Origin of the sequence: Citrobacter sp. Cpo091 (assembly GCF_030332645.1) — a bacterium.
GTDB classification, from domain to species: Bacteria; Pseudomonadota; Gammaproteobacteria; order Enterobacterales; family Enterobacteriaceae; genus Citrobacter; species Citrobacter portucalensis.
In genome coordinates, this window is the sequence record NZ_JAOWHL010000028.1 from 807,401 (window position 1) to 865,071 (window position 57,671).

The window sequence follows — 57,671 nt, forward strand, 5'->3', positions numbered from 1 at the left end:
CGTTATTGGCGAGGGTGCGCCGAAGATCATTGTCTCGCTGATGGGTAAAGACATCGCAACGGTAAAAAGCGAAGCGCTGGCCTATCGCGAAGCGGATTTCGACATTCTGGAATGGCGCGTAGACCATTTCGCCGATGTCTCTTCCATTGAGGCGGTGTTGGAAGCTGCGCGCACCATCCGCGATGTGATGGCTGACAAACCACTGCTTTTCACCTTCCGTAGCGCCAAAGAAGGCGGTGAACAGGCTCTGTCTGTCGAGCACTATATTGCACTTAACCGCGCGGCGGTAGACAGCAGTCTGGTGGATATGATCGATCTGGAACTGTTTACCGGTGCCGAACTGGTCAAAGCGACCGTCGAGCATGCGCACGCGAAAAATGTCTTTGTGATTATGTCCAATCACGATTTTCATAAGACACCAGCCGCGGAAGAGATTGTCCAGCGCCTGCGTAAAATGCAGGAGCTGGGCGCAGATATTCCGAAGATTGCCTTGATGCCGCAAAATAAAACGGATGTTCTGACGCTGCTTAGTGCCACGCTGGAAATGCAAGAACGCTATGCCGATCGCCCGATAATCACCATGTCGATGGCTAAAACAGGGGTGATTTCACGTCTGTCTGGTGAGGTTTTCGGTTCAGCGGCAACCTTTGGGGCAGTAAAAAAAGCCTCCGCACCAGGACAAATTTCGGTCACCGACCTGCGTACTGTATTGACAATATTGCATCAGGCTTAATTACAGATATATCCATATAAATATCAGTAATGCCCTACCCCAGATATTCGTCTAACCACGGATATCTGGCCGGTAATTAAGCGTTATTAAATAACTCACAATATTATTGTCGAATATAGCGACAGGTAGTCGCACGCATATAATCTGGAGTTCACATGAAATTTTCAAGGCCAAATCGTATAGATGGTCGGGTACCCGTATTATCCGCTGCAGATGCAGTCAATCATATTCCTGATGAAGCAACGCTTTGTGTATTAGGTGCTGGAGGGGGTATTCTCGAAGCAACAACATTAATTAATGCACTGGCTGAAAAATATAAAAACTCACAGTCACCGCGAAATTTAGCGTTGATTAGTCCTACAGGTTTGGGTGACCGTGCCGACCGGGGAATTAGCCCACTGGCACAGGAAGGTTTAGTCAAATGGGCATTATGCGGACACTGGGGACAATCACCGCGAATCTCCGATCTGGCTGAACAAAATAAAATTGCTGCCTATAACTATCCTCAGGGCGTATTAACCCAAACCCTGCGTGCATCGGCGGCTCACCAGCCGGGGATCCTTAGTGATATCGGCATCGGTACATTTGTTGACCCTCGCCAACAGGGCGGTAAGCTGAATGAAGTGACCACCGAAGATCTGATCAAATTGGTGGAAATTGATAACAAAGAGTACCTGTATTACAAAGCCATTGCGCCAAACATCGCCTTTATTCGCGCCACCACTTGCGACAGTGAAGGCTACGCCACCTTTGAAGATGAAGTGATGTATCTTGATGCGCTGGTGATTGCCCAGGCCGTACACAATAACGGTGGCATCGTTATGATGCAGGTGCAAAAGATGGTGAAGAAAGCCACGTTGCATCCGAAATCGGTGCGTATTCCCGGCTATCTGGTCGATATTGTGGTCATCGACCCCGACCAAACGCAACTGTATGGTGGCGCGCCGGTTAACCGCTTTATCTCTGGCGATTTTGTTCTCGATGACAGCCAACAGACTGCCCTGCCGCTCAATCAGCGTAAACTGGTGGCCAGACGCGCCCTGTTTGAAATGCGCAAAGGTGCGGTCGGCAACGTTGGCGTAGGCATTGCCGATGGCATTGGCCTCGTCGCGCGCGAAGAAGGCTGTGCTGACGATTTTATTCTGACAGTCGAAACGGGTCCGATTGGCGGCATCACCTCTCAAGGTATTGCTTTCGGCGCCAACGTCAACACCCGCGCCATTCTGGATATGACCTCCCAGTTTGACTTCTATCACGGTGGTGGACTGGACGTGTGCTATTTAAGTTTTGCCGAAGTCGATCGCCACGGCAACGTCGGCGTACACAAATTCAATGGCAAAATCATGGGTACCGGCGGTTTTATCGATATTAGCGCCACCTCCAAAAAAATTATTTTCTGCGGCACGTTAACTGCCGGAAGTCTGAAAACGGAAGTTGCCGATGGCAAATTAAATATTGTGCAGGAAGGTCGGGTGAAAAAATTCGTCAACGAATTACCTGAAGTGACTTTCAGCGGAAAAATTGCTCTCGAACGTGGACTTGATGTGCGTTACATCACTGAACGCGCTGTATTTACGTTAAAAGCAGATGGTCTTCATTTAATCGAAATTGCACCGGGAGTCTCTTTACAGGAAGACATCCTGGACAAGATGGATTTCACGCCAATTATTTCCCCAAATCTGAAGATGATGGACGAAAGATTATTTATCGATGCCTCGATGGGTTTTGTATTACCCGACGCCGCCAATTAAAAGGAGTACCATGATGGACTTTTCTTTAACTGAAGAACAAGAACTGCTACTTGCCAGTATTCGAGAACTGATTACCAGCAATTTCCCGGAAGAATATTTCCGTACCTGCGATCAAACGGCGACCTACCCGAAAGAGTTTATGCGTGCCCTGGCGGACAACGGTATTTCGATGCTGGGCGTTCCGGAAGAGTTTGGTGGCATCCCGGCGGATTACGTCACACAGATGCTGGCGCTGATGGAAGTTTCAAAATGCGGCGCACCCGCTTTTTTGATCACTAACGGTCAGTGTATTCACAGTATGCGTCGTTTTGGATCCGCCGAACAGCTGCGTAAGACCGCAGAAAGCACCATGGAAACGGGCGATCCGGCGTATGCGCTGGCATTAACCGAACCGGGAGCTGGCTCCGACAACAACAGCGCGACCACCAGCTACACTCGCAAAAACGGTAAGGTCTATCTCAACGGGCAGAAAACCTTTATCACCGGCGCGAAAGAGTATCCATATATGCTGGTACTGGCCCGCGATCCGGAGCCAAAAGATCCGAAAAAAGCCTTTACGCTGTGGTGGGTCGATTCGAAAAAACCCGGCATTAAGGTTAATCCGCTGCATAAAATCGGCTGGCATATGCTCAGCACCTGCGAAGTTTATCTTGATGACGTCGAAGTGGACGAAAGCGATATGGTCGGAGAGGAAGGCATGGGTTTCCTCAACGTCATGTACAACTTCGAAATGGAACGTTTGATCAACGCTGCGCGCAGTACCGGTTTTGCTGAATGCGCCTTCGAAGATGCCGCCCGTTACGCCAACCAGCGCATCGCATTCGGTAAGCCAATTGGTCACAATCAGATGATCCAGGAAAAACTGGCGCTGATGGCGATTAAAATCGATAACATGCGCAATATGGTGTTAAAAGTCGCCTGGCAGGCCGATCAGGAACAGTCTCTGCGCACCAGTGCAGCGCTGGCAAAACTGTATTGTGCACGTACTGCAATGGAAGTGATTGATGACGCCATTCAGATTATGGGTGGGCTGGGTTACACCGACGAAGCACGCGTTTCCCGCTTCTGGCGCGATGTTCGCTGTGAACGCATTGGCGGTGGCACAGATGAAATCATGATTTACGTCGCGGGTCGCCAAATCCTGAAAGATTATCAGAATAAGTAAGCAGTAATGCTTGCCGGATAGCGCAAATGCGTTATCCGGCACGTGCCAGGTGAATCATATTTCTGGCATCAAACATTCTTGTTCTACAAGGTTATTTTTAAACTGCTTACGATAATCGCTGGGGGTACAACCCACATGCCGCTGAAAGAGTTTGGCAAAGTGATCGACATTTTCATACCCTACCCGCCAGGAAATTTCTGCCAACGAGGACTCCGTATTCGTCAGGGCAAATTTTGCCTCTGTCATTCGCCGCTGAATCACATAATTAATCGGCGAAATACGATACTCCTTAGTAAACTCGTGACAGATATAGCTCACGCTGGCACGAAATTTCTTAGACAACTGTTCCAGCGTAATTTTCTCTCGGAAATTGTTATTTAAATAAACCAACACATCTTTAATTAAGATATCTTTTTTAATATATCCCTGCTCAGAACGATAAGCATTTTTAAAGTTTTCGTAATATAAAACGGTTAATGCATAAGCGAAGGCGTCATAAGCGGAAGACGTCAGGTTATTCTTGCTCTGCGGGATCATAACACTCAGTTCATTAAAGATACTTTTAATAACCTCTTTGCCCTGGCTGACGTTAATAACCGGACACGAGTGCATCTGCAAGAGTTGGTTCTCCTGCCAGTCGTTAAAACGAAAGCCGTAGAGCGCACAGGTGTAAGTGGTTGCAGGTGCGCTGCTATCGGAAGCAACCGCATGTAACCGCCCTTGTTCTATCACTACGATGTCACCCGCATGTGCGACATACAGCGAAGAGTCGATAATTAGCCTTGCGACACCTTTTTTTACATAGATAAGCTCTGTTTCATTGTCATGAACATGATGACCCGACTCCCAGTTAGGATCATCACTGATGACGAATCGCGAAAATCTCGGGGTTTTTCCCTGTTCAAAAAGGGTCTCCATGGCATTATCAAAACAGCGTTGATACATGACAACCTCCACCGAAAGGCAGTAATTTTGCGGATAATTAATATCGAAAAGTAAAAACGATGAAGACGTTATACAACGTTATTCTGTCCAGGCGAAACAAAATTATTTGCGTCGTCTGCAAGATGACACCTCCAACTTCAGCACGCTGCTCGCACAAATTGTTTTTATTTTAAAATAACAGGAAAGTGTAAATGTTATTAAGTCAGCAATAATAATTTACACACCAGAAACAAAGTGCATGCAGAAACGGATAAAAATATGATCCATTTCTCAAAAAAACGTCTCGATTTTATTTCCATATTTATCACTTTAACACCCGACGTCGTCTTTACGTTCATAAACTCAGCATTCCTAAAGTCCTTTTTTTTGCAAGATTGTTGGGAATGAAAACAGATTGCCCCGTCGAAAACAGTCTCCCTCTGCCGCACACTATTTTCAGTCAATTTTCCCTACTGTTGATGATGGCACTCCCCGTCATCATCAACACGAGAATCACTGGAGATGCCATGAAACTAATAACCTGCTTTAAGTTGGTGCCTGAAGAACAGGACATTGTTGTTACCCCAGAAAGTTCGCTTAACTTTGACCGGGCCGATGCCAAAATCAGTCAGTTTGATTTGAATGCAATAGAGGCCGCGACGCAACTTAGTGCGGAAGGTGATGAAATTGTCGCCTTAACGGTTGGCGGCTCGCTACTGCAAAACTCCAAAGTGCGTAAAGACGTACTGTCCCGCGGGCCGGACAGTTTGTTTATGGTGCAGGATCCCCAACTGGAGCATTCATTACCGCGAGACACGGCTCAGGCGCTGGCCTGCGCGGCCAAAAACATTGAATTCGACCTGATGCTGTTCGGCGAAGGGTCTGGAGACATCTACGCCCAGCAGGTTGGCTTACTGGTTGGCGAACTCTTACAACTTCCGGTGATTAACGCCGTCAGCAACATCCAACGTAACGGCGATCGCATTGTGGTTGAACGTACGCTGGAAGACGAAGTTGAAGTGATTGAACTGTCGCTCCCCGCCGTGCTGTGCGTAACCTCGGATATCAACACGCCGCGTATTCCCTCGATGAAAGCCATTCTGGGCGCAGGTAAAAAACCAGTCACACCGTGGCAAGCCAGCGATATTGGCTGGACACCTGCCTCACCGTTAGCAGAACTGGTGAGCCTCACCGTTCCGCCACAAACAGAACGTAAGCACATCATTCTGGAAAATGACTCAGCAGAAGCCATCGCCGAGCTGGCTGAGCATCTGAAAAAAGCCCTGAACTAAGCCCAACGGAGAGAAATTATCATGAGTAAATTAGCTAACGTATGGGTGTTCAGCGATAACGTAGAACGCTATGCAGAATTAATGGCCGGCGCACGCCTGTGGGGTGAACAGGTACACCTTATTGTACAAGGCAACGAACAGGCCAATCAGGTTAAACCTCTGGGTGCCGATGAGATTGTCGTGCTTGAAACAACGTCTGGTTTACAGCGTGTTGAAAATTTTGCCGAGACCATCGCCGCCCTGATACAAGAACATACCGGGCTATTGCTGATGCCAGCTACAAAACGCGCTAAATCCCTTGGTGCGCGGTTAAGTATTCAGCTCAATGCAGCGATGGTAAATGACGCCACGTCGGTAACGCTTGATGATGGCTCACTGTTCGCAGAACACCGTATGTACGGTGGCCTGGCATTCGGCAAAGAAAAAATCAAAACAACTCAGGCAATTATCACCCTTGCCCCAGGCGTACTTGAACCGGTAGAGGCTAATGCTTCACATACCTGCCCTGTTGTCTCTGCACCCTACATCGCACCACACCATGAAATTATGTGCCAGGAACGTCGCGCCAAATCCGTGAGCAGCGTGGATCTCAGCAAAGCCAAACGTGTGGTGGGTGTGGGCCGCGGCCTGGTTGCGCAAAACGATCTGGAGATGGTGCGCCAGTTGGCATCTGTACTGGGTGCAGAAGTGGGTTGTTCACGACCGATTGCCGAAGGCGAAAACTGGATGGAACGCGAACGCTACATCGGCGTTTCTGGCGTGTTACTGAAATCGGACCTTTACCTCACCCTCGGCATTTCAGGACAAATTCAGCATATGGTTGGCGGTAACGGCGCGAAAGTCATTGTTGCCATCAACAAAGATAAGAAAGCCCCTATTTTCAATTACGCTGATTACGGACTGGTCGGCGACATCTACAAAGTCGTTCCGGCTCTTATCGAGCATCTCAGCCGCTAACCCCCACATTTAACGCACATATCCCGCTGCCCTCGCAGCGGGAAGGGAGCATAAAGCATGTCAGATGAAAAATTTGATGCCATTGTGGTCGGTGCTGGCGTGGCGGGTACGGTTGCAGGCTACGTGATGGCTCAGGCCGGACTGGACGTACTGGTCATCGAGCGCGGTAACAGTGCTGGTAGTAAAAATATGACCGGCGGAAGACTCTATGCACATAGTCTTGAGCGCATCATGCCGGGGTTCGCGCAGGAAGCGCCGCTCGAGCGTAAAGTCACCCGCGAAAAAATCTCCTTTCTGACCGAAGAAAGCGCCGTCACTCTCGATTTCCATCGTGAAAAAGCTGACGCACCAACGCAGGATTCGTATACCGTTTTGCGCAACAGACTTGACCCATGGCTAATGGATAAGGCGGAACAAGCTGGCGTGCAGTTCATCCCCGGCGTGCGCGTCGATGCCCTGATCCGCGAAGGTAATAAGGTTACCGGAGTTCAGGCCGGTGACGATATCCTGGAAGCCAATATTGTCATCCTTGCCGATGGCGTCAACTCTATGCTGGGGCGTTCTCTGGGGATGGTTCCGCCCTCTTCTGCACATCACTATGCCGTTGGCGTAAAAGAGCTGATCGGCTTACCTCCAGCGGTCATTGCAGATCGCTTCAATCTTTCAGGTAATGAAGGCGCGGCCTGGCTGTTTGCAGGCTCACCGTCTGATGGGTTGATGGGAGGCGGATTTTTGTATACCAACCAGGACTCCATCTCTCTGGGTCTGGTGTGTGGTCTGGGGGATATTGCCCATGCCACAAAAAGCATTCCACAAATGCTGGAAGACTTTAAGCGACATCCAACTATTCGGCCATTGATTGCCGGTGGAGAACTACTGGAATATTCCGCGCATATGGTGCCGGAAGGCGGTCTGGCAATGGTTCCAAAGCTGGTCGATGACGGTGTGATGATCGTGGGCGATGCCGCCGGTTTCTGTTTGAACCTGGGTTTCACGGTGCGAGGTATGGATTTGGCCATCGCTTCCGCAGAAGCCGCAGCCCAAACAGCTATTGCAGCAAAAGGACGCCAGGATTTCTCTGCCAGCAGCCTGATGGACTACAAGCGCGCGCTCGAACAGGGCTGCGTGATGCGTGATTTACAGCATTTTCGCAAGATCCCGGCGTTAATGGAAAACCCACGGTTGTTCACTCAGTATCCGCGTATGGTGGCCGACATCATGAGCGATATGTTCACCGTTGACGGACGTCCAAATCAACCGGTTCGCAAGATGATTATGTCCCACGCAAAACAAATCGGGCTGTTGAACTTACTGAAAGACGGTATCAAGGGGGCAACAGCACTATGAATCAGGACAATACCGTTAACGTTGACGTCAAACTGGGCGTCAATAAATTCAATGTCAATGAAGGCCACCCGCACATTATCCTGGCCGAACATCCAGACCTTAATGAATTTCGCAAGCTGCTGAAAGCCTGCCCCGCCGGGCTGTATAAGCAGGACGAGAGTGGAAACATTCATTTTGATTCTGCTGGTTGCCTGGAGTGCGGAACGTGTCGAGTACTGTGCGGCGACACAATCCTCGACCAATGGGAATATCCGGTCGGAACATTTGGCGTTGATTTTCGCTACGGCTAATGGATTTTGCCTGTAGTACACCGGATCGGCCACGCCGGCCATCCGGTCAGATGTATGCCGAAATCATCCTGGGAATAACTTCATGAGTATCACACTAACGTTTAACGCCGAACGCCGCGAAGTCTGGCGGCAACAGGGTTTATGGGGAGATGCTTCGCTTGGCGATTACTGGAACCAAACTGCCAGAGCCATGCCAGATAAAATCGCCGTGGTTGATAACCATGGCGCTTCATACACCTATGCTGCACTCGACAGCGCGGCCAGCAGTCTGGCAACCTGGTTTTTAGCCTGCGGTATTCAACCCGGCGATCGCATTGCCTTCCAGTTACCGGGCTGGTGCGAGTTTACGATTATCTACCTGGCCTGCCTGAAAATCGGGGCCGTTTCCGTACCGTTGCTGCCAGCGTGGCGTGAAGCAGAGCTGGTATGGGTGCTAAATAAGTGCAAAGCGAAGATTTTTTTCGCACCTACGCTGTTTAAACAGACCCGACCGGTCGATCTGATCCTCCCCTTACAAAACCAGTTGCCGCATCTGCAACAGATCGTTGCCGTGGATAAACTAGCTCCGGCAACGACCTCGCTGGCGCTCAGTCAACTGCTTTTAGCTCCGCCTTTAACCCAGACGATTAATGTTCACGCCGATGAACTGGCGGCAGTGTTGTTTACCTCCGGTACCGAGGGAATGCCAAAAGGCGTAATGCTGACCCACAACAACATCCTTGCCAGCGAGCGCGCCTACTGTGCCCGCCTCAATCTCACCTGGCAGGATGTGTTTTTGATGCCCGCACCACTGGGACACGCTACCGGTTTTCTGCATGGCGTTACTGCACCGTTTTTAATCGGCGCACGCAGCGTATTGTTAGATATTTTCACCCCAACCGCCTGTCTTGAACTGCTGGAGCAACAACGCTGTACCTGTGTGCTCGGCGCAACGCCCTTCGTCTACGACATGTTGTGTAGCATGGAAAAACGACCACGCGATCTCTCATCGCTACGCTTTTTCTTATGTGGGGGCACAACCATTCCACAGAAGATTGCCCGTGACTGCCAGCAGCTCGGCATAAAATTATTAAGCATTTATGGCTCGACAGAGAGTTCACCGCATGCGCTGGTCAATCTCGATGATTCGCTTTCTCGCATGATGAATACCGACGGATATGCTGCTGCAGGCGTCGAAATTAAAGTGGTCGACGAAGCACGCAATACGTTGCCCGCGGGGGTAGAAGGTGAAGAAGCTTCGCGTGGTCCCAATGTGTTTATGGGCTACCTCGATGAACCCGAACTCACCGCCCGCGCGCTGGATCAAGACGGCTGGTATTACAGTGGCGACTTATGCCGAATGGACGATGCGGGGTACATCAAAATCACCGGACGGAAAAAAGATATCATTGTCCGCGGTGGAGAAAACATCAGCAGCCGCGAAGTTGAGGATATTTTATTGCAGCATCCTCGCATTCACGATGCCTGTGTTGTCGCGATGCCGGACGAACGCTTAGGTGAAAGGTCGTGTGCTTACGTGGTCCTAAAACCCCCGCATCATTCGTTGTCGCTGGAATCAGTGGTGGCCTTTTTTAGCCGCAAGCGGGTGGCAAAGTATAAATACCCTGAGCACATTGTGATCGTGGAGAAATTACCGCGCACGGCGTCCGGTAAAGTACAAAAATACCAGCTTCGTCAGGATATTATTCAGCGTTTGAGCGTGGAGAGTATTACAGGATAAAGCGCCGGATGGCGATGCTCACGCATCTTATCCGGCCTACGTTGAATAGGCCGGATAAGGCATGATATTACTTGTTCAGTTCAGCCAGACTCAGCCAGGTTTGTACGACGGTGTCCGGGTTCAGCGACAGGCTGTCGATCCCCTCTTCCATCAGCCAGGCCGCGAAGTCTTCGTGGTCAGAAGGTCCCTGGCCGCAAATACCCACGTATTTACCCTGTTTCTTGGCAGCACGAATCGCCATCGACAGCAGCGCTTTCACCGCGTCGTTACGCTCATCAAACAGTTCAGAAACCACACCAGAGTCACGATCCAGACCCAGCGCCAGCTGCGTCATGTCGTTTGAGCCGATGGAGAAGCCGTCGAAGTACTCGAGGAACTGCTCGGCCAGCAAGGCGTTAGACGGGATCTCACACATCATGATGATCTTCAGTCCGTTCTCGCCGCGTTTCAGCCCCTGGCGTGCCAGCTCTTCCACCACCGCTTTCGCCTGGGCAACGGTACGTACAAACGGTACCATCACTTCAACGTTAGTCAGGCCCATGTCGTTACGGACACGTTTTACTGCATCGCATTCCAGCGCGAAGCAGTCGCGGAAGCTGTCGGCAACATAACGGCCCGCCCCACGGAAGCCCAGCATCGGGTTCTCTTCATGCGGTTCATAACGCTCACCGCCGACCAGGTTGGCATATTCGTTGGACTTAAAGTCCGACATACGCACGATGACGCGTTTTGGATAAAACGCCGCACCCAGCGTTGCGATCCCTTCCGTCAGACGACCGACATAGAATTCACGCGGAGAATCGAAACCTTTCATCATGGCGCGGATTTCATTTTGCAGCTCAGGCGTCTGGTCATCGAACTCCAGCAGCGCACGCGGGTGTACGCCAATCATGCGGTTGATGATAAATTCCAGACGCGCCAGGCCGACGCCTTCGTTTGGCAGACAGGCAAAGTCGAAAGCCCGGTCCGGGTTACCGACGTTCATCATCACCTTCAACGGCAGATCCGGCATGGTCTCCACGCTGGAACTCTTCACGCTAAAGTCGAGCATGTCAGCGTAAACATAACCGGTATCGCCTTCGGCACAGGAGACAGTTACCTTCTCACCATCTTTCATGCGCTCGGTCGCATCGCCACAGCCCACCACGGCCGGGATCCCCAGTTCACGGGCAATGATTGCCGCGTGACAGGTACGACCGCCACGGTTAGTGACAATTGCTGCCGCTTTCTTCATGATCGGTTCCCAGTCCGGGTCGGTCATGTCGGTAACCAGTACGTCGCCTGGTTCGATGCGGTTCATTTCGCTGATGTCATGAATGACTTTGACCGGACCCGCGCCAATGCGGTGGCCGATGGCGCGACCTTCAGCAATAATTTTACCCTGAGCATGCAGCGTATAACGCTCCATCACCTGACCGCGAGAGCGCACGGTTTCTGGACGCGCCTGAACAATGAACAGCTTGCCGGTATGGCCGTCTTTCGCCCATTCGATGTCCATTGGACGACCGTAGTGCTTCTCGATCTGCACCGCTTGCTTGGCCAGTTCCTGCACTTCTTCGTTAGTCAGGGAGAAAATGTCGCGTTGTTCCTGCGGGACATCTTCAATGGTCACCTGCTTACCGTGTTCCTGGGTCGGCGCGTAAATCATGCGGATTTTTTTCGATCCCATTGTGCGACGGACGATCGCCGGACGGTTAGCCGCCAGGGTCGGTTTGTGCACGTAGAATTCATCCGGGTTAACGGCGCCCTGCACGACCATTTCGCCCAGGCCCCAGGCGGACGTGATAAAGACAACCTGGTCGAAACCGGATTCGGTATCGATGGAGAACATTACGCCTGAGGACGCGAGGTCAGAACGCACCATCCGCTGAACGCCAGCAGAAAGTGCGACGCCACGGTGGTCATAGCCCTGGTGAACACGATAAGAGATCGCGCGGTCGTTAAACAGCGAGGCAAATACGTGTTTGATGGCAACCAGTACGGCATCAAATCCCTGGACGTTGAGGAAGGTTTCCTGCTGACCGGCAAATGACGCATCTGGCATATCTTCTGCGGTAGCGGAAGAACGCACGGCAAAAGAGGCATTGGCATCGTCCGCTGACAGCTGCGCGTAGGCATCGCGGACGGCATTTTCCAGTTCGGGCTGGAAAGGAGTGTCGATAATCCACTGGCGGATCTGTGCCCCGGCTTTCGCAAGCTCAGTGACATCGTCGATATCCGTTTTATCCAGCAGCTCATAAATGCGCTGGTTTACACCGCTCTGGTCCAGAAACTGGTTAAACGCATCGGCGGTCGTTGCAAAACCATTCGGTACGGAAACACCCATACCTGAAAGGTTAGTAATCATTTCACCCAGGGAGGCATTTTTGCCTCCAACTCTGTCTACATCATTCATGCCGAGTTGGTTATACCAAAGCACCAGCGGTGACGAGCCATTGTTGGACATCGAACAATCCTTATATATGAACGAGGTTAGGAAACTCAATTTTGCGTAATTATCTTGGCATATTTACTCCGGCGAAAAAAACGGTGAATCGTTCAAGCAACTTTATTTTTTATTTTTTCAGATTGTTTCCGCATTTGCGCAAACCCGCGAGCCACACGGGATCACCACAAAAATGACCGGTATAAACATTTGTTCCGAAAAATGAAATGTACTTTTCATTAAATATAAAAATACCGTTTCATTTTATAAAATAGATGCCGCAATATTCGCTTCTGGCGAATTTTAATTTATGCTTTCAGAGAATTATATCTGCCCCAGGATGAGCAAAATGGATAATGCTGTTGATCGTCACGTATTTTATATTTCTGATGGTACGGCCATCACCGCCGAGGTATTGGGTCACGCGGTGATGTCGCAATTTCCGGTCACGATCAGCAGTATTACGCTGCCGTTTGTGGAAAATGAGAGTCGTGCGCGCGCGGTTAAAGACCAGATTGACGCTATCTACCAACAAACTGGCGTGCGCCCTTTAGTGTTTTACTCCATCGTCCTGCCGGAAATTCGCTCGATCATTCTGCAAAGCGAAGGGTTTTGTCAGGATATCGTGCAGGCCTTGGTTGCCCCACTGCAGCACGAGATGAAACTCGACCCTACGCCTATCGCCCACCGCACGCACGGTCTGAATCCCGGTAACCTCAACAAGTACGACGCGCGCATCGCTGCCATTGACTACACCCTCGCCCACGACGACGGTATTTCGTTGCGCAACCTCGATCAGGCGCAGGTAATCCTGCTCGGCGTTTCCCGTTGCGGCAAAACCCCGACCAGTTTGTATCTGGCCATGCAGTTTGGTATCCGCGCGGCCAACTACCCCTTTATTGCCGATGATATGGATAATCTGGTGCTGCCCACCTCCCTGAAGCCGTTGCAGCATAAGCTGTTCGGTCTGACTATCGACCCTGAGCGCCTGGCGGCCATCCGCGAAGAACGCCGTGAGAACAGCCGTTACGCCTCGCTGCGTCAGTGCCGTATGGAAGTCGCAGAGGTAGAAGCGCTGTACCGGAAAAACCAGATCCCCTGGCTGAACAGTACCAATTATTCGGTAGAAGAGATTGCTACCAAGATCCTCGATATCATGGGACTGAATCGCCGCATGTACTAGAATGCTAGTGCATTGGTTCGATTTTTTGTTATTATGCTCGCCACCAGGCAGGATGAGTGTGATATTGTGATGTACATCACTTCCCGGTAGTCCTGCCGTTGAAGCAACAAATTTCTGAGACAAGTAATGAACAGAACCGATGAACTCCGTACTGCGCGTATTGACAACCTGGTCACTCCAGCAGAGCTTGCGCAACGGCATCCTGTTTCGTCCTCCGTCGCCCGTCATGTTACGGACTCCCGACGTCGGATAGAAAAAATTTTAAATGGTGAAGACCCCCGTTTACTGGTGATCGTAGGTCCCTGCTCGATTCACGATCTTGATGCCGCGATGGAATACGCGACACGGTTACAGGCGCTGCGCACTAAGCACCAGGCGCGTCTGGAAATCGTGATGCGTACCTATTTTGAAAAACCACGCACCGTCGTAGGCTGGAAAGGCCTGATTTCCGACCCGGATTTGAATGGCAGTTATCGTGTGAACCACGGTATTGAACTGGCGCGAAAACTGCTGTTGCAGGTCAACGAACTGGGCGTCCCCACGGCGACTGAATTCCTCGACATGGTGACCGGCCAGTTTATTGCTGATTTAATCAGTTGGGGAGCTATTGGCGCGCGCACCACCGAAAGTCAGATCCATCGTGAAATGGCCTCCGCGCTCTCCTGCCCGGTCGGCTTTAAGAACGGAACGGATGGCAACACGCGCATCGCCGTCGATGCGATTCGCGCCTCCCGTGCCAGTCACATGTTCCTCTCGCCGGATAAAACCGGTCAGATGACCATTTACCAGACCAGCGGTAACCCTTACGGGCATATCATCATGCGTGGCGGTAAAAAGCCGAATTATTATGCTGAAGATATTGCTGCCGCCTGCGATACCCTGCACGAATTTTCCCTGCCTGAGCATCTGGTGGTCGATTTTAGCCACGGCAATTGCCAGAAGCAGCATCGCCGTCAGTTGGACGTTTGTGATGATGTATGCCAGCAAATTCGCAATGGTTCGACGGCGATTGCCGGGATTATGGCGGAGAGTTTCTTGCGTGAAGGTACGCAAAAAATCGTTAGCGGCCAGCCGCTGGTTTACGGTCAGTCCATTACCGACCCGTGCCTGAACTGGGAAGATACTGAACTGTTGGTTGAAAAACTCGCCTCTGCGGTTGATAGCCGTTTTTAATGCTGTTCGCCGGGCAATATCACCTTGCCCGGCGCTAATCCCTTGTTTTCCCCTTGCTTATTGCGCAAAAAACGTTCTCGTCACAATTATTTCACAAAAACGCTTGCCGCAAATTTGTAGTTTGATGATAATGATTATCATTGTTACATTGATTGTTATTTTTAAACACTATGTCACGTATGGATAACACAACGGCAACGCCTGCAAAAGACAAAACACCGCCTTCCGTCGCGCCAAACGAGCGACGAATTGACAGTAAAACCCTGCTTGGTAACGAAGGACGCGTGATCATAGAACATGATGGTCAGCACTACCTGCTGCGCCAGACACAAGCCGGAAAACTCATTCTGACTAAATAAACAACACATTTCGCCAGCCACCCAGGTCATACCCAGGCAGCCAGCGCTTTTCGATTTCCTAATGGAGAGTTGCTATGCCTTACCTGCACACCGCTTCCCTGCGCCCATCGCTGTTGGCGCTGGCGATTATCAGTAACCTGCCCGCCGTCGCCTGGGCGGCGGTCGAGGATATGACCGTTACCGCCACCGGCAATGCCCGTAGCGCCTTTGAAGCGCCAATGATGGTCAGCGTCATTGACGCCACCGCCCCAGAAAACCAAACCGCCAGCTCGGCTGCCGACCTGTTACGTAAGGTTCCAGGCCTGACCCTTGACGGTACGGGCCGTACCAACGGCCAGGACGTGAATCTGCGCGGCTACGATCGACGCGGCGTTCTGGTACTGGTTGACGGTGTTCGTCAGGGAACCGACACCGGACACCTGAACAGTACCTTCCTCGACCCGGCGCTTATCAAACGCATCGAAGTCGTGCGTGGCCCTTCCGCACTACTGTACGGTAGCGGCGCGCTAGGCGGCGTGATCGCCTATGACACTGCAGATGCCAAAGATCTACTGGACGTCGGGCAAAACAGCGGTTATCGCGTGTTCGGTACCGCGGCGACCGGCGATCACAGTCTCGGCATGGGTGCCAGCACGTATGGCCGTACCGATACGCTGGACGGACTGCTTGCCTGGTCCAGCCGCGATCGCGGTGATTTACGCCAGAGTGACGGTACTACTGCGCCGAATGACGAAGCAATTAACAATATGCTGGCGAAAGGTAGCTGGAAAATTGACAGCGCCCAGACGCTGGCCGGTTCGCTGCGTTACTACAATAATGACGCCCGGGAACCTAAAAACCCGCAGACCAGCGCGGCGGATGCCAGCAATCCGATGACCAACCGTTCAACGATCCAGCGTGATGCGCAACTGACCTACTCGCTCGCTCCGGCGGACAATGACTGGCTGAACGCTGACGCCCGTATCTACTGGTCCGAAGCGCGCATTAATGCTCAGAATGCAGATAACACTGGCGAATTTCGCAAGCAAACCACCAAAGGCGGGAAGATCGACAACCGCAGCCGCCTGTTTACCGACTCTTTTGCATCTCACCTGTTGACCTACGGCGGTGAATACTATCGTCAGGAGCAACAACCGGGAGGAGCAACAACTGGCTTCCCGGAGGCTAAGATCGATTTCAGCTCCGGCTGGCTACAGGATGAAATCACCCTGCGCGACCTACCGGTTACGCTGCTGGGCGGTACCCGTTATGACTCTTATCGCGGCAGCAGCGACGGTTATGAAGATGTCGATGCCGATAAATGGTCGTCCCGCGCCGGATTAACGGTTGCGCCAACTGACTGGCTGATGCTGTTCGGTTCATACGCTCAGGCTTTCCGTGCCCCGACTATGGGCGAGATGTATAACGATGCGAAACACTTCTCGATTGGTCGTTTTTACACCAACTACTGGGTGCCGAACCCTAACCTGCGCCCGGAAACCAACGAAACACAGGAATACGGATTTGGCCTGCGCTTTGACGATCTTCTGATGGCGAGCGACGCGCTCGAATTTAAAGCCAGCTATTTCGACACCAAAGCGAAAGATTACATCTCCACCAGCGTCGATTTCGCCGCTGCGACAACCATGTCCTATAACGTACCCAACGCCAAAATCTGGGGCTGGGATGTGATGGCGAAATATTCCACCGATCTGTTCAGCCTCGACATGGCCTATAACCGCACACGCGGAAAAGATACTGACACCGGCGAATACATTTCAAGCATTAACCCGGACACCGTCACCAGCAAACTGAATGTGCCAGTTGCGCACAGCGGTTTCTCTGTCGGCTGGATAGGGACATTTGCTGACCGTTCAACGCATATCAGCAGCACCTACGCTAAACAGCCCGGCTATGCGGTAAACGATTTCTACGTCAGCTATCAGGGCCAACAAGCGCTGAAAGGCATGACCACCACGCTGCTACTGGGCAACGCCTTCGACAAAGAGTACTGGTCACCGCAAGGCATTCCGCAGGATGGTCGTAATGGCAAAATTTTCGTGAGTTATCAGTGGTAATCACTTTTCCCCGGTTCGCCGGGGCCGCAATCTGGAAGGAAGAGACAATGAATCATTACACACGCTGGCTGGAACTGAAGAAAGAAAATCCTGGCAAATACGCACGTGATATTGCGGGGTTGATGAATATTAGCGAAGCCGAACTGACCTTTGCTCGCGTCGGTCACGACGCCTGGCGCTTACGTGGTGAAGTGCGTGAAATTCTCAGCGCACTGGAAGCAGTTGGCGAAACCAAATGTATTTGCCGCAATGAATACGCAGTACATGAGCAGGTAGGTGCTTTTACCAATCAGCACCTCAACGGTCATGCCGGACTGGTTCTCAATCCGCGCGCCCTCGATCTGCGTCTGTTCCTGAATCAGTGGGCCAGTACCTTTCATATCAGCGAAACAACCGCCCATGGTGAGCGTCAGAGCATTCAGTTCTTCGACCATCAGGGAGATGCGCTGCTAAAGGTCTATACCACGCAAAATACCCTCGTTGAGGAATGGGCAGCGTTGCTGACCCGTTTCATCTTTGCAGAAAACCCGCCGCTGGCACTGCAACCCGCCAACAATTCTGCGCCTGCCGCCGTCACAGTCGATGCGCAGACCGTCGATCAAGAGTGGCGAGCGATGACCGATGTCCACCAGTTCTTCGGTCTGCTGAAACGCCATGAACTCACCCGTCAACAAGCGTTTAATCTGGTGGGCGACGATCTGGCCTGTAAGGTTTCTAATAGCGCACTGGCGCAGTTACTCGACACCGCGCGTCAGGATGGCAACGAAATTATGGTTTTTGTGGGTAATCGCGGCTGTGTACAGATTTTTACCGGCGTGATTGAAAAACTGGTACCGATGAAAGGCTGGCTAAACATCTTCAACCCAACCTTTACCCTGCATCTGCTGGAAGAGAGCGTGGCCGAAACGTGGGTAACGCGCAAACCGACCGCCGATGGTCACGTCACCAGTCTGGAACTGTTTGCTGCCGACGGTACGCAAATCGCACAACTGTATGGTCAACGTACGGAAGGCGAGCCGGAACAGACACAATGGCGCACACAGATTGACGCGCTAACGCCGAAAGGACTGGCCGCATGAAAAAACTGCTGGCCCTGATCGCGCTGCTGCCCTTCGCCGCACTGGCTGCACCCGAGGAACGAGTTGTTGCCCTCGGTGGCGATGTCACCGAGATCGTATACGCACTGGGAGCACAACCCTCCCTTGTGGCGAGAGACAGCACCAGCCAATGGCCTGCTGCGGCAACCGCGTTACCTGATGTTGGTTATTTGCGCCAGCTCAACGCCGAAGGGATCCTTGCCACACGCCCTACGCTGGTCCTTGCCAGCGCGCAGGCGCAGCCTTCTCTGGTGTTAAAACAGATCGAGCAGAGCAACGTCAGGGTTGTCACGATCCCAGCAAGCAACGATCTTAACGCGATTGATGAAAAAGTTAGGGTTATCGCCGAGGCTACCCATCGGGAGGCCGACGGCGAAACGCTGCGCGCAACGTTACGTCAGGAACTGGCGACGCTCCCGTCATCTGAACTTAATAAACGTGTGCTGTTTATTCTCAATCATGGCGGGATGACCGCGATGGCGGCGGGCCAGCAAACCGGAGCCGATGCGGCGATTCGTGCCGCAGGTCTACGCAACGCGATGCAGGGCGTTAATCGCTATCAGCCACTGTCACAAGAAGGCGTCATTGCCAGCCAGCCCGATCTGGTAGTGATTTCACAAGAAGGTGTTAAGGCGATGGGTGGCGAGGCAAACCTGTGGGCGCTACCAGGACTTGCGCAAACACCTGCCGGCAGGAATAAACAGGTATTGCAGGTTGACGATATGGCGCTGTTGGGCTTCAGCGTTCGCACGCCACAGGCTATTTTGCAGCTTCGTGCTAAAGCGGAGCAATTACCCTGATGTCCCGGCGGATCACCTGTTCGTTGTGGATGTTGGCATTGATGCTGATTGTAATGACGGTTCTGGCTACCGGTTTTGGCGCGTTGCGCCTGCCGGTAAGTCTGCTCTGGCGTGATGACGATGAGGCATTGCGTCAAATCTGGCTCACGATTCGTCTGCCCCGCGTCCTGCTGGCGCTGGTGATTGGCGGTTCTCTGGCGCTCGCTGGCTGCGTGATGCAGGGGCTGTTTCGCAATCCACTTGCAGACCCTGGATTACTGGGAATAAGCAGCGGCGCCGCCTGCGCTGTGGCCCTGTGGGTGGTGCTGCCTGTCTCCTTGCCCGCGCTGCTGATGTTGTATGCTCCAATGCTGGCCGCTTTTTTCGGCGCGCTGGCGGCAACGGTAGTGATTTTTATCCTCAGCCAACAGCGCGACGGTTCACTCTCACGCCTGCTGCTGGTCGGCATTGCCATTAACGCGCTCTGTGGGGCGGCGGTTGGCGTTTTGTCGTGGGTCAGTAATGATGCGCAACTGCGCCAGCTGTCGCTATGGGGAATGGGAAGTCTGGGGGCCGCGCAGTGGTCCACACTGTTGGCTGTCACTTCACTGACAATCCCGACAGTGCTGATCATCTGGCGACTTGCTCCGGCGCTGAATCTTCTGCAGCTGGGTGAGGAAGAGGCGCATTATCTCGGCGTTGATGTGCGTACAATCCAGCGTATTTTGCTGCTTTGTAGCGCATTACTGGTTGCCTCAGCCGTGGCGGTAAGCGGCGTGATTGGCTTTATCGGGTTGGTCATCCCACATTTAATACGTATGTGGCTCGGCTCAGACCATCGGGCCGTTATTCCGGGTTCCGTGCTGGCGGGCGCGTTTTTATTGCTGATTGCCGACACGCTGGCCCGTACGGCGGTTGCGCCTGCGGAGATGCCGGTCGGTCTGTTGACCAGTCTTCTCGGCGCACCGTGGTTTTTATGGCTTATTTTTCGTCAGCGAGGACCGCATGGCTGAACATTTCATCGCTGAAGGGCTTCACTATCACGTAGCTGGCAGAGCGGTGATCGACGACGTATCGCTCGCCCTTACAAAAGGTGAACTGGTGGCGCTGATCGGCCCAAACGGTGCGGGGAAATCCACTCTGCTACGCTTGCTGACCGGTTTTCTGAAACCGGCTACCGGGCGCTGCGTGCTGGCGGGCAAACCGCTGGAGGAGTGGCCTACCCAAATGCTGTCGCGACACCGGGCGGTAATGCGTCAGCAAACGCAACTGGGATTTGACTGGCCGGTAGAGGCCGTCATCGCGATGGGTCGCGCGCCCTGGACCCAACGACCGGAACCTGGGCTTATTGCACAGGTAATGGAGATGACCGGATGTACGCCTCTGGCAGGCCGGCAATACGCCGCGCTTTCCGGCGGTGAGCAACAGCGAGTGCAGTTAGCCCGTGCGCTGGCGCAACTCTGGTGCGACGGTGCGCCTCGCGGTTGGTTATTCCTTGATGAACCGACCTCCGCGCTGGATCTTTACCACCAGCAGCATCTGTTGCGCATGCTAAAAACGCTAACCGCTTCGGGTGAGCTGCATGTGTGCATTGTGCTTCACGATCTGAACCTCGCCGCACTGTGGGCAGACAGAATAGTGCTGCTGCACAACGGCAGGCTGGTGTCGCAGGGAACACCGGAAACTGTGTTACAGGCCGATGATCTGAAGCGCTGGTACGGTGCTCAGGTACACGTTGGCCAGCATCCGGCCAACGCTTCCCCGCAGGTATTTCTGGCCCCTTAGCTTGAACAACTCACTTCCAGCCGTTTGCCCCAGTCAGGTGGACGGCTGGCATAGTCGTCATCGCGATCGGCAAACGGGGTACGCAACGCCTGGTGCAACCGATGCAGTTCGGCGTAATCCCCCTGCTCTGCCTGACTAATCGCCCGTTGCGCCAGCCAGTTACGTAATACCATCGCCGGATTTGCCGCCTTCATCTGTGTTTGTCTGACTGCATCGGCAATATTGTCTTGCTGAAGGCGCGAGCGATACCGCGTGAACCAGTCGTCAAATGCTGCGCGGTCGATAAACTCATCGCGCAACGGAGATTGCGCACTGTGCTGCTCCGTTTCGCTGAGCATGCGAAACGTTCGCGTATAGTCGCTTCTTTCTCGCGCCATCAGGCTAAACAGTTCGCTAAGCAGTTCGTTATCGTCTTTCTGCTCGCTAAAGAAGCCGAGCTTTTGCCGCATCCGCTGACCATAGCGAGTTAATAGCGCCAGCTGGTAACTGTCCAGCGCATCATTTAGCGCCTCGACCGGGATAAACGGCGACAGGGTTTGCGCCAGACGTTGCAGGTTCCACAACGCGGCGGCCGGTTGATTATCGAAACTGTATCGCCCCTGGTTGTCAGAGTGGTTGCAGATATAATCAGGCACGTAATCATCAAGAAAACCGAATGGACCGTAATCCATTGTCAGACCCAGAATCGACATGTTGTCCGTGTTCATAACACCATGCGCAAATCCTACCGCCTGCCAGTCAGCGATTAACGTCGCAGTACGCGTGACAACATCGTTAAACCACAGCTGATACTTATCGGCTTCTTCCTGCCATTGCGGCCAGTAATGGCGAATCGCAAAGTCAGCCAACTCGCGCACTTTTTCCGGCTCTCGGCGATAGTAAAAATGCTCAAAATGGCCAAATCGCATATGGCTTTGCGCCACGCGAATGAGCATCGCCCCTGCTTCGACCGTTTCGCGATAAACCGGCGTGTCGCTGGTGACAATCGACAATGCCCGCGTGGTCGGTATTCCCAGGTAGTACATCGCTTCACTGGCCAGGCTTTCACGAATGGTCGAGCGCAGCACGGCACGCCCATCACCCATGCGGGAATACGGCGTGAGTCCGGCGCCTTTCAGGTGCCAGTCAAACGTTGAACCATCCGCGAGCTGTTGTTCGCCCAGCAGGATCCCACGTCCGTCGCCAAGCTGACCAGCCCAGACACCGAACTGATGCCCACTATAAACCTGGGCTAAAGGCGACATCCCGGGGAGCAACGATTCGCCGCCCCAAACGCCTGCACCAGTCGGAATATCAAATAGCGCCGCAGGAATTGCTAATTGCTCCGCCAGCGCATCGTTATGCCAGATAAGGCGCGCGTTTTTCAGAGGGGTGGGTGAAAGCGCGGTATAGGTTGCTGGTAGTTCATCACGCCAGCGAGTGGTAAAAGACAGGGTCATAGGGCCTCCTGCCTCTAGTGTAGACTGTTAATAGCCTGTTAAACACTAGCAAATAAAAGGGTTATATCTTAGCGAGCGAAATTATCTGCGCAGGAGGTACCGCAGGCCACAACCCTCCCTGCATGGCACTGAATCCCACAGGCAAGACGCGCTCCAGCATCTCTTGTGTATCAATTCCGCTAATGATTATTGACTCACAGCTGGGCGATAGTTGCGCCAGAATAGCCCGCATAAACGGTTCAAACGAAATATGTGCAATCCTTTGTTGAACAAAGTTTTTATCCAGCACAACGTGTTTGAACAGGCCGTCAAAAATTGCCCGGGTTGATATACCGCCAGAACCATAGTTTGTCAGGACTAATGGAAATCGCGCAGCAAGTGCGGCCAATACTGGATTATCTTTACCTTTGTTTAACTCCGGATAGCTTTCATTAATAGCCAGCTCCAGAAATGAAAATCGTTCAACTTGTGAAGCAAATTCAGTATCTGATAATAAAGTATTAGCAACTGCTGGCGTTAAATTAATCCAGGCGGATACTTTTCGCTGAATAAAAAAATGTTGGCACGTTTCGATTAATTCTAGTTTTTCTACAAATAAACGACATTGTTCGTCGTCTGACATCCGAGGTAGGACCAGCTCGGTGGGTATACGCACATCCCCATGCGCACTGGCGAAACTGGTGATGATATCGACGAATTCAAGATCGCCTTTTTCGCTTCTCGCAGGAAGAAAAGAGAACTCAGAATGGTAAAGATTATCCAGTGAAACAATCATCGTGCCAGCCCCGCTGCATGGGTGTTATCCGGCATCCTGTAGCAAAGGATGGAGAAATACGTTACTGCTGATGCAAGTAGAGGCCCTTTCATTTTTCCCTTTTTAGCCGGTAAATCGAATCCTTTTTTTTAGCTTATCCTGATTATAAGCGAATATCCAGCTTTGCACTTTTTAATATCTCGGAATAAATCATATTTTTAGCAAGATACGCTCTTAATGTTCAGGGGTATTGTCTAACCAAAAGCAGAAATAAAAGTTAACTTTCAAATGGTGATGTTGAGGCTGCGCACTCGATGGCAGCCTCGGAGTTGCGGGGGATTAAATACGTCGCGCCTGCCAAAAGTTTTTACGCCAGTAAACGTTATCCAGAGACGAGCGCATCACGCCACGGCTGGTTGAAGCATGAATAAATTGATTATTGGTATCGTAAATACCAACATGCAGACCGCTTTCCCCAGACCCGGTTTTAAAGAAAACCAGATCGCCGGGCAGCAAATCGTCTTTATCAATTTCGGTACCAATCTTTGATTGCGTACGCGTATCGCGCGGAAGTTGCAGGTCGAATTTATCGCGCATCGTCATCAAAACAAATCCAGAACAATCCACCCCACTACGACTCATGCCGCCATAACGATAGGGTGTGCCATGCCAGGTTTGTAGCTGATCATTAAGACCGGCGATAACGGCAATAGAATCCGACAAGCGGGCATTTGGCGCAGGCGCACGATGGCTGCTGCAGCCCGCCAAAAACAATGCTGTGATGAAAAGGAGCCAAAAGCGCATTCAGTACGAATCCTCTGAATTTTATTTTTATGCCAATTTAGCGTGGAAATTATATGATTTTCAAGAACCCATTTCACTTAAGTGGTTGATATGAGCATTCTGTGCCCTTCAATATCCAAACGTCGGAAGTTGACGCCATAGGCCGCAGACAGATTGGCCGGCGTCAGCACCGCATCTCGTGAACCACTGGCAAGCAGTTTCCCGCGTTTGAGTAGCCAGGCTTTATGCGCATGGCGTAAGGTGTGATTAAGGTCGTGGCTACTCATCACAATCGCTATGCCCTGCAAACACAGCTGACTCAACAAGCGGTCCAGTGCGTTTTGTTGCGCGACATCCAGACTGTTCATCGGCTCATCCAGCAGTAAAAGCTGACCTAATGGATTCGATTGCGGGCAAATCTGCAGGATAACCGCAGCCAGGCGCACACGCTGCCACTCACCGCCGGAGAGTTGGTTCACGCCGCGCCCCAGTTTATCTCCCAGGCCGAGCGCATCGGCGATCTCCTGTAACAGATCGGTACGTGCTTTGTCGGGTTGATGCAGCGTCAGAAAATGCCAGACCGGCATGGCAAACGGCGGATTTTGCTGTTGCGCAAGATAGGCGCGATATTGCGCCAGCCTGGCGGCCGGCCATTCCTCCAACGGCATATCACCAAAAGTGATACTGCCCTCTCCGTTTGTCAGACCCGCCATACGCGCCAACAGCGTACTTTTTCCGGCACCGTTTGGTCCCACTAAATGCAAGATCTCTCCTGCTTTGATCTCACCAGAAAGCGGGCCGAGACGGGTCGATTCCGCGACGTCCTGTAGCTGCATCAATCGAGACATTAGTTTGCCAGCGCCTGCTTGATGGTTTGCACCAGGATGGGATCCTCAGGTGTCATATCCGGTGAGAATCGTTGCAGCACTTTTCCATCGCGACCCACTAAAAACTTCTCGAAATTCCACAGGATATCGTCCGGGTAGAGCGGCGCACGACCTTTGCTCGCCATTCGCTCGTAGAACCCACTGTCCGCAGGCGCAACGGCCGTTGGCGCGGCATCAATCAGCTTCTGATACAGCTGATGGCGTCCCTCGCCGTTGACGTCGATTTTGCTGAACATCGGGAAAGTTACGCCCCATGTGGTACTGCAGTACGTTTTTATTTCCTCTTCGCTGCCCGGCTCCTGGCCCAGAAACTGATTGCAAGGGAAACCAAGAACGCTGAAGCCCTGTTGGTGCCAGGCTTTCTGCAGATTTTCCAGTTGCTCGTACTGCGGCGTCAGTCCACATTTTGAAGCAACGTTGACGATTAACAGCACATTCCCGGAATACGGCTGCAGTGAGGTAACCTCGCCGTCGATGGTCGTCACTTCTGTATCGAGGATAGTGTTTTGCATAGCATCTCCAGAACAACAGGTGGATTTTCAGTTTTTAATCATAGACCGTACCAACGCGTTCTAGCGCGCGGCTTTTAACAATAGCCAGATAAATACCGGTGCGCCCATGGTGGCCGTTACCACGCCGATAGGTAACTCAGCCGAGGCCAGCACCAAACGCGCGACAACATCAGCAAACAATAATGCGATTGCGCCAGCCAACGCACAACCTGGCAGTAAAACACGGTGATCGGTGAGGCCACACAGTCTCAAAATATGCGGGATCACAAGCCCAATAAAACCAATCGCCCCTGCCAGAGCCACGCTCACGCCAACCATCCAGCCTGTGGCAACCACCAGCAGGTTGCGCCAGAACCATAATGGCAGTCCCAACTGACGTGCAGAAGTCTCTCCTAACGCCAGCATATTCATCGGCTGCGACTGACAGCAGATCCACACTAGCACCGGAATCAACGCCACCATGAGCCAGGCCTGATGCCAGTCTACGCCACCGAAGCCCCCCATCATCCAGTACATCAGCTGACGTAAATCAAACGAGGTAGAGAAGTAGATAGCCCATGTCATCAGCGCGCTACAGATAATCCCCAGCGCCACCCCCGCCAGCAGCAGACGGCTGGTAGACAGATGTCGACGGGCGAAACGTAGCAGAATAAGCGTGATAATCAGCGCCCCGGCAATCGCGCAAAGGCCCAACGCCCAGCCGGGGAGTTGCCCCTGCCCCAGCAGCACCGCCGCGATAAGCCCGACTCCCGCGCCGTTAGATACGCCCAGTAATCCAGGCTCTGCGAGCGGGTTTTCAAACAGAGCTTGCATCACTGCGCCAGATAAGGCCAATGCAGCGCCTACCAGCAAAACGGCAAGGGTACGGGGAAGTCGAATTTGCCAGACGAACAGATCGCCGCGGGCGCTGAACCAGTCGCCGGGAGCGATCCATTGTTCTCCTGCGCACAAGCTTAGAATCGTTGCCAGTAGCATAAGTACTGACAGTGACAGTATCCAGCGTACGTTTCGACGCTGCTGTTGATGGGCGAAAGTCAGCATGTTTTCCATTCTGCTGAAAAGAGATGGAGGTGATTCTACGGTGCTGATTCGGTAGTGAAAAGGAAAAAGGCCGCATAGCGGCCTTTTTAGTTATACGCGTCATACTCTGCGTATCGTTAAATCACTCTTCTTTGGGCGTTGCGTTTTCAACCCGGCTTTTTAACTTCTGTCCGGGTCTGAAGGTCACCACGCGCCGTGCTGTAATGGGAATATCTTCGCCCGTTTTCGGGTTACGGCCCGGACGTTGATTCTTATCACGCAGATCGAAGTTACCAAAACCAGAGAGTTTTACCTGCTCACCATTTTCCAGAGCACGACGGATCTCTTCGAAAAACAGCTCGACCAGTTCTTTGGCATCCCGCTTGCTAAGCCCAAGCTTATCAAACAGATATTCTGACATTTCAGCTTTTGTAAGCGCCATAGGTTCAATCCCTCAATGATGCCTGGAATCGCTCTTTTAATGCCTCTACACATTTGGCGACGGTAGCGGCAATCTCCTCTTCTTCAAGTGTACGGCTGGTATCCTGAAGGATCAGGCTGATAGCGAGGCTCTTATAGCCCTCCGCAACACCCTTACCGCGGTACACGTCAAATAAGTTTACGCCAACTACCTGATTTACGCCAACTTTCTTACACTCGGATAAAATATCCGCAGCGGGAACGTTTTCTGCCACAACGACTGCGATATCGCGACGGTTCGCTGGGAAGCGAGAAACTTCACGCGCCTGAGGCACCACGCGGTCTGCGAGCTTATTCCACTCCAGTTCAAACACCAGAGTGCGACCGTTCAGATCCAGTTTACGTTCCAGTTCAGGATGAACAACCCCAATGAAACCAATACGTTCACCTTTCAGATAAATCGCCGCAGACTGACCCGGATGCAGTGCTGGATTCGCTTCAGCTTTGAACTGAATGTCTGCCAGTTTGCCTGTCAGGTCGAGAACCGCTTCCAGATCGCCTTTCAGATCATAGAAATCAACGGTCTCTTTTGCCAGATTCCAGTGTTCATCATGACGGTTACCGCAGATCACGCCAGCCAGCATCAGATCCTGACGGATCCCGAGGTTGGCCTGCGTATCTGGCACGAAACGTAAACCCGTTTCGAAAATACGTACGCGGTTCTGCTGACGATTCTGGTTATACACTACCGTAGACAGCAAGCCAGTCCACAGGGACAAACGCATTGCTGACATATCAATAGAGATTGGGCTTGGCAGCAGCAGCGCTTCTTCACCCGGATGCAGCAGCGACTGGACTTTCGGGTCGACGAAGCTATAGGTAATGACTTCCTGGTAGCCTTTGTCATTCAGCATGGTTTTTACACGTTTCAGCGACAAATCCGCTTCACGATGCGTACCCATGATAAGACCCGCCTGAATCGGCGTGTTCGGGATATTGTCATACCCGTATACGCGGGCGACTTCTTCGACCAGGTCTTCTTCGATTTCCATATCGAAACGCCAGCTCGGCGCGACCGCTTTCCACTCATCCTGCCCTTCCGTCACGTCACAACCCAGACGACGCAAAATGTCGCTCACCTGCTCATCGGCAATATGGTGTCCGATCAGACGATCCAGTTTGCTACGACGAAGCGTAATGGTTGCGCGTTTTGGCAGCGTGGCTTCGTTCGTCACATCAATGACTGGGCCCGCTTCACCGCCGCAGATATCAATCAGCAGGCGCGTTGCACGTTCCATGGCCTTATGTTGCAGCGCAGGATCGACACCACGCTCATAGCGGTGAGATGCATCGGTGTGCAGGCCGTGACGACGCGCGCGACCGGTAATAGACAGCGGGCTGAAGAATGCACATTCCAGCAGGACGTTTTGTGTTTCATCGTTCACACCGGAATGTTCGCCACCAAAGATGCCGCCCATCGCCAGCGCTTTGTTGTGGTCCGCAATCACCAGCGTATCTGCATTCAGCTTCGCTTCGCTGCCGTCCAGCAATACCAGGGTCTCACCCTCTTTTGCCATACGGACAACAATTCCGCCTTCAATGCGGTCTTTGTCGAATGCGTGCATCGGCTGGCCCAGTTCGAGCAGCACATAGTTAGTCACGTCAACCACGGCATCGATAGAACGAATACCGCAACGGCGCAGTTTTTCTTTCATCCACAGCGGGGTCGGCGCTTTAACATTGATGCCTTTCACCACGCGGCCCAGATAGCGTGGGCAGGCTTCCACGGCTTCAACCTGAATCGGCAGGACGTCGCTAATGGTCGCGGCTACTGGCGCGATTTCCGGTTCAACCAGCGGGGCTTTGTTCAGTACAGCAACATCACGCGCTACACCGATGATGCCTAAGCAGTCGGCGCGGTTCGGCGTGACGCTGATTTCGATGGTGTTGTCGTCAAGCTTCAGGTATTCACGGATATCGGTGCCAATTGGCGCATCGGCAGGCAGTTCGATAATCCCGTTATGATCGTCGGAAATACCCAGCTCGGAGAACGAGCACAGCATGCCTTCAGACGGTTCACCGCGCAGTTTCGCGGCTTTAATTTTGAAATCGCCCGGCAGAACGGCACCAACGGTTGCCACAGCCACTTTCAACCCCTGACGGCAGTTTGGCGCACCGCAGACGATATCCAGCAGGCGGTCGCCGCCTACATTCACTTTGGTGACGCGCAGTTTGTCAGCGTTCGGGTGCTGGCCACATTCAACCACTTCACCTACCACAACGCCATTGAACGCGCCGGAAACAGGTTCCACACCGTCAACTTCAAGACCCGCCATCGTGATTTGGTTTGACAGCGCATCGCTATCAATCGCCGGATTTACCCATTCGCGTAACCACAGTTCACTGAATTTCATTGTTTTATCCTGCCTTTATTTAAACTGTTTGAGGAAACGCAGATCGTTTTCGAAGAAAGAACGCAGATCGGTAACGCCGTAACGCAGCATAGTAAGACGCTCCATACCCATACCGAATGCAAAGCCGGAATAGATTTCCGGATCGATTCCAACGTTACGCAACACGTTCGGGTGAACCATCCCGCAGCCCAGCACTTCCAGCCATTTGCCGTTTTTGCCCATCACGTCAACTTCCGCAGATGGTTCAGTGAACGGGAAGTAGGAAGGACGAAAACGAACCTGCAGGTCTTCTTCAAAGAAGTTGCGCAGGAAATCGTGCAGTGTGCCTTTCAGGTTGGTGAAATTGATGTTGGTATCAACAATCAGCCCTTCCATCTGGTGGAACATTGGGGTGTGAGTCTGATCGTAATCGTTACGATATACGCGGCCCGGGGCGATAATACGGATCGGCGGCTGTTTTTCTTTCATGGTGCGGATCTGCACGCCGGAAGTCTGTGTGCGCAGCAGACGCGTCGCGTCAAACCAGAAAGTGTCGTGGTCAGCGCGCGCCGGGTGATGGCCAGGAATGTTGAGCGCATCGAAGTTATGATAGTCATCTTCGATTTCCGGACCGGTCGCCACGGTAAAGCCCAGCTCACCGAAGAAACTTTCAATCCTGTCGATTGTACGCGTCACCGGGTGCAGACCGCCGTTTTCGATACGACGCCCAGGAAGGGAAATATCGATCGTTTCTTCAGCCAGACGAGCATTCAGCGCAGCACTTTCTAATTCGGCCTTACGCGCGTTCAGCGCTTGCTGTACCTGCTCTTTGGCTTCGTTAATCACCGCACCTGCTGCCGGGCGCTCTTCTGGCGGCAGTTCGCGCAGGGTTGTCATCTGAAGGGTCAGGTGCCCTTTCTTGCCCAAATATTCGACGCGGACATTGTCTAACGCGGCAACATCTGAAGCCTGGTTAATGGCGGCCGTTGCACTGGCAACCAGCTCTGCGAGATGTGACATGGTTTTCCTCGTTATGTTGCGATATTCACTAGTCGCTCGTATATACGCAAAATCATTCAAGTTGTATCAACGCGGCCAAAGAGCGAATGCAGCCAATACAGAGACAACTTGAAGGATGACGCGTATAAAAAAAGCCTCCACCAGGGAGGCTTTTAGGCGCTGTTTTCCGTTTCTTCTTTCACGCGCAAGCCTCCTGAGTTCAGGTGCTAAAGTAAAAGAAGAAGCGGAAAATAGCAGCATTCATGCTTGCGTTACCTTGTGTGGTAAAAACCGGACAACCTTTATTGAAAAGGCTTACGGATAAATTGTCAACTAATTGATTGCACTACAAATAAAAGAGAGGGAGCCAGGCTCCCTCTTTTCACCGGCTTATGCCAGAGCTGCTTTCGCTTTTTCGACCAGAGCGGTGAACGCTACTTTGTCGAATACTGCGATGTCAGCCAGGATCTTACGGTCGATTTCAACAGAGGCTTTTTTCAGGCCGTTGATGAATTTGCTGTAAGAAATACCGTTCTGACGTGCTGCTGCGTTGATACGCGCAATCCACAGTTGACGGAACTGACGCTTTTTCTGACGACGGTCACGATAAGCGTACTGACCAGCTTTGATAACAGCCTGGAAGGCAACGCGGTATACGCGAGAACGCGCACCGTAGTAGCCTTTAGCTTGTTTCAAAATTTTCTTGTGACGTGCACGGGCAACTACACCACGTTTTACGCGAGCCATATGTGCTCTCCTGTATCTATATTCTTAGTAAAAAAATGAATTAAACGTTAACGGCTTATGCGTACGGCAGGCACGCGATAACCAGACCCAGATCGCCTTTAGACACGAGGCCTTTTGGACGCAGGTGACGTTTACGCTTAGTAGATTTTTTGGTCAGAATATGACGCAGGTTTGCGTGCTTACGCTTAAATCCACCACCACCGGTTTTTTTGAAACGCTTAGCAGCACCGCGTACGGTCTTAATTTTTGGCATTTTAATAACTTCCACTTCGCATTGTTAATAAACGAAACGTAGGCGAACAACGGCTGTGGAACCCGTAGGCTCCACAGACATTGCTACTTGAAGGCCTTACTGTTTCTTCTTAGGAGCGAGCACCATGATCATCTGGCGGCCTTCGATCTTCGTAGGGAAGGATTCGACTACTGCCAGTTCACTCAGATCGTCACGGACGCGGTTGAGCACTTCCATACCAATCTGTTGGTGGGCCATCTCACGACCGCGAAAACGCAGCGTGATCTTAGCCTTATCGCCATCTTCCAGAAAGCGTACCAGGCTGCGGAGTTTTACCTGGTAATCGCCATCGTCGGTGCCAGGACGGAATTTAATTTCCTTAACCTGGATAACTTTTTGCTTTTTCTTCTGTTCCTTAGAAGACTTACTCTTTTCATAAAGGAACTTGCCGTAGTCCATAATACGACAAACTGGCGGTTCGGCGTTAGGGCTGATTTCAACTAAATCTACTCCAGCTTCTTCAGCTTTTTCGATCGCTTCTCTCAGACTCACAATACCCAAAGCTTCGCCTTCCAGACCTGTTAAGCGAACTTCCAGGGCGCGAATCTCGCCATTGATACGATTCGGACGTGCCGTTTGAACTCGTTTTCCGCCTTTAATACCTTATTCCTCCAGTTGTTGAAGACTGCGGCTGCGAATCTCTTGTTGCAGCTTCTCAATCACTTCATTTACGTCCAGGCTGCCCAAGTCTTTGCCACGACGGGTGCGCACGGCAACTTTGCCTGCTTCTACCTCTTTGTCGCCACAGACCAACATGTAAGGGACACGACGTAAAGTGTGCTCGCGGATTTTAAAGCCAATCTTCTCATTTCTCAAGTCTGCTTTTACACGAATACCCGCATTTTGTAGTTTCTGCGTTAATTCGTTAACGTATTCAGACTGAGAATCGGTGATGTTCATGACCACAACCTGAACTGGTGCGAGCCAGGTCGGGAAGAAGCCAGCGAACTCTTCGGTCAGGATACCGATGAAACGTTCCATCGACCCAAGAATTGCACGGTGAATCATAACCGGAACCTGACGCTCGTTGTTTTCGCCAACGTAAGAGGCGCTTAAACGGGACGGCAGGGAGAAGTCCAGCTGTACAGTACCGCACTGCCATGCACGATCGAGGCAGTCATACAGGGTAAATTCAATTTTCGGACCGTAGAACGCGCCCTCACCCAGTTGGAACTCAAACGGGATGTTGTTTTCTTCCAGCGCAACGGCCAGGTCAGCTTCAGCACGGTCCCACATTTCATCGCTACCGATACGTTTTTCGGGGCGAGTGGACAGTTTGACGACGATTTTCTCGAAGCCAAAGGTGCTGTACATATCGTAGACCATACGAATGCACGCGTTAACTTCATCACGAATCTGCTCTTCAGTACAGAAGATATGTGCATCATCTTGAGTGAAGCCACGAACACGCATCAGGCCATGCAGCGCACCTGACGGTTCATTACGGTGGCAGCTACCAAACTCAGCCATACGCAGCGGCAGATCGCGATAGGATTTCAGACCCTGATTAAAGATCTGCACGTGGCCTGGGCAGTTCATTGGCTTAATGCAGTATTCACGGTTCTCAGAAGAGGTGGTGAACATCGCATCTTTGTAGTTATCCCAGTGACCTGTTTTTTCCCACAGCACGCGGTCCATCATGAATGGGCCTTTCACTTCCTGATACTGGTATTCTTTCAGTTTTGAACGAACGAATACTTCCAGTTCACGGAAGATAGTCCAGCCATCGTTGTGCCAGAACACCATACCCGGTGCTTCTTCCTGCATATGATACAGGTCAAGCTGTTTACCGATTTTACGGTGATCGCGTTTGGCCGCTTCTTCCAGACGTTGCAGGTAGGCATTCAGGGCTTTTTTATCTGCCCATGCAGTACCATAAATACGCTGCAGCATCTTGTTATTGCTGTCGCCACGCCAGTATGCCCCTGCGGTCTTCATCAGTTTGAAGTGATGGCAGAAGCGCATGTTCGGCACGTGCGGGCCACGGCACATATCGACATATTCTTCATGATGGTACAAGCCAGGCTTGTCATCATGGGCAATGTTTTCATCAAGAATGGAGACTTTATAGGTCTCGCCACGCTTCACGAAGGTTTCACGCGCTTCGTACCAGCTGACTTTCTTCTTAATGACATCGTAGTTTTTCTCAGCGAGCTCGTGCATCCGCTTCTCGAGCGCGTCGACGTCTTCCTGGGTTAACGTACGGTCAAGATCGATATCGTAGTAAAAACCGTTATCAACAACCGGTCCGATCGCCATTTTGGTGTGCGGCCAGAGTTGTTTGATCGCGTGCCCTAACAGGTGCGCACAGGAGTGACGAATGATCTCCAGACCTTCTTCATCCTTCGCGGTGATGATGGAGAGTTTCGCATCATGCTCAATCAGATCGGAAGCATCTACCAGCTCACCGTCAACACGGCCAGCAATAGTGGCTTTCGCCAGACCTGGACCGATGTCCAGCGCAACATCCATGGGGCTTACAGCGTGGTCGTAATGGCGTTGGCTGCCATCAGGAAGAGTAATAACAGGCATGTTATATCCTTATTTGCAGTGGTGACCCACACGTAAGATCACATACAAAGATTCAATATTTAAAATTATCAAAAAGGTGTGGGCTGATTCCCGCTTCACTCTGCGAAATATGTCACTGGTTGCCTTAAAGACCACACTGGACCTACACCCGCTTTTTGATAACACCGTTTGACAGTGTACACGGCATTACGGGTCGATCAAAGCAACAATCAACGCGCGCTCTATGATGTAAATCAATTCACTGACACCCAACCGTCTTTGTTACACTTGCACAAAGTCATCTAACCTGAGCAGGAAAAAAACAATGCCCACAAATCGCTTTGCGAAGAAACACTGGAAGATGGTTGTGATTCTGCTCGTTATTTGTGCGGCCATGTTGATGCTGCGCTGGGCTGCGATGATCTGGGGCTAAATGACGCTCCCCCACTGTTCCGGTTTCGTTTATTTATCGATTAATCGAATTAGTCTGAAAATAGCGCGTTATGGCCAGGTAAAAAAATAAAACGCAAATTAAATATTAAATAAACTTAACTTTAATTTAGGAAAGCCAGGTCATTTATTTGACCCGGCTTGTCATTACATCCGATAGCCGAGGGAAACTGTCGTACGGCGATCGGTATGCTCCGGCGCTGTTGCCGGCGGTTCAGAGTTCCAGGTCACGTTGTAAGCCACCTTTAACCCAAAGTGCTCGTTGATGGCAACGTTCAGGGCAGTTTCAGAGTTGAGCGTGGTATCGTCAGCGCCGAATACCGACACACCCTGAGTAAACTTGGTATTGTCCGTCATCTGCCATGCATAGGCCCCGGACGCATAGCCCAACGGCTGTGTTTCGGTGGTGCCATCCGTGTGCTCGTCATAGCGCACGCCAGGACCGAATTCGAAACGGAAGCTGTGCACAGGTCCGTTGAGGAACTGACGACCATAACCCGCTGTCAGCACGTCACGCTCGCGGTAGCCGTTGTAGCGGTCGGTCAACCAGCTTGCCTGTCCAAAGAGATAGTCATAGTCGGTCATGTTGTAACGACTACGGCCACCTACGGCATATTTCTCCGATGAACGCTCATCATTTGAGGAGGTATTGCTGGCATTTCCCCACAGAGACCATGCCGTCGTTTGGCCGTACCAGGTCATGGTGGTATCTGCGGTTAAAGAAGAACTTTTTGTGTTGCCTGACTGGGCGAGATATCCCGCGTTCAGGTTACCTTCAAAGGGTTTTTTCGCGCTGGAAGGGTCATCCATGACAGTAAAAACGGAATCATCGGCTACAGCATGCATTGACGCAAGCAGGCCTCCCGTCAGCAGTAATGCTGCGGGCACTGTCTTCAAAAGCTTCATTTATTAAGAGTCCGTACAACAAAAAAAGAGACCATTACGGTCTCGGAAACTTTCATATGGATCAATGACAAAAGACCCTTGAAAGGTAACAAATTATAAAAAGACTCGAATAACATAGCAATAAATTCTTATTTCATTTTTTGAATAAGAGCGTTCCTAAACCTTTATTTTATTTATATATCTTTATGGCGATAATTTTAAATAAAGATATGAAAAATCATGTTGTTAATTACTTCACTTTCGGGAGGTTAAGTGCCAGACTGAGTTCAGCCTAACAGGAGGTAAAGATGGTACGTATCTATACGTTAACACTTGCGCCCTCTCTCGATAGCGCAACAATCACCCCGCAAATTTACCCGGAAGGTAAGCTTCGTTGTACCTCGCCGGTTTTTGAACCCGGCGGCGGCGGTATCAACGTCGCTCGCGCAATTGCCCATCTTGGCGGAACCGCAACAGCGATTTTCCCCGCGGGGGGAGCAACCGGAGAGCATCTTGTTGCATTGCTCGCCGACGAAAATGTTCCCGTATCTACCGTCGAAGCTAAAGACTGGACCCGACAAAATCTTCATGTCCACGTGGAGTCCAGCGGCGAACAATATCGTTTTGTCATGCCAGGCGCTGCGCTGACCGATGAAGAGTTCTACCAACTTCAGGATCAGGTGCTGGAAATTGAATCTGGCGCGCTGCTGGTCATCAGCGGCAGTTTGCCGCCCGGCGTACAGCTTGAGAAATTGACCCGACTCATTACCACCGCACAAAAACAGGGGATCCGCTGTATTGTCGACAGTTCAGGCGAAGCACTGACGGCGGCGTTAGCCATCGGCAATATCGAACTGGTCAAACCCAACCTCAAAGAACTGAGTGCGCTGGTTAACCGCGAACTGACACAGCCCGATGATGTGCGCAAAGCCGCACAGGAAATCGTGCAAAGCGGAAAAGCGCACCGCGTTGTGGTCTCGCTTGGGCCGCAAGGGGCGCTGGGTGTAGATCGCGATACCTGCGTTCAGGTGGTTCCGCCACCGGTGAAAAGTCAAAGTACCGTAGGCGCGGGCGACAGTATGGTCGGGGCCATGACGCTTAAACTGGCAGAGAACGCGCCTTTTGAGGATATTGTCCGTTACGGTGTCGCCGCCGGTAGCGCAGCAACCCTGAATCAGGGTACGCGTCTGTGCGCTTTGGACGATACGCAAAAAATATATGCATACCTTGCGCAGTAATGGCACCGTCCCCCTTTTAACAGAAGGGGGATGTTCCGGTAAAACTGTCGGCATGGGGGTTATACGTCTATGCTAAAAAATCACGTGATTACAAAGAAGTGAATCATGTGCAGTCAGGTGTCTCCACAACGGTACGGGGTGAAGAAGAACGACAAACATTAAGTGCCTTTCCAGCGATGACGCGTCCGTGGTGTGCGTCAGTTCGTGTTTTTTAACCGCATTCTTGCGCTAACCTTATGATCTGGCAGACAACATGGGGAGAGACATCATGTGGCAGGCTATCAGTCGTCTTTTAAGCGAGCAATTAGGTGAAGGCGAAATCGAACTGCGTAATGAACTGCCCGGCGGAGAGATCCACGCCGCATGGCATTTACGCTATGCGGGGCGAGATTTTTTCGTCAAATGCGATGAAAGAGAGCTGTTAACCGGCTTTACGGCAGAAGCCGATCAGCTGGAGCTACTTTCCCGCAGTCAAACTGTATCTGTACCGAAAGTCTGGGCAGTAGGCGCAGACAGAGATTACAGCTTTCTGGTGATGGATTTCCTCCCTCCCCGTCCGCTTGATGCGCATAACGCGTTTATCCTCGGTCAACAGCTTGCGCATTTGCACGAATGGAGCGACCAGCCTCAGTTTGGTCTCGACTTCGATAACGCGCTCTCTACCACGCCGCAGCCAAATACCTGGCAACGTCGCTGGTCAACCTTTTTCGCTGAGCAGCGTATAGGCTGGCAGCTGGAACTCGCCGCTGAAAAAGGCATTGCGTTTGGCAATATTGACGCCATCGTCGAACATGTCCAGCAACGTCTCTCTTCTCATCAGCCGCAGCCGTCTCTCCTGCACGGTGATTTGTGGTCCGGGAACTGCGCCCTCGGCCCGAACGGTCCGTACATCTTTGACCCTGCCTGCTACTGGGGGGACAGAGAGTGTGACCTGGCAATGCTGCCGTTACATACCGATCAGCCGCCGCAAATTTATGACGGTTACCAGTCTGTCTCGCCACTGCCGCTGGACTTTCTCGACAGGCAGCCAATCTACCAGCTCTATACGCTGCTGAATCGGGCAATTCTGTTCGGGGGACAGCATTTAGTTGTGGCGCAGAAAGCGCTGGATAGATTACTGGCGGCTTAACGACGTACCGTGTTGCTTATCAGGCCTGCCGTTTCGCAACGTGGCAGGCCCGATAGAGTGGCACTTACAAAAAGCCCAGCAGTGAGAAGAAGAAGTAGCCGATCACGATAACGATCACCGGCAGAATATAAAGCGGGAAAATTTGTAAGAAGATCGTATGGTGCGGTACCACAATTCGCGACTCCAGTTGCTCGCGGGATAATCCTTCACTGCCCTTTGCCTGTTCCAGAATTAGCTGATCTTCAACGCCTTCGCGTAAGAAACGCGCCTGGCGGCTCATTCTGGCGCCTGAGTCCTGCAACGCAAGGCCGATAAAAATCAGAATGAATATCAGCCAAAAAACGAGATTCAGTCCACTTTGAAAATCGGGCGTTGGCGAGTTATACCAGAACACGTTAAGAAAAGGTGTGTTCACCCGCATCATGTCGATCATCACATGGGCAAAATCGAGCATGACCGCGTTAATCCCTTCCTGCTTTTCGCTGTGCGCGTACATAAACTTCAGTACTGAAACCAGCGTTGAAATCAGCGCAGGAATGAAAACCACCCATCCCACCAGCCTTTTCAAGATGGCAATGCGTCCAGCTTGTTGATACGTCATGAGTTCCCCTTGATTAAGACGTGTCATTTTGGCCTAAGTTTACCCGTTGATTACCGTTTTCGCCTGATCTTTAAAGGCGGTATACTTCTGAATTAGCCATAATGAACGCTCAGAGTCCGTCCAGGCTGGCTCTAATCCCTTTTATCACCGTAAAGGAGAGGTTGTAATGTCAACCCCGCGTCAAATTCTTGCTGCAATTTTCGATATGGATGGGTTACTGGTCGATTCTGAACCGCTTTGGGATCAGGCTGAACTGGATGTGATAGCAAGTTTAGGCGTTGATATCTCCCGCCGCCATGAACTTCCCGATACCCTTGGCTTACGCATCGACATGGTGGTTGATTTGTGGTTTGCGCAGCAACCCTGGAACGGCCCCTCACGTCAGGAAGTCACCGAGCGCATCATTACCCGGGCCATTGCGTTGGTTGAAGAAACAAAACCGCTGCTGCCAGGCGTTCGTGAAGCTGTGACACTGTGCAAATCTCAGGGAATCAAAGTAGGACTGGCATCCGCCTCGCCGCTACATATGCTGGAAAAAGTGCTGACCATGTTTGATCTGCGCGATGACTTCGACGCGCTGGCTTCTGCAGAAAAACTGCCTTACAGCAAACCGCACCCACAAGTTTACCTCGATTGTGCGGCGAAACTGGGCATTGCCCCGTTAAACTGCGTAGCACTGGAAGACTCAGTGAACGGCATGATTGCCTCGAAAGCTGCCCGTATGCGTTCCATCGTCGTACCAGCGCATGAGAATCAGGACGATCCTCGCTTCGTTCTTGCCGACGTCAAACTAACCTCGCTCACCGAACTCACAGCCGCTCATCTGCGCGGCTAATCCTGTAACGGGCAATGATCGTATTGCCCGCTTTTTCATTTTTCATCTTTGAATTTTTAAAACACCGTTTCATTTTAAATTGTATTTCTGTTTAACCTCTCCTATCCTTGCCCTATAGCGCAAGCGTTAATGACATAAATAGTTGAGGTAAACATGATTCAGGAAGCTTTTCGTCTCGAGGGTAAAGTCGCCATCGTCACTGGATGTGACACCGGCCTCGGGCAGGGTATGGCAGTGGCGCTGGCTGAAGCGGGCTGCGATGTAGTCGGCGTGAATCGTAAAATACCGCATGAAACCGCAGAGAAAATTAACGCCCTCGGTCGACGCTTTATGGCCATTCAGGCCGACCTCAGTCAACAAGATGCTCTCACCAGCATCGTGACACAAACGGTGTCGGCGTTTGGCCGGGTCGATATTCTGGTCAACAATGCAGGAACTATACGCCGTCAGGATGCGCTGGACTTCAGTGAAAAAGATTGGGATGACGTGATGAATCTGAATCTCAAATCCGTTTTCTTTCTGTCGCAGGCCGTGGCGCGCCAGTTTGTGGCGCAGGGCAATGGTGGAAAAATCATTAACATTGCCTCGATGCTCTCTTTTCAGGGGGGTATCCGTGTACCTTCCTATACCGCATCAAAAAGCGGCGTTCTGGGCATCACTCGCCTGCTCGCCAATGAATGGGCGGCCAAAGGAATTAATGTCAATGCTATCGCGCCCGGCTATATGGCGACCAACAACACCCAGCAACTGCGCGCAGACAGCGAGCGCAATAAGGAGATTATCGATCGTATTCCCGCAGGGCGATGGGGCACGCCGGATGATCTAAAAGGCCCGGTTGTTTTCCTTGCAAGTCCCGCCTCTGACTATATTCATGGTTATACGCTGGCGGTGGATGGCGGTTGGCTGGCGCGGTAAAGGCGCACTTGTGACAAAGGGTTACAACGTCACCTCTTCCGCCTACTGTATAAAACCCCTATACTGTATGAATCGACAGTTTATTGGGTTTTATCATGACGGCGGAAGGCCACCTTCTTTTTTCTATTGCCTGTGCGGTATTTGCCAAGAATGCCGAGCTAACGCCCGTTCTTGCGCAGGGTGACTGGTGGCATATTGTTCCTTCAGCCATTTTAACGTGCCTGCTGCCGGATATCGATCATCCCAAATCTCTGCTGGGGCAGCGTCTGAAGTGGATATCAAAACCCATTGCCCGGGCATTTGGTCATCGCGGGTTTACACATAGCCTGCTGGCGGTTTTTGCCCTGCTGGCCACGTTCTACCTGAAAGTCCCGGATACCTGGATAATACCTGCCGATGCCTTACAAGGTATGGTACTCGGCTATCTTAGTCACATTCTGGCCGACATGCTGACCCCAGCAGGCGTTCCCCTGCTTTGGCCCTGCCGCTGGCGTTTTCGTCTGCCTATCCTCGTGCCGCAAAAAGGCAATCAACTGGAGCGGTTTCTGTGTATGGCACTGTTCGCATGGGCAATCTGGATGCCGCAAACCGTACAAGAGAACAGCGCGGTACGCTGGTCTTCGCAGATGATTAATACGCTACAAATGCAGTTCAATCGTTTCATAACGCATCAGATTGACTAATAAATCAGCCAAAAAGTCATTTTAGGTATAAACAATTCCATTTGAATATAAGAGGCAAGTCACAGTTCTGCTAATCTTGCGCCAACAGAATCACCTTTAAACGGTGATACGCATAATAAGATCAGGAGAACGGGGATGAACTTTCCATTAATCGCGAACATTATCGTGTTCGTAGTGCTGCTGTTCGTGCTGGCGCAAGCCCGTCACAAACAGTGGAGTCTGGCCAAAAAAGTACTGGTCGGTCTGGTCATGGGTGTCGTGTTCGGCCTTGCCCTGCACACCATTTATGGCTCCGACAGCCAGGTTCTTAAAGATTCAGTACAGTGGTTCAACATTGTCGGCAACGGCTATGTCCAACTGCTGCAGATGATTGTTATGCCGCTGGTATTTGCGTCTATTCTCAGCGCCGTTGCACGTCTGCATAACGCCTCTCAGTTAGGTAAAATCAGCTTCCTGACCATCGGAACGCTGCTGTTTACCACGCTGATTGCCGCGCTGGTAGGGGTTCTGGTGACCAACCTGTTCGGCCTGACCGCCGAAGGTCTGGTGCAAGGTGGTGCCGAAACCGCCCGTCTGAACGCGATTGAAACCAACTATGTTGGCAAAGTGGCTGACCTCAGCGTTCCGCAACTGGTGCTGTCGTTTATTCCGAAAAACCCGTTTGCCGATCTGACTGGCGCGAACCCGACGTCGATTATCAGCGTGGTTATCTTCGCCGCATTCCTGGGTGTAGCCGCACTGAAACTGCTGAAAGATGATGCACCAAAAGGCGAGCGCGTTCTGGTCGCTATCGATACCCTGCAAAGCTGGGTGATGAAACTGGTTCGTCTGGTGATGCAGTTGACGCCGTACGGTGTTCTGGCGCTGATGACCAAAGTGGTTGCGGGTTCCAACCTGCAGGACATCATCAAGCTGGGTAGCTTCGTCGTGGCCTCTTATCTCGGTCTGGGCATTATGTTCGTGGTACACGGGATCCTGCTGGGTGTGAACGGCGTTAGCCCGTTAAAATACTTCCGCAAGGTATGGCCAGTGCTGACGTTCGCATTCACCAGCCGTTCCAGCGCAGCCTCAATTCCGCTGAACGTTGAAGCGCAGACCCGTCGTCTGGGCGTGCCTGAATCCATCGCCTCATTTGCCGCCTCGTTTGGTGCCACGATTGGTCAGAACGGTTGTGCGGGCCTGTACCCGGCAATGCTGGCAGTAATGGTTGCACCGACCGTCGGTATCAACCCACTGGACCCAATGTGGATTGCCACGCTGGTTGGTATCGTGACCGTGAGCTCCGCAGGGGTTGCGGGTGTGGGTGGCGGTGCAACATTTGCCGCGCTGATCGTCCTGCCCGCTATGGGTCTGCCGGTCACGCTGGTTGCGCTGCTGATCTCCGTTGAGCCGCTGATCGATATGGGTCGTACCGCGCTGAACGTAAGCGGTTCCATGACTGCCGGTACGCTGACCAGCCAATGGCTCAAGCAGACTGATAAAACGATTCTGGACAGCGACGATAACGCCGAACTGGCGCATCGCTAAGTCTGTCAGCTAAAAAACAAAAAACCGCCGGAGTGTCATGCTCCTGCGGTTTTTTTATATCCATTAATCGCTTAGTTCATTTTCCTGGCGAATCTGATTAGCCCAGCGCTGTGCTGATTCCGGGACCGTAAATGCAGGCGAACGTTGAAACGCCTCCCCCATTAAGACAAAAGCGACATATTTTCCGCGTAGTATCCATACGTCACGAAACGCATCCATTTTAATCGCATGCTCTGGTGGCGCGGGCTCCACGCGAGGAACATAGCTGATAACCGGACGATTTTGTTGGCGAAGAGGTTTCATAATCAGTTGCTTCACTAAAGACAAATTCTAAAAATCAGAAAACCGCTATCTTAGCCGATTTTGCCACTGGGCGGTGCAAAAACAGCGTATTCATGAAGGGAATGACTATATCGGGGATCGCAGACGGGTTGCAGGTGCTATTTGTGCCACAAGCAAAAAAATGCGGCGCACGATTGCGCCGCAAACTCAGGAATTACACGTTCAGAAAACTGCCAAGACGATAACCGCGCTCCGCAATTGCATATTTCAGTGACGAAGACGTCAGCACGTCGAGCTCAGTTAAGCGGGGGTAACAGTAGGCACTTTGACGAATAATGTCATCGATAAAGGCCGGATGACACATCACTTCCAGCGAAGACTCTCCCCGGTCGGCTGACGCATCCAGCGTCTGTAAAAACAGAGCCTCGGAAATCGCTTCGCCGTAAAACTCGCTGCTGAATCCCTGGGAGGTACGTAACGTTTCCGGAAAATCAGACGCCTGAAACACGGTCTGACGATCGATACGCAATGCAATCCCCTTCTCGGCAGCAAACCCGGCTACGATAGGGAAAATTTGCGGGAACATATGCACATGGTGATGGCTATCCAGATGCGTCGGCTCCCGCCCGAACAGGTCAATAAAACGCTGATACTGCGCGGCCAGCTCCTGAGAAATTTCATCCAGCGGCAAAGTGTCCTCCTCTGCCATCTGCCAGATCCATTTCCCCAGTAATCCGTCACGGGTAAGGCCCGGCATTGCCGTCAACGGCCTACCCAGCGTCAGAACAAAATGCATCCCGACGGCAAGTGCAGGTATGTCGCGACTCAGCTGTACCGCATGGTCAATCGCCGCACCGTTAACCAATGCCGTTGTCGAGGTGACAACGCCATTGCGACAGGCTTCAACAATGCCGTAGTTTTGTCCTTTACTCAGGCCAAAATCATCCGCATTCACAATCAGTACGCGTTCCATAGCCGACCTCAGTTAGTGTTGTTCGCTTTTGAGTTTCTCAATGCACCCGGCGAAGTTTGGCAACCATTTTTCATGCGCCAGGATTAGCTCACGCGCCAGAATCTCGGCATCGCTGTCAGAATGAACCAGCGGACTCAGGTTTAACGCCAGCAGCACATCATTCAGCTCGCCGCTCAATGCCGCATTGCTCGCCGCAACCTCAAAGCCTTTGATGGTGTAGATAAGACCGAGCACTTTCTCATCAAAATGGGTAATACGTGGGTGCGGCGTAGCACCGTTACGTCCGAGCGTGCAGGTCATCTCAACCGCCCAGTCCGCAGGAATGTTATCAACATGTCCATGATGTGGAATGTTGACGTAGTGCTCGGTCTGTTTGTCGTTGTAGATGGCGTTGATCACTTCACAGGCCGCATCGGAGTAATACGCGCCACCGCGCTGCTCCAGCTCTTTCGGCTTAACGTTTAGCTCAGGATTTTTGTAGAGATCAAACAGTTGTTTTTCTACTTTTTGTACTACCTGGGCACGTGCGCCGCCCTTATAGTACTCGCCCATTTCGATCGCCAGCATCTCTTTTGGCTTAAAGTAGTACAGCAAATACGAGCACGGCAGCAGCTTCAGCGAACGAATCAACCCTTCGCTGAACGGCAGGTCGAAAATGTTCTTCACGGTGGAAGCTTTCAGTTGTCCAGAAGCCACGCCGTCCAGCAGTTCATCAAAGCGTGATGTACCGTTCACCAGCACGTCTTTAATAAAGACCATGTGGTTCAGACCGAACAGATCGATGGATAAATCATCGCTCTCTTTCAGCGCCAGCACATCGCTAATGAACATTTTCATGCCGACAGGAATATTACACACACCGATGAATTTCTTGAAATTCGTGTGGCGATAGACCGCTTCAGTCACCATCCCTGCCGGGTTAGTAAAGTTAATCACCCAGGCATTCGGGCACAGTTCTTCCACATCTTTAATAATGTCAAAGATAACCGGAATGGTACGCAGACCTTTGAACAGCCCGCCAGCACCGTTGGTTTCCTGTCCCAGATAACCATGGCTCAGCGGAATGCGTTCATCCTTCTCACGGGCTTTCAGTTGCCCTACGCGCAGTTGGGTGGTAACGAAATCAGCATCTTTCAGTGCTTCACGGCGGTCCAGCGTTTTAAACAACTTCATCGGTACGCCGGCTTTGTCGATCATGCGCTGGCAAAGGTCAAAAATAATGTCCAGCTTCTCTTTTCCACCGTCGACATCAACCAGCCACAACTCAGAAACCGGTAATTCATGATAGCGCTTAATAAAGCCTTCAAGTAATTCAGGGGTGTAGCTGCTCCCGCCACCGATAGTGACGACTTTTAATTTCTGGCTCATACTTTCTCCCTTCAGTGTCAAAACACTGACGTGTATTATGCTCAACCCGTTTGTCAGGTATAGCGTGGCTGTCCCGACGCTATTTTGGGCAAGCTATAAAAAATGGGTTATTGGCAAATAATATCTACTGATTAAATTCAGTTAATTTCTTACGGTAGCTATTCGGTGTAAACGACGTCAGCTTTTTAAACGTTTTAATAAACAGGCTTGGACTACTGTAGCCAGACTCGTAAGCAATATCCGTTACAGAATAGTTCGTCATTTCCAGCTGTTTTTTAGCAAAGTTAATGCGGATTTCATTAATAATCTGCATCGGCGTTTTGCTGTAATAACGCTGGGTAGCGCGGGTCAGATACTCCTGGGATTTCGCGGACAGGTGTACCATATTTTCCAGCGCATTCTCGCTAAACTGCCGTTTGTCGTGCATGGTCTCGACGGTGGTTTTAAGCCACTGCGGAATATCATCCAGCACCTGCTCTTCGCGATGATGGCGTAACCGATTTATAATATAGAAGGTGACCACTTCTACAAATTCATCCAGCCCGCTCTCACGAAAGTTAAGTGATGCAATAACCGTTTCAATGTAGGTAAGAAACGAGTTATTCGCCCGGTAGACCTGCGATGCAACGAAACAAAATGGCAGCAGCGGGTGATAGTGCTGTTCAAAAAAACGTTTACTGATGCCGACGTTAAGGATCCTTGTCGCACCAAAATCATAAAAACTCTGGTGGTGCGATCCCAACGGGATAAAGACAAAGTCTCCACGTTCTAGCAGTACGCGTTTACCGTTGATTTCCTGATAATAGCGCCCGGTTAAAACCAGGGTAAACTCATAGTAGTCATGCTGATGCAGCCCGCTGATGCTCTCAGTTTTGTTATAGATGAACACATGGAAATTTTTGCCATTAAACAGCTGCTGTTCATAAACGGTTTTGATTTCCGGTGCGTTAATCTGTAGCTGCATTATGCACTCCTCGCTATTTCAGCTTTTCGTGAAGCTCAATCAGTTCAGTCACCAGCTCACGCGCCAGCATTGATGTCATCAGGTGGTCCTGTGCGTGGACCAGCACCAGGCTAACTTTCATTTTACCTTCGCCCTGATCGCCTTCAATCAATTTCGTTTGCACGAGGTGCGCTTCGTTCAGCGCCAGACGAGACTGGTCCATCATGGTCTTAGCTGACTCGAAATCACCCTGCTTGGCCATTTTGAGTGCGCCGTACGCCAGGCTACGCGCCTGACCGGAGTTGATGATGAGGCCCATCACCACTTCTTCAAGTTCTTCTGCTTCTGACTGCGTATCGACGATGTTCTCGATATCCAACATACTTTTTTCCTCTGGTTCAGTCCGGCATGACCGTAAAGCCATGCCGGATTAAATTTAGAATTTTAATGCGTTAGCGATATCTTCTTCGCTTTCTTCTTGGTCAATAACGTTCTGCGCTTTGTTGGCTACCACCACGAACGGCAGGTAAACCAGCGTTGCGATACCGAGGTTGAACAGCGCGACCAGCAGAGCAGCGACGCTACCGTTGGTGTTAAAGAACGCGCCCAAACCGGTTGGCATAGTCCACGGTGCAATGTTGGTAATCGGTGGAATAATGCCTGAGTAGTAAGCTGCCAGCGTAATCGCCGCCAGAATCGGTTGCACCAGAATGAACGGGATAAACATCACCGGGTTCATGATGATCGGCAGACCGAACAGGATAGGTTCGTTAATCTGGAACAGACCTGACGGCAGTGCCAGTTTAGCAACCTGACGATAGTCAGGACGACGCGATGCCAGGAAGATAGCGATAATCAGACCCAGCGTTGCTCCGCTACCCCCAAGGAAAATATAGGAGTCGAGCATCGGTTTCGCCCAGACGTGGAACGTCTTACCGGCTTCCAGCGCGGCATCTACGGAACCAAACTGTTGGTAGATAGAGATGTTTTCCAGCGCCCATGGCGTCATGATACCGCTGTCCAGCGCAGTCAGCGCCAGTGAACCGTGAATACCGAAGAACCACAGCAGCGGAACAAAAATCACGTAGGCCCAGCCCACCACGCTGCCCAACGACGCCAGCGGAGTTGAAATGGAATCCATAATGATTTGGTGGAAGTTCGTACCCCAGGTGTTCAGTGCCCAGGCGATGATCCCCATAATGGAGAGGATAAGGAAGCCAGGAATCAGCGCAGAGAAAGAGCGCGATACGGATGTCGGTACGCTATCAGGTAATTTAATGACCCAATTGCGACGAACCACAAAGGTGAACATTTCCGCGACCGCAAGGCCGATAATAATACCGGAAATAATATTGGCACCGCCGAGCCAGTTCGCGCCAACGGCATAGGCTTCACCCACGCTATAAGGCGTTACGGTCATAAACGCGGCGACGGATAACAGCCCGGCAGCCAGTGAGTCGACTTTACGTTCTTCTGCCAGCGCCATGCCGATAAAGAACGGTGCCATCAATGACATGATACCCAGCGTACCGTTATAGACGTTTCCACCAATGCCTTTCAAGCTATTCAAAGTTTCAATAGTTGAAGCATCAAGTCGAATGCCCATTGAATAAAAAAACGACCCCTCCCCAAAGCTCAGGAAAACGTTATTGATTAATACAAACATAGCCCCTGCGAGGGTTAACGGCATTAAACGAATAAAACCGTTCTTGATTGCATTAACGTGTGGCTGCTTTCCAATTTTTACAGCAAAAGGAAGGAGTACCTTTTCAAGTGAAGCAATAGCGTTACTCATAGAAAAATACCCTTAAATACCGCAATTAATAATTGCGGTGAATGTTAATGAAATAACTCTTTGACGGGAAAAATTAAAATAAAATAATTAATTTGCTGCGGCTTTTTTAATTGCTGCAACAGCAGCCTTAAGCACGCCTAAACCATCGACTTTGCCATACAGCAGCGAGTCAATCACTTCCACAGGCTTGTTGGGTAACAAACGCTGAATTTCGGGCAACATATAAGCAATTTGTGGACCTAATAACACGACATCGGCGACAGGACCTTTTTCTCCGGCCAGCGTTTCAGGAAATGCTTCAATAATAACCGGCACTTCGTATTTTTCGGCCTGAGCACGCATCTTCGAAACCAACAATGAAGTCGACATGCCCGCAGAACAAAACAGATAAATGTGTTTCTTTTCCATTAAAACGATCCTCATGTGCGATTATCTGTCAACCAGACACTCCGCAAGCCATAACCTGCATCCATGCTCTGGGTAACTTGCGTCAGCTAAATTACTTTTTTAGGTGGCTGAAATGAGTATACGGGATTGCACCGGTGGATGGTATTTCCTTGACCAACTAAATTGTCTCTCCTTGACCTATCGTTATGACCCCCCTCACATTTCGGGCAAATAATTCGCGGCAATAAATAAGATCGTTCGGCACAAAAAAACCGGCACGATGGCCGGTTCTTCTGAATGCTCAGGCAATAAGCAGTTGTTACTTCTTCGCCGCCTGCGGGTCAGTGTCGTACTCTGCGCAGGTCTGGTAACCGGAGTTAATCACATGTCCGGTGTCGTCTAAAGCAACAAAATAGGTTTCAGCTTTACCATCTCGTTGACCCAGGATGTAGGTCTGGCATGTCCCGCGCGCATGAATCATACTGACTTCAGAAGAAGGTTTACCGGCAATCTGCGCCACCTGCGCCCTGCTCATCCCTTTCTTCACATCTTTCACCACGGGCTGAACAAATTGGTCTTTGGTGCGATCGTAGGCCGTACACCCTGCCAGCATAGTCAAAACAGCCGCTGCGCTTAGAATTCCTGTTAGGTTCTTGTTCATATTCCGTCCTCTTGTATTTCAGCGTGTTATATAAGCCTGGAGCACAACAACACATTTTTCAAGCAATCAGATGATACTTAGGTCGTTTCGGAAAATTCTATTAAAACAAAATGATGTTAGATCAGGCCTGCATCCCTTGTCGTTTGGGTCCCAACGCGTTAGCTTTAACACATCATTTTTTTTGATCATTTCATTTTTCGGAGGGGGTTAAATGACTCTGCAGCAAGAGATAATCCAGGCGCTTGGCGCAAAACCGCGAATTAATTCAGAAGAGGAAATTCGCCGCAGCGTGGATTTCTTGAAATCCTACCTGCAAACGTACCCTTTTCTGAAATCACTGGTATTAGGGATAAGCGGCGGACAGGACTCAACGCTCGCGGGAAAACTTTGCCAGATGGCTATTTCCGAGCTTCGTGAAGAAACGGGGAATGACGCGCTGCAGTTTATTGCCGTACGTCTGCCGTATGGCGTTCAGGCTGATGAACAGGACTGTCAGGATGCCATCGCCTTTATCCAACCTGACCGCGTGCTCACAGTAAATATTAAGGGTGCAGTACTGGCCAGTGAACAGGCCCTGCGTGAAGCGGGTATTGAACTGAGCGATTTTGTCCGTGGCAATGAAAAAGCCCGTGAACGTATGAAGGCCCAGTACAGTATCGCCGGAATGACCAGCGGTGTTGTCGTGGGTACCGATCATGCAGCAGAAGCCATCACCGGATTTTTCACCAAATACGGCGATGGCGGTACTGACATTAACCCTATTTTCCGCCTGAACAAGCGTCAGGGTAAGCAGCTGCTTGCCACACTGGGTTGCCCGGAACATTTATATAAGAAAGCGCCAACCGCCGACCTCGAAGACGATCGCCCTTCTCTGCCGGATGAAGCCGCATTAGGCGTCACCTATGACAACATCGACGATTATCTGGAAGGAAAAACGCTGGCTGCCGACATCGCGAAAAAAATTGAAGGCTGGTATCTGAAGACCGAACACAAACGTCGCACACCGATTACGGTGTTTGATGACTTCTGGAAAAAAGCGTAATTTTTTTAGTCACATATTGCCGGATAGCACTGGGATCACCGCTGTCCGGCCACTCTTCCTTGTCTGATGCCGCTTTTTTAATCGGTTTCAAACTGCTACACTGGATGAATAACCAGCATCCGGAGTGAAAAGTGGTACGGCGTCAATCAGCCCCACGCCTGACATTTGAGGCAGCGGCAATCTATGAATATCCTGAACACCTGCGTCCATTTTTGAGTGCGCTTCCCACCGCGCCAGGCGTCTATCTGTTTCACAGTGAAAGCGACACTATGCCGCTCTACATTGGTAAAAGCGTCAATATTCGCAGCCGCGTGCTGGCACACCTGCGTACCGCAGACGAAGCGGCAATGCTGCGTCAGGCCAAACGCATTAGCTGGATTTGTACGGCGGGAGAAATTGGTGCCCTGCTGCTGGAAGCGCGGTTGATCAAAGAACAACAGCCGTTGTTTAATAAACGACTGCGGCGCAATCGTCAGCTTTGCGCCTTGCAGCTTACCGACCGAACTGTTCAGGTTGTCTACGCACGAGATATTGATTTCTCCCATGCACCCAATCTGTTTGGCCTGTTTGCCAATCGCCGCGCAGCGCTACAAGCGTTGCAAAGCCTCGCGGATGAACAACAGCTGTGCTACGGCCTGTTGGGGCTGGAAGCCCTGAGTCGCGGGCGCGCCTGTTTTCGCTCCGCGCTTAAACGCTGCGCCGGAGCGTGCTGCGGAAAAGAGAGTCATGAAGCGCATCATTTGCGTCTGTTAGCGGCGCTGGAAAGAGTGAGAGTGATTTGCTGGCCATGGAGCAATGCTATTGCACTGCAGGAAACCGGCGCTGAAATGACACAGTACCATATCATCAACAACTGGCTGTGGCTGGGAGCCGTTTCAACGCTGGATGAAGCGGCTACCCTGGCGCGTATGCCGGCAGGCTTTGACCATGATGGTTACAAAATTCTCTGCCGGCCTGTTCTGTCTGGTCAATATGACATTATTGAACTGTGTCCGGAGAATGCCCCGGCATCCAGTTAATCTCGCTGAACAGCAATTTTCCCTCGCGCTCCAGCAGTCGTAATGTGTGTTTGCCGTCATGCCAGCTCGCACCCTGGTCGGCCGTCAGCAATTTATCGCCCAGTTGCCATGCACCACTGATAACAAACACCACGCCGCCGCGTGAACCAAAGGTCGTAAAGGTGCGATCGGCCACTCTGACTTTTGCCTGGCAAACATCTCGTCGGGTCATGATATTAAAATCCATAGACATCTGCCCTTCCGTCAGCTTTGCTTTTACCACCTTGTCACCGGCAAAGGTAAAAGGTTGGTGCTGTTTGAGGGTATGCGTAAAGATGTTCGCTTCTTCCAGAGTGACCTCCCCTCCCTCCAGCAGCGTAATCACGCGTTCTACACCCGGGAAAAGTGAAAATTCACCGTTTGCTGCAATGGAGGCGATACTCGCCCGCCAGTGAAAATCTCGTGTTGCTGGCGGAAAACAGCAAATCTCACGCGTTTCTCCCGCACCATTCCGCCAGAGATTAACCGGCATTTTGCGGATATCAAAGTATTCCATCATCCCTCCAGAAAGGAGCAGCATGGCAGCCTGCCGTAAACAGACAGCCATAAATCATCATTATTATGTTCACCCTGCAGATTATTGTTATCGGCAGCAGAGTTGATTTGCCTTAGCGATGAACCCGGCATTTTGCAAAAAAGAATAACGCGCTGATCCAGGTAGAATTTTCGCGGGCTTCAGGAGAATAGCGTGTCGTGCGTCCGGTGCAATAGGCAGAAATGAAAAAACCGCCGATCCTGCCCACATCGTTATACGTGTTGTGGACAAGAGCGGCGGTCTTGAGTTTTGTTTCACACTGTGCGGCAATCAGCGCGATACAGTGTGAATGATTTAGTGTAGACGCTGATCGATTACTCGGCAGCTTCCGGCATTTTACCTTTCTGCGCTGCACGTTCTGTCAGACGCTTCTCAAAATTGGCATTAAACTGCTTTTTCTGTTCCGGGGTCAGAATGTTGTAAATTTTGTTCTGGGTTTCCATATGCGCCAGCATGTTGGCTTTGCGCTGTTCTTCCATCTTCGCAATCTGCGCTTCGGCTTTCGCTTTATCGAAGCTATCGCTGGCGATGATATCGTGCATTGCACGGCGTTCTTCCAGCGGCGGACGTTTCATCTGATCGCGCTGGCCTTTCATGATTTCGCGAATCTGCTGTTTCTGCGCGTCGGTCAGGTTCAGGTCTTTGAACATCATGTCGTGATGCGGGGCGAACTTGCCGTTGTGGTGCATCATCGGTTTGGCATCCGCTGGTGCAGCTGTTGTAGTGTCAGCAGCATGAGCCAGGTTCGCAGCACCCAGCGCCAGAGTAGAGGCAACAACCAGAGCAGTCAGTTTACGCATAATTTCTATCCTTTCTTTCAGTTATTTTTACGACACTCATGCGACTCTTATGCAATGTGATGTCGTGTTGACGAGATTAACTTTACCGGCTTAAGCGTCAATTAATCAGAGCAACGGTAAAACAGTGAAAGTGTAAAAAACAAACTTTCATCAATTATGAAGAAAAAAAGAATAAATTGCGCAGAGTTGCAATAAAAAATTACAAGCGGATGATTTTGAAAGGATTATGGAGAACTATACCTGAACCCTGATTATTAAGAAAGCAATTCACCAGGAATAATCCGTAATAAATAAAAACAGCACGCAAAAATAAGCCCTAAAGGATAAACCTGCAGGGCGAATATATTTATCACAACTTTTCGAGCATCAATCCGGCACGTAAACCACAGGCCACGTTAGGGTTGGGAAAGAGAACGTATTCAACATCATGGGTGACGATAAAACGTTCATCTCCGTCCTGCGCCAGCAAGGTGCCTTCTTTAAAGGGGGTAAAGTTTAGCGTCTGGTTATCCATGTGGAGAATGAAATCGTCGCTACGACGCGTGATTTGCGACACCACGCGATAACGCAGCGGGGATATTTCTCTCGTCGGCACCCGCTCACCCCGCAGCAGTTTCTCCAGTGCGTCTGCCGTTTGCGCAAACTGGGTGAGATCGTTTTGCCCGAACGGCAGCGCTTTACCCAGTTCCAACGTACAGGCCAACGCACCAAAATGTTCCCCGCTAAAATGGGTGAACGTGCCGCCAGGCGTCTGATGGAAAACCAGCGCTTCCAGTCCCGCATCCCCCAGCCATTCAAGAAAATCCTCGTCCCAGGCAACGTTGCGTTGTGGCAATACGCCAAAGCGCAGATGCTGTGAACCGCGGATCGCGGTGTGCAGATCCAAATGCCAGCGCACAGGCTCCTTTGCGCGCGAATAAAAATCTTCAAGACACAGCTCAAGCTCGTGGGCTCGGTGCGTTTCTTCACTCGCGGTAAAAATCTGCCACCGGCCGCCAAACATACGATTCAGGTCGCTATGACAATATCGTTTTCCCGCAGCCAGCGCCTGCGGGTTTCCCAGAATCACCAGCAGCCGCCATGTCAGTGTCAGCTCGCCGCTAAACAGACTGGAAAGCAATGAATCGAGTATCTCTACCGGCGCGGTTTCATTGCCATGGATCCCCGCAGACAGCACCAGTGAATGTTCAACGGGTGCAAGCGGCGTCAGTTCCAGAATTCCGTGACCGATCCACTGCCAGTCAAAACCATGAGTGGTTCCTTGCGTTTTCTCTGGAGTGGCGCCTGCGAGCGTGATCGCCAGAAAGTTATCCATGGCGCATCCCCTCCTGCTGGAAAGGATACACTGAACCGAGGTTGAGCAATTGCGTCAGCGTATCCAGCGCTTCACGCCCCTCGCGCAACAGCTGTGGGTCGGTAAGGTCGGCAGCGGTAAGACGATCGCGATAGTAACGGTCAACCCAGTTATTCAACGTGTTAAACAGCGTGTCGTTCATGATAACCGCCGGATTCACCGCCTGCTGTTCCTGCGGGGTGAGCACCACTCTCAGGCGCAAGCATGCCGGACCACCGCCGTTGGACATACTTTCACGCAGATCGAATACCCGCAGGTCATCGATCGGATTGTCTTCCTCGAGAAGCCGGTTCAAATACCGCCACACGCCAGCATGCTCCCGACACTCCTGCGGCAGGACCAGCATCATCGAACCGTCACTACGACTCAGCAACTGACTGTTAAACAGATAAGTGGTCACGGCATCCTGCACCGACACTTCCGCTGTCGGGACTTCCAGCGGGGTAAAACCTGCCACCTGACTGCGCAACTGCTCTAACAATGCCTGCTGTCTGACAAACGCCTGCTGATGACAAAACAGCACCTGGCGATTCGATACCGCAATAACATCGTTATGGAACACGCCAAGATCGATAACGTCCGGGTTTTGCTGGGCAAAAATGCGCTGATGTGGGTTGACCTGATTCAGTCGCGCGACCGCTTCGCTGGCCTCACGGGATTGCCTTGCCGGATAGCGCTTCGGTTGGGATGCATTGCCTTCTTCACGACCGTAAACAAACAGCTGTACGCCGGGGTCACCGTAATCTCCACCCAGCCGGTTATGGTTTGCCGCCCCTTCATCACCGAAAAGCGCAACCTGGGGCAACGCGCCGTGGACCGCAAAGCTATTCTCATCACGGAAAATCGCCCGTAACAATGCTTCGGTAGTAGGCGCTTCCAGTGAACGGTGGAACTTATTATTCAGATTCGCCACCGTCAGATGCACTTTCCCGTCCAGCGAGTCTGCCGAAGGGCAAACCGTTGCCGCATTCGCTACCCACATAGGCGATGCGGAGCTGGCACTGGAGAGCCAGTGAGGCGCCTGACGCGACACTTTCTCCAGCACCTGTTCGTCACTGCCGCTAAAACCCAACTGACGCAGAACCGGAATATAAGGCCGCTCGTGGGGCGGGATCACCGCCTGAGGAAATCCCGCATCTGCCAGCGCTTTCATCTTTAGCAGACCTTGCTTTGCCGCCAGACGCGGGTTCGACACCTGAAATCGATGTTTGGTTGAGGCCTCATTACCAAATGACAATCCAGCATAGTGGTGAGTCAGTCCCACCAGACCATCAAAATTTACCTCACGGGCTTTCATAGCTTATCCTCGCGAGAAAAATCCAGTCCGGGGCTAAGCGCCGTTGGCAGCGTTAGGGCCGGGGATTCCAGACTTGCCATCGGCCAGGCGCAATAATCTGCGGCATACCACGCGCTGGCGCGATGGTTTCCGGAAGCGCCTACACCGCCAAACGGTGCGGTACTGGCAGCGCCGGTTAACGGCTTATTCCAGTTGACGATCCCTGCCCGCGCCTCCAACAGTAGCTGTTCAAACTGGCCGCGATCGGGCGAAACTAACCCACACGACAATCCAAAGCGGGTGTTGTTCGCCATACGAATCGCATCATCAAAGCTGTCATAACGCCAGACGCCGAGCAGCGGACCGAAAACCTCTTCATCAGGTACGTTCCCCGCCCCGGTCAGTTCGATGATTCCAGGGGTCAGCAGTGACGTTCCGGCATTTAACAGACGTGGCGCTAACAGCGTACGGCCGCCCAACGACGCCAGACGCTGCCAGGCATCATAGACGTACTGCGCGGCCTGTTCGGAAATCAGTCCTCCCATAAATGGCTGCGGTTGTGCATCCCAGTTGCCGGGCATTAAGCGCTGACTAACCTCCACCAGACGCGTCAGGAACGCATCACCCTGCGCGCCTTTTTTTACGAGCAGGCGGCGGGCACAGGTACAGCGCTGTCCGGCGGTGACAAATGCGGATTGAATAGTCAGATGCACCGCGGCATCAATATCCTCCGGATTCTCAATAATCAGCGGGTTGTTGCCCCCCATCTCCAGGGCAAGGATTTTTTCCGGCTGGCCGGATAACTGCTTATGCAGCTGATAACCGGTATTCGCACTGCCGGTAAACAGCAGGCCATCGAGGTCTTCCAGCGCACTCAGCGCCTGCCCCGTTTCACGTCCGCCCTGCACCAGATTCAGCACGCCCGGCGGCAACCCCGCCTGCTCCCACAGTTTTGTTACTGCTTCACCGGTCCACGGCGTCAACTCGCTGGGTTTGAAAATCAACGTATTGCCTGCCAGCAATGCCGGAACAATATGACCATTGGGTAAATGACCGGGGAAGTTATACGGACCAAAAACCGCCAGCACTCCGTGTGGGCGATGGCGCAACGTTGCCGCACCATCCGGTAGTTCGCTGTGCTGCTCACCGGTACGGGCATGATAAGCTTTGACGGAGATGGCGATTTTATTGATCATCGCCGTCAGTTCAGTAGCGGCTTCCCAATGAGGTTTTCCGGTTTCCTTGGCGATAATCTGAGTTAGCTCGGCTTTATTGCTTTCCAGCAATAAAGCAAACTTTTCAACAATAGTCTGGCGTGCGCTGAAAGGCTGTTTAGCCCAACCGACAAAGGCCGCACGTGCGGCCTGGCACGCTTGCGTCACCTGCGTTGCATCTGCATCATTACCGTGCCACAGCACATCACCGCTTACCGGGTTGGTTTTCACCCGACGCTCGCCCAGCCCCGTCACCCAGTCACCGTTTATCCATAGTGTCATGCTGTTTTCTCCTCTGCACAAAGACGTACAAAACGTACATGGTCGCCTGCGTGGCATTTCAGGGCATCCAGTTGCGCCGCCGTCAGTACCAGACGTTGGGTATCCGGGTCTGCGCGAACCAGCATGACGCGGAAGTTTTGATAGTTTTCATTGGCAACCAGACAGGCCGGATAATCACCGGTTGCTGGCTGACCTTCCGCCACTTCCACCAGCCTGCTTTTACGAATAGCCCGAACCCGGTCGATATCGCATTCCAGCGTTGGCCCACCGTCGAAAATATCGACATAGTTGCGGTAGCGAAATCCTTCTTTCTCCAGCACTGCCCGAGCAGGAGCCGTTTGCGGATGTACCTGACCAATCACGCTTTGCGCTTCATCAGACAAGAAATGGGTATAAATCGGATGCTTAGGCATCAGTTCAGCAATGAAGGCTTTCTGCCCTGTCCCGCAGAGAAAATCCGCCCGGCTGAACTCCATTGAGAAAAAGCGTTTACCAAGGCTTTGCCAGAACGGCGAGTAACCGTGCTCATCAATCACGCCGCGCATTTCGGCCACGACTTTCTCATTAAATCGGTCGCGAAAGGCCGCCATAAACATAAAGCGCGATTTTGACAGCAAATAGCCGTTGCCTTCTTTTCGCCAGTCCGGATCGAGAAACAGCGTGCAAAGCTCGCTGCTACCCGTGTGATCGTTACTCAGAAACAGCGTCGGCAGCGCGTTATAGACATTCAGCTCTTTCGAGGCGTGGACCAGGGTACCAACCCGATAGTTGTACCAGGGATCGTTAAGCCCTACCGCCACCTCAATGGCGCAAATCCCGGCCACGGTTCCGCTGGTACTGTCTTCAAGCACAAACACATATCCCTGCTCACTTTTTGGCAACTCACCGCGCCAGGTTTGGAGTGAACGTTCGATACGCGCCATCAGCGTAGCTTCATTCGCCGGTAGCGAGGTCAACCCGCCGCCGGTCTTACTGGCAAGCTGCATCAACGCGGTGATATCCGCGCGTTCAATGGGACGAATCACCATCATGATGAACCTCCTGCTTTAATGCGTTCGCAGGCCAGCGCAAAGCGATCCAGTCCGGTGGCGACTTCTTCTTCGCTGACGTTGAGCGCTGGCGCAAAACGCACCACGTTAGCGCCAGCGATCAGTACCATCACCCCGGCAACAGCCGCTTCTTGCGAGATGAGTTTCGCTTTCCCGGCAAATTCCGCGTTCAGCACGCAGCCGATCAGCAGTCCGAGTCCACGAATTTCACTAAACAGTCCAAAACGTTCGTTAATGGCGTTTATACGCTCCACAAACCAGTCGTGGCGCTGTTTTACTCCGTTGAGCACTTCCGGTGTATTCACAATTTCCAGCAATTTACCTGCCACCGCCGTCGCCAGCGGGTTTCCGCCGTACGTTGTACCGTGTGTACCAACCGTCATCACGCTGGCGCAACGCTCTGTCGCCAGCAGTGCGCCGATGGGGAAACCACCGCCCAGCGCTTTTGCTGTCGTCAGCAGATCCGGCGTCACGCCGTAGTGCATATAGGCATACAGCTCCCCGGTACGGCCAACGCCGGTCTGAACTTCATCAAAAATCAGCAGCGCATTATGGCGATCGCATAACTCACGTAGCCCCTGCAAAAAGGCTTTTG

At 51.7% G+C, this 57,671-nt stretch carries 58 protein-coding genes and 1 other annotated feature (2 of these 59 running past the window's edge); of the genes, 25 read left to right on the forward strand and 33 right to left on the reverse strand.

The window, feature by feature from the left end:
* The 3 genes from aroD to OGY04_RS07360 form a co-directional block, all read left to right on the forward strand.
* Positions 1-733, forward strand: partial view of a type I 3-dehydroquinate dehydratase gene (aroD, locus tag OGY04_RS07350; RefSeq protein ID WP_286585058.1) — the 3' portion only. The gene continues 26 nt to the left of window position 1, outside the view; the window shows 733 of its 759 coding nt (coding positions 27-759); its start codon lies off the left edge, out of view; the stop codon is at positions 731-733.
* Between the two features lie 155 nt (positions 734-888).
* Positions 889-2,484 (forward strand): acyl CoA:acetate/3-ketoacid CoA transferase, encoded by a 1,596-nt coding sequence (locus tag OGY04_RS07355; RefSeq protein ID WP_286585059.1) that lies wholly within the window; start codon positions 889-891, stop codon positions 2,482-2,484.
* A gap of 13 nt (positions 2,485-2,497) precedes the next feature.
* Positions 2,498-3,649: an acyl-CoA dehydrogenase gene (locus OGY04_RS07360; RefSeq protein WP_003832619.1), complete on the forward strand. Its 1,152-nt coding sequence runs from the start codon at positions 2,498-2,500 to the stop codon at positions 3,647-3,649.
* A 54-nt stretch (positions 3,650-3,703) separates the two neighbouring features.
* Here the strand turns inward: OGY04_RS07360 and OGY04_RS07365 are convergent, their stop codons facing one another.
* A complete protein-coding gene (locus OGY04_RS07365; RefSeq protein ID WP_008784594.1) occupies positions 3,704-4,594 on the reverse strand; it encodes an AraC family transcriptional regulator in 891 nt (296 codons plus the stop codon).
* Between the two features lie 506 nt (positions 4,595-5,100).
* Between OGY04_RS07365 and OGY04_RS07370 the strand changes: the two genes are divergently transcribed.
* From OGY04_RS07370 to fadK, 5 genes are all read left to right on the forward strand, one after another.
* Positions 5,101-5,865, forward strand: a complete 765-nt coding sequence (locus OGY04_RS07370) for an electron transfer flavoprotein (protein WP_286585061.1) — start codon at positions 5,101-5,103, stop codon at positions 5,863-5,865.
* A 21-nt stretch (positions 5,866-5,886) separates the two neighbouring features.
* Positions 5,887-6,822 carry an electron transfer flavoprotein subunit alpha gene (locus tag OGY04_RS07375; protein ID WP_032943175.1) on the forward strand — a complete coding sequence of 312 codons (936 nt, stop codon included), beginning with the start codon at positions 5,887-5,889 and terminating at the stop codon, positions 6,820-6,822.
* A gap of 57 nt (positions 6,823-6,879) precedes the next feature.
* On the forward strand, positions 6,880-8,169 hold the full coding sequence (locus tag OGY04_RS07380; protein WP_008784591.1) for an FAD-dependent oxidoreductase: 1,290 nt from the start codon (positions 6,880-6,882) through the stop codon (positions 8,167-8,169).
* Entirely contained in the window at positions 8,166-8,459 is a 294-nt protein-coding gene (locus tag OGY04_RS07385; protein WP_008784590.1) for a ferredoxin family protein, read from the forward strand. The genes OGY04_RS07380 and OGY04_RS07385 overlap by 4 nt, the downstream gene beginning before the upstream one ends.
* An 82-nt stretch (positions 8,460-8,541) precedes the next feature.
* Positions 8,542-10,179, forward strand: coding sequence for a medium-chain fatty-acid--CoA ligase (fadK, locus tag OGY04_RS07390; protein ID WP_071446893.1), 1,638 nt, complete (start codon positions 8,542-8,544; stop codon positions 10,177-10,179).
* A 67-nt stretch (positions 10,180-10,246) separates the two neighbouring features.
* Here the strand turns inward: fadK and ppsA are convergent, their stop codons facing one another.
* On the reverse strand, positions 10,247-12,625 hold the full coding sequence (ppsA, locus tag OGY04_RS07395; protein WP_003832604.1) for a phosphoenolpyruvate synthase: 2,379 nt from the start codon (positions 12,623-12,625) through the stop codon (positions 10,247-10,249).
* Between the two features lie 328 nt (positions 12,626-12,953).
* Here ppsA and ppsR point away from each other — a divergent pair, with 328 nt between their 5' ends.
* From ppsR to OGY04_RS07435, 8 genes are all read left to right on the forward strand, one after another.
* Complete coding sequence (gene ppsR, locus OGY04_RS07400) at positions 12,954-13,787, forward strand: posphoenolpyruvate synthetase regulatory kinase/phosphorylase PpsR (protein ID WP_003832602.1); 834 nt, start codon at positions 12,954-12,956, stop codon at positions 13,785-13,787.
* A 126-nt stretch (positions 13,788-13,913) separates the two neighbouring features.
* Positions 13,914-14,960, forward strand: coding sequence for a 3-deoxy-7-phosphoheptulonate synthase AroH (gene aroH / locus OGY04_RS07405; RefSeq protein ID WP_003030555.1), 1,047 nt, complete (start codon positions 13,914-13,916; stop codon positions 14,958-14,960).
* 170 nt (positions 14,961-15,130) lie between these two features.
* On the forward strand, positions 15,131-15,319 hold the full coding sequence (gene hemP / locus OGY04_RS07410) for a hemin uptake protein HemP (protein WP_032943171.1): 189 nt from the start codon (positions 15,131-15,133) through the stop codon (positions 15,317-15,319).
* A gap of 74 nt (positions 15,320-15,393) precedes the next feature.
* The gene (locus OGY04_RS07415) at positions 15,394-17,376 is read left to right on the forward strand and encodes a TonB-dependent hemoglobin/transferrin/lactoferrin family receptor (RefSeq protein WP_219987883.1); all 1,983 of its coding nucleotides are present in this window, start codon (positions 15,394-15,396) and stop codon (positions 17,374-17,376) included.
* A 47-nt stretch (positions 17,377-17,423) separates the two neighbouring features.
* The gene (gene chuS, locus OGY04_RS07420) at positions 17,424-18,455 is read left to right on the forward strand and encodes a hematinate-forming heme oxygenase ChuS (RefSeq protein ID WP_048226740.1); all 1,032 of its coding nucleotides are present in this window, start codon (positions 17,424-17,426) and stop codon (positions 18,453-18,455) included.
* Positions 18,452-19,273 (forward strand): heme/hemin ABC transporter substrate-binding protein, encoded by an 822-nt coding sequence (locus OGY04_RS07425; RefSeq protein ID WP_103014606.1) that lies wholly within the window; start codon positions 18,452-18,454, stop codon positions 19,271-19,273. Before chuS ends, OGY04_RS07425 begins: the two co-directional genes overlap by 4 nt.
* Positions 19,273-20,265, forward strand: coding sequence for a FecCD family ABC transporter permease (locus tag OGY04_RS07430; protein ID WP_103014605.1), 993 nt, complete (start codon positions 19,273-19,275; stop codon positions 20,263-20,265). Before OGY04_RS07425 ends, OGY04_RS07430 begins: the two co-directional genes overlap by 1 nt.
* Positions 20,258-21,037 carry a heme ABC transporter ATP-binding protein gene (locus OGY04_RS07435; protein ID WP_103285104.1) on the forward strand — a complete coding sequence of 260 codons (780 nt, stop codon included), beginning with the start codon at positions 20,258-20,260 and terminating at the stop codon, positions 21,035-21,037. Before OGY04_RS07430 ends, OGY04_RS07435 begins: the two co-directional genes overlap by 8 nt.
* Here OGY04_RS07435 and selO read toward each other — a convergent pair.
* From selO to thrS, 14 genes are all read right to left on the reverse strand, one after another.
* Entirely contained in the window at positions 21,034-22,476 is a 1,443-nt protein-coding gene (gene selO, locus OGY04_RS07440) for a protein adenylyltransferase SelO (RefSeq protein ID WP_191238584.1), read from the reverse strand. The genes OGY04_RS07435 and selO overlap by 4 nt on opposite strands.
* A gap of 61 nt (positions 22,477-22,537) precedes the next feature.
* Positions 22,538-23,251 (reverse strand): EAL domain-containing protein, encoded by a 714-nt coding sequence (locus OGY04_RS07445; protein WP_103014602.1) that lies wholly within the window; start codon positions 23,249-23,251, stop codon positions 22,538-22,540.
* Between the two features lie 318 nt (positions 23,252-23,569).
* Positions 23,570-24,034, reverse strand: coding sequence for an NlpC/P60 family protein (locus tag OGY04_RS07450; protein WP_003832591.1), 465 nt, complete (start codon positions 24,032-24,034; stop codon positions 23,570-23,572).
* A 77-nt stretch (positions 24,035-24,111) separates the two neighbouring features.
* A complete protein-coding gene (btuD, locus tag OGY04_RS07455) occupies positions 24,112-24,861 on the reverse strand; it encodes a vitamin B12 ABC transporter ATP-binding protein BtuD (RefSeq protein ID WP_060682303.1) in 750 nt (249 codons plus the stop codon).
* Complete coding sequence (locus OGY04_RS07460; protein ID WP_286585065.1) at positions 24,861-25,412, reverse strand: glutathione peroxidase; 552 nt, start codon at positions 25,410-25,412, stop codon at positions 24,861-24,863. The genes btuD and OGY04_RS07460 overlap by 1 nt, the downstream gene beginning before the upstream one ends.
* Before the next feature lie 60 nt (positions 25,413-25,472).
* Positions 25,473-26,453, reverse strand: a complete 981-nt coding sequence (btuC, locus tag OGY04_RS07465; protein WP_003832584.1) for a vitamin B12 ABC transporter permease BtuC — start codon at positions 26,451-26,453, stop codon at positions 25,473-25,475.
* Positions 26,454-26,574: 121 nt separating this feature from the next.
* On the reverse strand, positions 26,575-26,874 hold the full coding sequence (ihfA, locus tag OGY04_RS07470) for an integration host factor subunit alpha (RefSeq protein WP_003030571.1): 300 nt from the start codon (positions 26,872-26,874) through the stop codon (positions 26,575-26,577).
* Between the two features lie 4 nt (positions 26,875-26,878).
* Positions 26,879-29,266 carry a phenylalanine--tRNA ligase subunit beta gene (pheT, locus tag OGY04_RS07475; protein ID WP_032943162.1) on the reverse strand — a complete coding sequence of 796 codons (2,388 nt, stop codon included), beginning with the start codon at positions 29,264-29,266 and terminating at the stop codon, positions 26,879-26,881.
* A gap of 15 nt (positions 29,267-29,281) precedes the next feature.
* Entirely contained in the window at positions 29,282-30,265 is a 984-nt protein-coding gene (gene pheS, locus OGY04_RS07480) for a phenylalanine--tRNA ligase subunit alpha (RefSeq protein ID WP_003832580.1), read from the reverse strand.
* Between the two features lie 124 nt (positions 30,266-30,389).
* Positions 30,390-30,514, reverse strand: a sequence feature (Phe leader region).
* On the reverse strand, positions 30,465-30,509 hold the full coding sequence (gene pheM / locus OGY04_RS07485; protein WP_001386830.1) for a pheST operon leader peptide PheM: 45 nt from the start codon (positions 30,507-30,509) through the stop codon (positions 30,465-30,467). (Overlaps the previous feature by 45 nt.)
* A gap of 120 nt (positions 30,515-30,634) precedes the next feature.
* Positions 30,635-30,991, reverse strand: coding sequence for a 50S ribosomal protein L20 (rplT, locus tag OGY04_RS07490; protein WP_003030578.1), 357 nt, complete (start codon positions 30,989-30,991; stop codon positions 30,635-30,637).
* Positions 30,992-31,046: 55 nt separating this feature from the next.
* Positions 31,047-31,244 (reverse strand): 50S ribosomal protein L35, encoded by a 198-nt coding sequence (rpmI, locus tag OGY04_RS07495; RefSeq protein WP_003030583.1) that lies wholly within the window; start codon positions 31,242-31,244, stop codon positions 31,047-31,049.
* A 96-nt stretch (positions 31,245-31,340) separates the two neighbouring features.
* On the reverse strand, positions 31,341-31,883 hold the full coding sequence (gene infC / locus OGY04_RS07500) for a translation initiation factor IF-3 (protein ID WP_048997935.1): 543 nt from the start codon (positions 31,881-31,883) through the stop codon (positions 31,341-31,343).
* Between the two features lie 3 nt (positions 31,884-31,886).
* Entirely contained in the window at positions 31,887-33,815 is a 1,929-nt protein-coding gene (thrS, locus tag OGY04_RS07505) for a threonine--tRNA ligase (RefSeq protein ID WP_003832572.1), read from the reverse strand.
* A gap of 304 nt (positions 33,816-34,119) precedes the next feature.
* On the opposite strand from thrS, the gene yniD reads away from it, so the two are divergent.
* Positions 34,120-34,227 (forward strand): small membrane protein YniD, encoded by a 108-nt coding sequence (gene yniD, locus OGY04_RS07510; protein ID WP_003030590.1) that lies wholly within the window; start codon positions 34,120-34,122, stop codon positions 34,225-34,227.
* Positions 34,228-34,391: 164 nt separating this feature from the next.
* Here yniD and OGY04_RS07515 read toward each other — a convergent pair whose 3' ends face one another.
* Positions 34,392-35,150 (reverse strand): DUF481 domain-containing protein, encoded by a 759-nt coding sequence (locus OGY04_RS07515; protein ID WP_003832568.1) that lies wholly within the window; start codon positions 35,148-35,150, stop codon positions 34,392-34,394.
* Between the two features lie 287 nt (positions 35,151-35,437).
* On the opposite strand from OGY04_RS07515, the gene pfkB reads away from it, so the two are divergent.
* Both pfkB and OGY04_RS07525 read left to right on the forward strand, forming a co-directional pair.
* Positions 35,438-36,367, forward strand: a complete 930-nt coding sequence (gene pfkB / locus OGY04_RS07520; RefSeq protein ID WP_048226753.1) for a 6-phosphofructokinase II — start codon at positions 35,438-35,440, stop codon at positions 36,365-36,367.
* A gap of 268 nt (positions 36,368-36,635) precedes the next feature.
* Entirely contained in the window at positions 36,636-37,496 is an 861-nt protein-coding gene (locus OGY04_RS07525; protein WP_003030598.1) for a fructosamine kinase family protein, read from the forward strand.
* Between the two features lie 64 nt (positions 37,497-37,560).
* On the opposite strand, the gene OGY04_RS07530 is transcribed toward OGY04_RS07525, so the two are convergent.
* Entirely contained in the window at positions 37,561-38,097 is a 537-nt protein-coding gene (locus OGY04_RS07530; protein WP_008784573.1) for a YniB family protein, read from the reverse strand.
* A 166-nt stretch (positions 38,098-38,263) separates the two neighbouring features.
* Between OGY04_RS07530 and hxpB the strand changes: the two genes are divergently transcribed.
* The 4 genes from hxpB to tcyP all read left to right on the forward strand — a co-directional run bounded on the left by hxpB (position 38,264) and on the right by tcyP (position 42,057).
* Positions 38,264-38,932, forward strand: a complete 669-nt coding sequence (hxpB, locus tag OGY04_RS07535; protein ID WP_267445579.1) for a hexitol phosphatase HxpB — start codon at positions 38,264-38,266, stop codon at positions 38,930-38,932.
* Between the two features lie 153 nt (positions 38,933-39,085).
* Complete coding sequence (gene kduD / locus OGY04_RS07540) at positions 39,086-39,847, forward strand: 2-dehydro-3-deoxy-D-gluconate 5-dehydrogenase KduD (protein ID WP_048214334.1); 762 nt, start codon at positions 39,086-39,088, stop codon at positions 39,845-39,847.
* A gap of 83 nt (positions 39,848-39,930) precedes the next feature.
* A complete protein-coding gene (locus OGY04_RS07545) occupies positions 39,931-40,530 on the forward strand; it encodes a metal-dependent hydrolase (protein WP_008784570.1) in 600 nt (199 codons plus the stop codon).
* 135 nt (positions 40,531-40,665) lie between these two features.
* Entirely contained in the window at positions 40,666-42,057 is a 1,392-nt protein-coding gene (gene tcyP, locus OGY04_RS07550; RefSeq protein ID WP_006684833.1) for a cystine/sulfocysteine:cation symporter, read from the forward strand.
* 63 nt (positions 42,058-42,120) lie between these two features.
* On the opposite strand, the gene cedA is transcribed toward tcyP, so the two are convergent.
* The 8 genes from cedA to osmE form a co-directional block, all read right to left on the reverse strand.
* The gene (gene cedA, locus OGY04_RS07555; protein ID WP_071992542.1) at positions 42,121-42,384 is read right to left on the reverse strand and encodes a cell division activator CedA; all 264 of its coding nucleotides are present in this window, start codon (positions 42,382-42,384) and stop codon (positions 42,121-42,123) included.
* 169 nt (positions 42,385-42,553) lie between these two features.
* Complete coding sequence (chbG, locus tag OGY04_RS07560) at positions 42,554-43,312, reverse strand: chitin disaccharide deacetylase (protein ID WP_032943153.1); 759 nt, start codon at positions 43,310-43,312, stop codon at positions 42,554-42,556.
* Positions 43,313-43,324: 12 nt separating this feature from the next.
* Complete coding sequence (locus tag OGY04_RS07565) at positions 43,325-44,680, reverse strand: 6-phospho-beta-glucosidase (protein WP_032943151.1); 1,356 nt, start codon at positions 44,678-44,680, stop codon at positions 43,325-43,327.
* A gap of 124 nt (positions 44,681-44,804) precedes the next feature.
* Positions 44,805-45,647, reverse strand: a complete 843-nt coding sequence (gene chbR, locus OGY04_RS07570; RefSeq protein WP_085951046.1) for a transcriptional regulator ChbR — start codon at positions 45,645-45,647, stop codon at positions 44,805-44,807.
* A gap of 10 nt (positions 45,648-45,657) precedes the next feature.
* Complete coding sequence (gene chbA, locus OGY04_RS07575) at positions 45,658-46,005, reverse strand: PTS N,N'-diacetylchitobiose transporter subunit IIA (protein ID WP_003832549.1); 348 nt, start codon at positions 46,003-46,005, stop codon at positions 45,658-45,660.
* A 54-nt stretch (positions 46,006-46,059) separates the two neighbouring features.
* Positions 46,060-47,418, reverse strand: coding sequence for a PTS N,N'-diacetylchitobiose transporter subunit IIC (gene chbC / locus OGY04_RS07580; RefSeq protein ID WP_003030619.1), 1,359 nt, complete (start codon positions 47,416-47,418; stop codon positions 46,060-46,062).
* A gap of 87 nt (positions 47,419-47,505) precedes the next feature.
* On the reverse strand, positions 47,506-47,826 hold the full coding sequence (gene chbB, locus OGY04_RS07585; protein ID WP_003832547.1) for a PTS N,N'-diacetylchitobiose transporter subunit IIB: 321 nt from the start codon (positions 47,824-47,826) through the stop codon (positions 47,506-47,508).
* Positions 47,827-48,124: 298 nt separating this feature from the next.
* A complete protein-coding gene (gene osmE, locus OGY04_RS07590) occupies positions 48,125-48,466 on the reverse strand; it encodes an osmotically-inducible lipoprotein OsmE (protein WP_003030621.1) in 342 nt (113 codons plus the stop codon).
* A 211-nt stretch (positions 48,467-48,677) separates the two neighbouring features.
* On the opposite strand from osmE, the gene nadE reads away from it, so the two are divergent.
* Positions 48,678-49,508, forward strand: coding sequence for an NAD(+) synthase (gene nadE, locus OGY04_RS07595; RefSeq protein WP_286585066.1), 831 nt, complete (start codon positions 48,678-48,680; stop codon positions 49,506-49,508).
* 131 nt (positions 49,509-49,639) lie between these two features.
* A complete protein-coding gene (gene cho, locus OGY04_RS07600; RefSeq protein ID WP_286585067.1) occupies positions 49,640-50,527 on the forward strand; it encodes an excinuclease Cho in 888 nt (295 codons plus the stop codon).
* On the opposite strand, the gene ves is transcribed toward cho, so the two are convergent.
* The 7 genes from ves to astC all read right to left on the reverse strand — a co-directional run.
* On the reverse strand, positions 50,487-51,062 hold the full coding sequence (gene ves / locus OGY04_RS07605; protein WP_103285095.1) for an environmental stress-induced protein Ves: 576 nt from the start codon (positions 51,060-51,062) through the stop codon (positions 50,487-50,489). The two genes, cho and ves, sit on opposite strands and share 41 nt — an antisense overlap.
* 353 nt (positions 51,063-51,415) lie before the next feature.
* On the reverse strand, positions 51,416-51,901 hold the full coding sequence (gene spy, locus OGY04_RS07610) for an ATP-independent periplasmic protein-refolding chaperone Spy (protein ID WP_048226767.1): 486 nt from the start codon (positions 51,899-51,901) through the stop codon (positions 51,416-51,418).
* A gap of 349 nt (positions 51,902-52,250) precedes the next feature.
* Positions 52,251-53,216 (reverse strand): succinylglutamate desuccinylase, encoded by a 966-nt coding sequence (astE, locus tag OGY04_RS07615; protein ID WP_267439883.1) that lies wholly within the window; start codon positions 53,214-53,216, stop codon positions 52,251-52,253.
* The gene (gene astB / locus OGY04_RS07620) at positions 53,209-54,552 is read right to left on the reverse strand and encodes an N-succinylarginine dihydrolase (RefSeq protein WP_286585068.1); all 1,344 of its coding nucleotides are present in this window, start codon (positions 54,550-54,552) and stop codon (positions 53,209-53,211) included. Before astB ends, astE begins: the two co-directional genes overlap by 8 nt.
* On the reverse strand, positions 54,549-56,027 hold the full coding sequence (gene astD / locus OGY04_RS07625) for a succinylglutamate-semialdehyde dehydrogenase (protein WP_286585069.1): 1,479 nt from the start codon (positions 56,025-56,027) through the stop codon (positions 54,549-54,551). The genes astB and astD overlap by 4 nt, the downstream gene beginning before the upstream one ends.
* Positions 56,024-57,058: an arginine N-succinyltransferase gene (gene astA, locus OGY04_RS07630; RefSeq protein ID WP_008784554.1), complete on the reverse strand. Its 1,035-nt coding sequence runs from the start codon at positions 57,056-57,058 to the stop codon at positions 56,024-56,026. Before astA ends, astD begins: the two co-directional genes overlap by 4 nt.
* A protein-coding gene (gene astC / locus OGY04_RS07635; RefSeq protein WP_048214345.1) for a succinylornithine/acetylornithine transaminase crosses the window boundary here: on the reverse strand, positions 57,055-57,671 show its 3' portion. Its footprint extends 604 nt past the window's final position; 617 of the gene's 1,221 nt are visible here — the last part of the coding sequence; its start codon lies off the right edge, out of view; its stop codon occupies positions 57,055-57,057. Before astC ends, astA begins: the two co-directional genes overlap by 4 nt.

Coding starts and splice junctions, on each gene's coding strand:
- ves (WP_103285095.1), bottom strand. CDS start 51,062: ATGGAATACTTTGATATCCGCAAAATGCCGGTTAATCTCTGGCGGAAT.
- osmE (WP_003030621.1), bottom strand. CDS start 48,466: ATGAACAAGAACCTAACAGGAATTCTAAGCGCAGCGGCTGTTTTGACT.
- pheT (WP_032943162.1), bottom strand. CDS start 29,266: ATGAAATTCAGTGAACTGTGGTTACGCGAATGGGTAAATCCGGCGATT.
- chbB (WP_003832547.1), bottom strand. CDS start 47,826: ATGGAAAAGAAACACATTTATCTGTTTTGTTCTGCGGGCATGTCGACT.
- OGY04_RS07365 (WP_008784594.1), bottom strand. CDS start 4,594: ATGTATCAACGCTGTTTTGATAATGCCATGGAGACCCTTTTTGAACAG.
- astA (WP_008784554.1), bottom strand. CDS start 57,058: ATGATGGTGATTCGTCCCATTGAACGCGCGGATATCACCGCGTTGATG.
- OGY04_RS07450 (WP_003832591.1), bottom strand. CDS start 24,034: ATGCGCTTTTGGCTCCTTTTCATCACAGCATTGTTTTTGGCGGGCTGC.
- OGY04_RS07375 (WP_032943175.1), top strand. CDS start 5,887: ATGAGTAAATTAGCTAACGTATGGGTGTTCAGCGATAACGTAGAACGC.
- OGY04_RS07460 (WP_286585065.1), bottom strand. CDS start 25,412: ATGCAAAACACTATCCTCGATACAGAAGTGACGACCATCGACGGCGAG.
- hxpB (WP_267445579.1), top strand. CDS start 38,264: ATGTCAACCCCGCGTCAAATTCTTGCTGCAATTTTCGATATGGATGGG.
- thrS (WP_003832572.1), bottom strand. CDS start 33,815: ATGCCTGTTATTACTCTTCCTGATGGCAGCCAACGCCATTACGACCAC.
- spy (WP_048226767.1), bottom strand. CDS start 51,901: ATGCGTAAACTGACTGCTCTGGTTGTTGCCTCTACTCTGGCGCTGGGT.
- astD (WP_286585069.1), bottom strand. CDS start 56,027: ATGACACTATGGATAAACGGTGACTGGGTGACGGGGCTGGGCGAGCGT.
- rplT (WP_003030578.1), bottom strand. CDS start 30,991: ATGGCTCGCGTAAAACGTGGTGTAGTTGCCCGTGCACGTCACAAGAAA.
- OGY04_RS07530 (WP_008784573.1), bottom strand. CDS start 38,097: ATGACGTATCAACAAGCTGGACGCATTGCCATCTTGAAAAGGCTGGTG.
- hemP (WP_032943171.1), top strand. CDS start 15,131: ATGTCACGTATGGATAACACAACGGCAACGCCTGCAAAAGACAAAACA.
- OGY04_RS07380 (WP_008784591.1), top strand. CDS start 6,880: ATGTCAGATGAAAAATTTGATGCCATTGTGGTCGGTGCTGGCGTGGCG.
- astE (WP_267439883.1), bottom strand. CDS start 53,216: ATGGATAACTTTCTGGCGATCACGCTCGCAGGCGCCACTCCAGAGAAA.
- pfkB (WP_048226753.1), top strand. CDS start 35,438: ATGGTACGTATCTATACGTTAACACTTGCGCCCTCTCTCGATAGCGCA.
- btuD (WP_060682303.1), bottom strand. CDS start 24,861: ATGTCTCGATTGATGCAGCTACAGGACGTCGCGGAATCGACCCGTCTC.
- aroH (WP_003030555.1), top strand. CDS start 13,914: ATGAACAGAACCGATGAACTCCGTACTGCGCGTATTGACAACCTGGTC.
- fadK (WP_071446893.1), top strand. CDS start 8,542: ATGAGTATCACACTAACGTTTAACGCCGAACGCCGCGAAGTCTGGCGG.
- OGY04_RS07385 (WP_008784590.1), top strand. CDS start 8,166: ATGAATCAGGACAATACCGTTAACGTTGACGTCAAACTGGGCGTCAAT.
- pheS (WP_003832580.1), bottom strand. CDS start 30,265: ATGTCACATCTCGCAGAGCTGGTTGCCAGTGCAACGGCCGCCATTAAC.
- chbG (WP_032943153.1), bottom strand. CDS start 43,312: ATGGAACGCGTACTGATTGTGAATGCGGATGATTTTGGCCTGAGTAAA.
- chbA (WP_003832549.1), bottom strand. CDS start 46,005: ATGTTGGATATCGAGAACATCGTCGATACGCAGTCAGAAGCAGAAGAA.
- chbC (WP_003030619.1), bottom strand. CDS start 47,418: ATGAGTAACGCTATTGCTTCACTTGAAAAGGTACTCCTTCCTTTTGCT.
- ppsR (WP_003832602.1), top strand. CDS start 12,954: ATGGATAATGCTGTTGATCGTCACGTATTTTATATTTCTGATGGTACG.
- OGY04_RS07515 (WP_003832568.1), bottom strand. CDS start 35,150: ATGAAGCTTTTGAAGACAGTGCCCGCAGCATTACTGCTGACGGGAGGC.
- OGY04_RS07445 (WP_103014602.1), bottom strand. CDS start 23,251: ATGATTGTTTCACTGGATAATCTTTACCATTCTGAGTTCTCTTTTCTT.
- yniD (WP_003030590.1), top strand. CDS start 34,120: ATGCCCACAAATCGCTTTGCGAAGAAACACTGGAAGATGGTTGTGATT.
- OGY04_RS07435 (WP_103285104.1), top strand. CDS start 20,258: ATGGCTGAACATTTCATCGCTGAAGGGCTTCACTATCACGTAGCTGGC.
- tcyP (WP_006684833.1), top strand. CDS start 40,666: ATGAACTTTCCATTAATCGCGAACATTATCGTGTTCGTAGTGCTGCTG.
- kduD (WP_048214334.1), top strand. CDS start 39,086: ATGATTCAGGAAGCTTTTCGTCTCGAGGGTAAAGTCGCCATCGTCACT.
- astB (WP_286585068.1), bottom strand. CDS start 54,552: ATGAAAGCCCGTGAGGTAAATTTTGATGGTCTGGTGGGACTGACTCAC.
- ppsA (WP_003832604.1), bottom strand. CDS start 12,625: ATGTCCAACAATGGCTCGTCACCGCTGGTGCTTTGGTATAACCAACTC.
- OGY04_RS07415 (WP_219987883.1), top strand. CDS start 15,394: ATGCCTTACCTGCACACCGCTTCCCTGCGCCCATCGCTGTTGGCGCTG.
- selO (WP_191238584.1), bottom strand. CDS start 22,476: ATGACCCTGTCTTTTACCACTCGCTGGCGTGATGAACTACCAGCAACC.
- OGY04_RS07360 (WP_003832619.1), top strand. CDS start 2,498: ATGGACTTTTCTTTAACTGAAGAACAAGAACTGCTACTTGCCAGTATT.
- btuC (WP_003832584.1), bottom strand. CDS start 26,453: ATGCTGACTTTCGCCCATCAACAGCAGCGTCGAAACGTACGCTGGATA.
- OGY04_RS07565 (WP_032943151.1), bottom strand. CDS start 44,680: ATGAGCCAGAAATTAAAAGTCGTCACTATCGGTGGCGGGAGCAGCTAC.
- ihfA (WP_003030571.1), bottom strand. CDS start 26,874: ATGGCGCTTACAAAAGCTGAAATGTCAGAATATCTGTTTGATAAGCTT.
- OGY04_RS07355 (WP_286585059.1), top strand. CDS start 889: ATGAAATTTTCAAGGCCAAATCGTATAGATGGTCGGGTACCCGTATTA.
- chuS (WP_048226740.1), top strand. CDS start 17,424: ATGAATCATTACACACGCTGGCTGGAACTGAAGAAAGAAAATCCTGGC.
- OGY04_RS07430 (WP_103014605.1), top strand. CDS start 19,273: ATGTCCCGGCGGATCACCTGTTCGTTGTGGATGTTGGCATTGATGCTG.
- OGY04_RS07525 (WP_003030598.1), top strand. CDS start 36,636: ATGTGGCAGGCTATCAGTCGTCTTTTAAGCGAGCAATTAGGTGAAGGC.
- rpmI (WP_003030583.1), bottom strand. CDS start 31,244: ATGCCAAAAATTAAGACCGTACGCGGTGCTGCTAAGCGTTTCAAAAAA.
- OGY04_RS07370 (WP_286585061.1), top strand. CDS start 5,101: ATGAAACTAATAACCTGCTTTAAGTTGGTGCCTGAAGAACAGGACATT.
- nadE (WP_286585066.1), top strand. CDS start 48,678: ATGACTCTGCAGCAAGAGATAATCCAGGCGCTTGGCGCAAAACCGCGA.
- OGY04_RS07425 (WP_103014606.1), top strand. CDS start 18,452: ATGAAAAAACTGCTGGCCCTGATCGCGCTGCTGCCCTTCGCCGCACTG.